40 protein-coding genes, 1 tRNA gene and 1 pseudogene (1 of these 42 running past the window's edge) are annotated in these 57,671 nt (G+C 44.2%); 22 read left to right on the forward strand and 20 right to left on the reverse strand.

The features are described from left to right. Positions 1–137 precede the first annotated feature (137 nt). Positions 138–524: pseudogene (locus QUB44_RS00005) on the reverse strand (transposase family protein); the annotation flags it as partial. 688 nt (positions 525–1,212) lie between these two features. Between QUB44_RS00005 and QUB44_RS00010 the strand changes: the two are divergent. The 3 genes from QUB44_RS00010 to QUB44_RS00020 all read left to right on the forward strand — a co-directional run bounded on the left by QUB44_RS00010 (position 1,213) and on the right by QUB44_RS00020 (position 11,438). Then, positions 1,213–2,460 (forward strand): MFS transporter, encoded by a 1,248-nt coding sequence (locus tag QUB44_RS00010; RefSeq protein ID WP_333361567.1) that lies wholly within the window; start codon positions 1,213–1,215, stop codon positions 2,458–2,460. Between the two features lie 1,424 nt (positions 2,461–3,884). Continuing rightward, positions 3,885–9,929, forward strand: coding sequence for an AAA family ATPase (locus tag QUB44_RS00015; RefSeq protein ID WP_333361569.1), 6,045 nt, complete (start codon positions 3,885–3,887; stop codon positions 9,927–9,929). A 9-nt stretch (positions 9,930–9,938) separates the two neighbouring features. Then, entirely contained in the window at positions 9,939–11,438 is a 1,500-nt protein-coding gene (locus QUB44_RS00020) for a response regulator (protein ID WP_333361571.1), read from the forward strand. A 459-nt stretch (positions 11,439–11,897) separates the two neighbouring features. Here QUB44_RS00020 and QUB44_RS00025 read toward each other — a convergent pair. The 4 genes from QUB44_RS00025 to QUB44_RS00040 form a co-directional block, all read right to left on the reverse strand. Next, positions 11,898–11,971, reverse strand: a tRNA-Pro gene (locus QUB44_RS00025). A 37-nt stretch (positions 11,972–12,008) separates the two neighbouring features. Further along, positions 12,009–12,377, reverse strand: coding sequence for a DUF1818 family protein (locus QUB44_RS00030; RefSeq protein WP_333361573.1), 369 nt, complete (start codon positions 12,375–12,377; stop codon positions 12,009–12,011). Between the two features lie 141 nt (positions 12,378–12,518). Beyond that, positions 12,519–13,163 (reverse strand): hypothetical protein, encoded by a 645-nt coding sequence (locus tag QUB44_RS00035; protein WP_333361575.1) that lies wholly within the window; start codon positions 13,161–13,163, stop codon positions 12,519–12,521. Between the two features lie 248 nt (positions 13,164–13,411). Next, the gene (locus tag QUB44_RS00040) at positions 13,412–13,645 is read right to left on the reverse strand and encodes a DNA-directed RNA polymerase subunit omega (protein ID WP_333361577.1); all 234 of its coding nucleotides are present in this window, start codon (positions 13,643–13,645) and stop codon (positions 13,412–13,414) included. An 80-nt stretch (positions 13,646–13,725) separates the two neighbouring features. Here QUB44_RS00040 and QUB44_RS00045 point away from each other — a divergent pair, with 80 nt between their 5' ends. After that, positions 13,726–14,418, forward strand: a complete 693-nt coding sequence (locus QUB44_RS00045) for a GDSL-type esterase/lipase family protein (RefSeq protein WP_333164096.1) — start codon at positions 13,726–13,728, stop codon at positions 14,416–14,418. 214 nt (positions 14,419–14,632) lie between these two features. On the opposite strand, the gene QUB44_RS00050 is transcribed toward QUB44_RS00045, so the two are convergent. Next, entirely contained in the window at positions 14,633–16,111 is a 1,479-nt protein-coding gene (locus tag QUB44_RS00050) for an amidase (RefSeq protein WP_333361579.1), read from the reverse strand. 447 nt (positions 16,112–16,558) lie between these two features. Between QUB44_RS00050 and QUB44_RS00055 the strand changes: the two genes are divergently transcribed. Beyond that, a complete protein-coding gene (locus tag QUB44_RS00055) occupies positions 16,559–17,812 on the forward strand; it encodes an S-layer homology domain-containing protein (RefSeq protein WP_333361581.1) in 1,254 nt (417 codons plus the stop codon). Positions 17,813–17,940: 128 nt separating this feature from the next. Here QUB44_RS00055 and QUB44_RS00060 read toward each other — a convergent pair whose 3' ends face one another. The 7 genes from QUB44_RS00060 to QUB44_RS00090 form a co-directional block, all read right to left on the reverse strand. Continuing rightward, positions 17,941–18,450: a pentapeptide repeat-containing protein gene (locus QUB44_RS00060; RefSeq protein WP_333361583.1), complete on the reverse strand. Its 510-nt coding sequence runs from the start codon at positions 18,448–18,450 to the stop codon at positions 17,941–17,943. A gap of 106 nt (positions 18,451–18,556) precedes the next feature. Continuing rightward, positions 18,557–19,906 (reverse strand): LCP family protein, encoded by a 1,350-nt coding sequence (locus tag QUB44_RS00065; protein ID WP_333361585.1) that lies wholly within the window; start codon positions 19,904–19,906, stop codon positions 18,557–18,559. A gap of 14 nt (positions 19,907–19,920) precedes the next feature. Continuing rightward, the gene (locus tag QUB44_RS00070) at positions 19,921–20,268 is read right to left on the reverse strand and encodes a DUF6717 family protein (RefSeq protein WP_333168680.1); all 348 of its coding nucleotides are present in this window, start codon (positions 20,266–20,268) and stop codon (positions 19,921–19,923) included. A 424-nt stretch (positions 20,269–20,692) separates the two neighbouring features. After that, a complete protein-coding gene (locus QUB44_RS00075) occupies positions 20,693–21,868 on the reverse strand; it encodes an aminotransferase class V-fold PLP-dependent enzyme (protein ID WP_333361587.1) in 1,176 nt (391 codons plus the stop codon). Between the two features lie 130 nt (positions 21,869–21,998). Then, positions 21,999–22,604 (reverse strand): molybdenum cofactor guanylyltransferase, encoded by a 606-nt coding sequence (locus QUB44_RS00080; protein ID WP_333361589.1) that lies wholly within the window; start codon positions 22,602–22,604, stop codon positions 21,999–22,001. A 215-nt stretch (positions 22,605–22,819) separates the two neighbouring features. Next, positions 22,820–23,884: an anthranilate phosphoribosyltransferase family protein gene (locus tag QUB44_RS00085; protein ID WP_333361591.1), complete on the reverse strand. Its 1,065-nt coding sequence runs from the start codon at positions 23,882–23,884 to the stop codon at positions 22,820–22,822. Between the two features lie 121 nt (positions 23,885–24,005). After that, positions 24,006–24,980, reverse strand: a complete 975-nt coding sequence (locus tag QUB44_RS00090) for a LysR family transcriptional regulator (RefSeq protein ID WP_333361593.1) — start codon at positions 24,978–24,980, stop codon at positions 24,006–24,008. 590 nt (positions 24,981–25,570) lie between these two features. Between QUB44_RS00090 and QUB44_RS00095 the strand changes: the two genes are divergently transcribed. Beyond that, complete coding sequence (locus QUB44_RS00095; protein ID WP_333361595.1) at positions 25,571–28,993, forward strand: PAS domain S-box protein; 3,423 nt, start codon at positions 25,571–25,573, stop codon at positions 28,991–28,993. 20 nt (positions 28,994–29,013) lie between these two features. Here QUB44_RS00095 and QUB44_RS00100 read toward each other — a convergent pair whose 3' ends face one another. Together QUB44_RS00100 and QUB44_RS31050 are read right to left on the reverse strand one after the other, a co-directional pair. Next, positions 29,014–31,230: a polysaccharide biosynthesis tyrosine autokinase gene (locus tag QUB44_RS00100; RefSeq protein ID WP_333361597.1), complete on the reverse strand. Its 2,217-nt coding sequence runs from the start codon at positions 31,228–31,230 to the stop codon at positions 29,014–29,016. Between the two features lie 59 nt (positions 31,231–31,289). Further along, positions 31,290–31,484 (reverse strand): transposase, encoded by a 195-nt coding sequence (locus QUB44_RS31050; RefSeq protein WP_445299856.1) that lies wholly within the window; start codon positions 31,482–31,484, stop codon positions 31,290–31,292. Between the two features lie 1,084 nt (positions 31,485–32,568). Between QUB44_RS31050 and QUB44_RS00105 the strand changes: the two genes are divergently transcribed. The 15 genes from QUB44_RS00105 (at position 32,569) to QUB44_RS00175 (ending at position 51,567) form a co-directional block, all read left to right on the forward strand. Next, positions 32,569–35,346: a polysaccharide biosynthesis protein gene (locus QUB44_RS00105; RefSeq protein WP_333361599.1), complete on the forward strand. Its 2,778-nt coding sequence runs from the start codon at positions 32,569–32,571 to the stop codon at positions 35,344–35,346. Between the two features lie 73 nt (positions 35,347–35,419). Next, the gene (locus QUB44_RS00110; protein ID WP_333361600.1) at positions 35,420–36,901 is read left to right on the forward strand and encodes a DUF4832 domain-containing protein; all 1,482 of its coding nucleotides are present in this window, start codon (positions 35,420–35,422) and stop codon (positions 36,899–36,901) included. A 41-nt stretch (positions 36,902–36,942) separates the two neighbouring features. Further along, a complete protein-coding gene (gene murJ / locus QUB44_RS00115) occupies positions 36,943–38,334 on the forward strand; it encodes a lipid II flippase MurJ (RefSeq protein WP_333361601.1) in 1,392 nt (463 codons plus the stop codon). Between the two features lie 77 nt (positions 38,335–38,411). Further along, a complete protein-coding gene (locus QUB44_RS00120; RefSeq protein ID WP_333361602.1) occupies positions 38,412–39,554 on the forward strand; it encodes a glycosyltransferase in 1,143 nt (380 codons plus the stop codon). Further along, positions 39,547–40,908, forward strand: a complete 1,362-nt coding sequence (locus QUB44_RS00125) for a hypothetical protein (RefSeq protein WP_333361603.1) — start codon at positions 39,547–39,549, stop codon at positions 40,906–40,908. The genes QUB44_RS00120 and QUB44_RS00125 overlap by 8 nt, the downstream gene beginning before the upstream one ends. A 4-nt stretch (positions 40,909–40,912) precedes the next feature. Further along, positions 40,913–42,088: a glycosyltransferase gene (locus QUB44_RS00130; protein ID WP_333361604.1), complete on the forward strand. Its 1,176-nt coding sequence runs from the start codon at positions 40,913–40,915 to the stop codon at positions 42,086–42,088. Between the two features lie 9 nt (positions 42,089–42,097). After that, positions 42,098–43,255, forward strand: coding sequence for a glycosyltransferase (locus QUB44_RS00135; protein ID WP_333361605.1), 1,158 nt, complete (start codon positions 42,098–42,100; stop codon positions 43,253–43,255). Positions 43,256–43,258: 3 nt separating this feature from the next. After that, entirely contained in the window at positions 43,259–44,206 is a 948-nt protein-coding gene (locus QUB44_RS00140) for an NAD-dependent epimerase/dehydratase family protein (RefSeq protein WP_333361606.1), read from the forward strand. A gap of 85 nt (positions 44,207–44,291) precedes the next feature. Further along, positions 44,292–45,365 (forward strand): FemAB family protein, encoded by a 1,074-nt coding sequence (locus tag QUB44_RS00145; RefSeq protein ID WP_333361609.1) that lies wholly within the window; start codon positions 44,292–44,294, stop codon positions 45,363–45,365. Between the two features lie 53 nt (positions 45,366–45,418). Then, positions 45,419–46,180: a class I SAM-dependent methyltransferase gene (locus tag QUB44_RS00150; protein ID WP_333361612.1), complete on the forward strand. Its 762-nt coding sequence runs from the start codon at positions 45,419–45,421 to the stop codon at positions 46,178–46,180. A gap of 441 nt (positions 46,181–46,621) precedes the next feature. Next, a complete protein-coding gene (locus QUB44_RS00155; protein WP_333361615.1) occupies positions 46,622–47,308 on the forward strand; it encodes a sugar transferase in 687 nt (228 codons plus the stop codon). A gap of 13 nt (positions 47,309–47,321) precedes the next feature. Further along, positions 47,322–48,422 carry a DegT/DnrJ/EryC1/StrS aminotransferase family protein gene (locus QUB44_RS00160; protein ID WP_333361618.1) on the forward strand — a complete coding sequence of 367 codons (1,101 nt, stop codon included), beginning with the start codon at positions 47,322–47,324 and terminating at the stop codon, positions 48,420–48,422. A gap of 17 nt (positions 48,423–48,439) precedes the next feature. Continuing rightward, on the forward strand, positions 48,440–49,312 hold the full coding sequence (locus QUB44_RS00165; protein WP_333361621.1) for a phytanoyl-CoA dioxygenase family protein: 873 nt from the start codon (positions 48,440–48,442) through the stop codon (positions 49,310–49,312). 5 nt (positions 49,313–49,317) lie between these two features. Next, the gene (locus QUB44_RS00170; RefSeq protein ID WP_333361625.1) at positions 49,318–50,394 is read left to right on the forward strand and encodes a GNAT family N-acetyltransferase; all 1,077 of its coding nucleotides are present in this window, start codon (positions 49,318–49,320) and stop codon (positions 50,392–50,394) included. A gap of 36 nt (positions 50,395–50,430) precedes the next feature. Continuing rightward, complete coding sequence (locus QUB44_RS00175; protein ID WP_333361628.1) at positions 50,431–51,567, forward strand: DegT/DnrJ/EryC1/StrS family aminotransferase; 1,137 nt, start codon at positions 50,431–50,433, stop codon at positions 51,565–51,567. A 133-nt stretch (positions 51,568–51,700) separates the two neighbouring features. Here QUB44_RS00175 and QUB44_RS00180 read toward each other — a convergent pair whose 3' ends face one another. After that, positions 51,701–52,999 carry a HEAT repeat domain-containing protein gene (locus tag QUB44_RS00180; RefSeq protein ID WP_333361632.1) on the reverse strand — a complete coding sequence of 433 codons (1,299 nt, stop codon included), beginning with the start codon at positions 52,997–52,999 and terminating at the stop codon, positions 51,701–51,703. A gap of 228 nt (positions 53,000–53,227) precedes the next feature. Between QUB44_RS00180 and QUB44_RS00185 the strand changes: the two genes are divergently transcribed. Further along, on the forward strand, positions 53,228–54,097 hold the full coding sequence (locus QUB44_RS00185; protein WP_333361636.1) for a lipid kinase: 870 nt from the start codon (positions 53,228–53,230) through the stop codon (positions 54,095–54,097). An 84-nt stretch (positions 54,098–54,181) separates the two neighbouring features. Here QUB44_RS00185 and QUB44_RS00190 read toward each other — a convergent pair whose 3' ends face one another. The 4 genes from QUB44_RS00190 to hemW form a co-directional block, all read right to left on the reverse strand. After that, complete coding sequence (locus tag QUB44_RS00190; protein ID WP_333361652.1) at positions 54,182–55,747, reverse strand: FAD-binding oxidoreductase; 1,566 nt, start codon at positions 55,745–55,747, stop codon at positions 54,182–54,184. Positions 55,748–55,944: 197 nt separating this feature from the next. Further along, the gene (locus QUB44_RS00195; RefSeq protein WP_333161192.1) at positions 55,945–56,217 is read right to left on the reverse strand and encodes a DUF1830 domain-containing protein; all 273 of its coding nucleotides are present in this window, start codon (positions 56,215–56,217) and stop codon (positions 55,945–55,947) included. Positions 56,218–56,318: 101 nt separating this feature from the next. Continuing rightward, complete coding sequence (locus tag QUB44_RS00200) at positions 56,319–56,579, reverse strand: hypothetical protein (RefSeq protein WP_333361654.1); 261 nt, start codon at positions 56,577–56,579, stop codon at positions 56,319–56,321. 226 nt (positions 56,580–56,805) lie between these two features. Continuing rightward, on the reverse strand, positions 56,806–57,671 hold the 3' portion of the coding sequence (gene hemW / locus QUB44_RS00205; RefSeq protein WP_333361655.1) for a radical SAM family heme chaperone HemW. The gene runs 502 nt beyond the window's last position; the window shows 866 of its 1,368 coding nt (coding positions 503–1,368); its start codon lies beyond the right edge, outside the window; it ends in the stop codon at positions 56,806–56,808.

Here is a 57,671-nt window from a genome sequence, read left to right on the forward strand (position 1 = left end):
TACTCATACCCATAAACTTTTCCTTACCTTGATGACTTAGCTTTTGAGGCATTATAGAACCGTTAATGACGAGCGGGCTCTCCTGTGTATTTTGTTTGTTTTGTCAAGTACAATTTATACCAAATTAGATGAGCTTACCCTGTTTTTTTAAACAAGCTGAAATCGTGGCAACTCCCCTGTCCAAAAGCAGTGCGAATAATCTCTTTTTTTTCGGAATTAATTACTAATTGAGTTTTTAGCGTATGCTGTTTTTTCTTGCCTGAATAACATTTTTTCTGCTTCTTTTTGGGTCGTTCAATAGCTGTTTCCGTGACATCCATCACCACGACTTCTGGAGGATCAGACTTTTTGAGTAATGCTTTTTTCCCAGGAATACGGAACTTTCCTGTTTTCATTAAAGTTGATTCGATGTTAGTTACAATTCGGCAAATAGTTGATTCAGATACTCCCCAACTTGTCCCAATATGAAAATATGTTCGATATTCTCGCCAATATTCCAAGGCGACTAAGACTTGTTCTTCGAGAGTTAGGATAGTGCGACGTCCTCTTCTGTATTTATGATTTTCTAACCTGAAGTTATCTAAGGCATTAACCATTGCTTCTAAGGTGGAATTTTGACACAAAATCTACGTGTAAATTCATGAGGTTTCAAATTTAGATAAGATTGATTTTTCATAATTTAGTTATTGTGTAACTACAAACAGGACTTTTTAGCATTTTATCTTGTTTCTAGCAAAACTTTGTGAAAATCAAGTTAGGAGCTGGGATTTAATCAAGTAAAGCAAAACTTCTCATTATATCATAAAAATATTTTGCAAGAGGTCTAATGTGTAGGTTTTCTCGCCACACATTCGATTCATGGGGAAATTGAATGCGATCGCAGAGCCATCAAACAAACAACTTTGTGGGATTAAAAGATTTCTGTCAATGCGTAAATCCTAGCTTTGTTGATAGCCTGAACTTATAAGTCTTATAAGAAATTCTGTATCTAAATATACTATTTTTGTATAAATCATGACATTTATCAAGTTATTCTGACATTAAGGGCTAGATTCCACACCTTACCTACAAAATTTGTAAGCTCCAGAGTTGAGAAGGTACTCCAAGCTTTTACCAGGCTATGGGCTTTGGTTGTTGGCGTTGGCACTCGAGCTAAGTTCTCAGATTCTAGTTGTCCGTGAAATGTGATATGAGTTGAAATCTCCCAAATCCATGCCGAAACTCAAAGAATCTTTTAATCACCCCCATACCGAACCAGCCGATTCCGCGATTCGCCTAAAGCAGCATAAAGACCTGTTTTCTTGGCTTTCGATCGCTGCGGCGCTAATTTTTCTACAGGGGTACATGATTGCTCCCCTGATTCCACGTTTGGCTGAAGTTTTTAATGTTCCGGTTCAGGAAATCGGCTTTATCGTTCCAGCCTATATGCTGTCCTATGCACTGATGGCATTATTCTTCGGCCTCCTGTCCGATCGCTTTGGTCGGTGGTCTATTATTCGCATCTCGCTTGCTCTTTTTGTCATTTTCACGGCTTTAACTGCCACTGCTCAAAATGCTTCGCAGATGGCAACCTGGCGGCTATTAACCGGGATTGGAGCAAGTGGTGTGATTCCCCTTACCTTCGCCTTAATTGGCGATTTATTCCCGTTTGATCAGCGAGGTGCCAAGCTAGGATTGGTGTTTGCAGCAATGGAAGGGGGAATGGCAGCAGGCTCTGCGGGGGGAGCGATTCTTGAGCCATTTGTAGGTTGGCGATCGCTCTTTCTAGGTACTGCTGTGCTTGCTGCTGTTGTGCTTTGGCGGCTTCATCCTTACGGCTCTTTATTTGATACACCAAAAGTCACCAAATTACCGCCTATTCGCCAAATTTTTAGGGGATACAGCCAGATATTAGCAACCTTTCGGGGAAAGCGTACATATGCTTATGTTCTGTGGAATGGTATCTACCACTCTGGGGTATATACATGGCTAGGGTTGTATTTATCGCAACGGTACGGTATGGATGCCTTGAGCATTGGTTTAAACATTCTTGGGTACGGCATTCCCGGTTTATTGCTGAGTTCTTTCATTGGTCAAGCCGTCGATCGGTGGGGACGGCGTTGGCTCGTTCCAGCAGGGTTGGTCATGGCTGCTGTGGCTGGAATTGGAATGATTTTTGAGATTCCGCCAATCGGAACGACGATCGCAGTTCTTATTTTGTCTTTAGGGTATGACCTGACTCAACCCTTGTTTGTCGGAATTGTGACCGATCTCGGAGATGACAACAATTTGGGGCAAACGATGGGACTGAAGGTATTTACTCTCTTTACTGGATTTGGTGTAGGCAGTCTCATATTTGGAGAGCTACTGCGCTTTGGATTTGGGCCTTCTCTCGCTATCTTTGGTGGCATTCAGTTGATAACTGGTTTGATCGCAGTCCCGCTATTCTGGCAGGAAGTCCCCTCTCGATTACGGGGTTAGCGACTGTTGCCCAAACCAATGTTGCCTACATCAATACTGCTTAAATCATTGCGCTCAGTGGTGGTAATAACGCTCTATAGATGTTCTGTTGTAGAGCATCTATAAAGTGTCATTTTCAATAAGTTATTTCCAAATGAATGTCTCCGAATCTTAAAAAAGTAGCCCGATTGCCGATAGTATAAAATAGGATATTACCGATTTAAACACATATGAGTCAGCTTCATAAATATATTGATAAACATTTATCTCAAACTCAAAAGTTGCTAGGAATAAACTACGAAAACTAATAACTTTAATTGTTAACGCTGAGGGTTTGCTCGCTAAAAAAGAAGCATAAATAGAGCGAAAAAAAGATAGTTATTAAAGCGGGAAGCGGCAGCCATCATGAGGAAGATGCAAGCAACCCCGTCACACAATTGTTTCATTATTTGATGAGGGACGATCGCCCCAGCAAATTAGGCATATTATCAAAGGATATGCTCGCCTCTGTTCTGGGGGAAACTAAACCCAAACCAAAACTCCAACACGCCCGCCATGCCCAAACTTCCCGAATGCGTAGGCTCCATCCGGGGCCGAGCCATCGCTGTCTCCTCTACGCCCGCAACCCACACTTAATCTGTGCAGTTCATCCCACAGGCTCAGACACCGACACTTGCCCCGACCTTTGAGCAGACCCCAACGCCCAACCCAATGAACTGTGGGAACCCGAAGGGGCAAGCTACTATGGCTGCGAATTGATTCTGCAACCGAGGCAGCGGTGGACACCAGAGAAACAGTTAGAACTTTTGGATACCCACTCACTGTTTACTGGCCGGTGTCTCCAAGGTGAAATGACTTACCCCCAGTATGAAACGCCGCCTGTTCATTGGGATTGTTCGGCTTGTGGATGGATCACTGATTCGGTTTGAGGTGATGGTCATTGGTAACAAGTTAAGCTAAGAAAGCATTTGTCAATCAGCAATTATGCTCAACATTTGCTCGGATTTTGGGCAGACAACTGAGATTTGGGCGATCGTGCGATCGTGCCGAGGGTGATATTTATACTTACTCCCTCTCAAATCGTAAATTTTCCACTCCTAAAAAAGCAGTTTTTTTGAGTAATATTACTGATTGACAAATGCAATTAAGTTTTAACTTGTCACCAAGGGGTGATGGTTGACAACGATAATTATCAGCAAGGGGAAAACACTCGATCGACACCCCGCTGGAAAGTGCAGCCGACTCATCCCCCAACAAGCACCCAAAACGCGCATTGAGGCAGCACAGTTAACAACACAATCTCATGAACCCACGATTGCCAGAAGCGAAACATGAGCTCACTTTTGTTGAGTAAATTACTATGTTACAATCAGCTCCAATAATAATTAAGTTTTAAAATCGGCCTTAACCTCACGCTCAATTCCCTTGCGATCGCTAGAACAACAATGACAATCAACTTAGCTGGCTATCAATTCGTTGAAACCCTCCACAGCGGGATAAGAACTTCAGTCGATCGCGCTCGCAAGGATTCGGACTTGTCCAACGTGATCGTCAAAACGCTAAAGGCTGAGTATCCCACTCTTTCTGACATCACCCGCTTGCGACACGAATATCAAATTCTGCACAGCTTGAACGCAGAAGCGATTATCAAAGCCATTAGTTTAGAAAGCTATAAAAACGGTTTAGCACTGATATTAGAAGATTCCGGCTCCGAGTCTCTCAACCATTGGATTAAAGGGAAAAAACTCACAATTATTCAATTTCTTTCTTTTTGTCTCCAGCTTGTCTCTGCCTTAGCAGAAATCCATAAACATAACATTATTCATAAAGATATAAAGCCACAAAACATTATCATCAACCCAGCTAATGAAAAAGTTCAAATTATTGATTTCAGCATCGCTTCGCGCCTGGAGCGAGAAAATTCGACGCTCAGCCATCCAGATTTGCTCGAAGGCACACTAGCCTATATGTCGCCAGAGCAAACTGGCCGGATGAATCGGTCAATTGACTACCGCACTGATTTTTATTCACTAGGCGTTACCTTCTATGAAATGCTCACAGGCGAGTTGCCCTTTAATTCCACAGACCCGCTGGAATTGGTACACAGCCATATTGCCAAAACTCCCATTCCCCCTCACCAGCTAAATCCTGAAATCCCACCACAAATTTCAGCGATTGCCATGAAGTTATTAGCTAAAAATGCTGAAGACCGTTACCAAAGCACTGAGGGGCTAAAATTTGACTTAGAAACTTGCTTGCTCAAACTACAGGCTAGCGGATATATTTCCAACTTTGTTGTTGGAAGTGCGGATAAAGCAGGGCAATTAAATATACCGCAAAAGCTCTACGGTCGCGAGCAAGAAATTGAAAAGATTCTAGAAACTTTCGATCGCGTTGCCAGTGGCACCACCGAATTAATGCTGGTTTCCGGTTATTCCGGGATAGGCAAAACAGTTTTGGTCAATGAAGTTCACAAACCCATTGTGCGGCAACGAGGCTATTTTATTGCGGGGAAATTTGACCAGTTCAAGCGCAATATTCCTTATACTTCTCTGATTCAAGCATTCCAATCCTTAACTCAGCAACTTCTAACCGAAGGCGAAGTAGAAATCCAAACTTGGAAAGAAAAACTGTTATCCGCTTTAGGCGATAACGGACAAGTCATCATTGATGTTATCCCTCAAATCGAATTAATTATTGGCAAACAGCCACCCGTACCTGAGCTAGGGGCAACTGAAGCTCAAAACCGTTTCAGTCGAGTCTTTAAACAATTCATTGGCGTATTTACGACTATTGACCATCCCTTAGTTATCTTCCTAGATGACTTGCAGTGGGCGGATTCGGCATCGTTGAAATTAATTGAATTGCTAATAACTGATTCTGATAGCAAGTATTTATTGCTGATTGGGGCATATCGAGATAACGAAGTTTCTCCAACTCATCCGACGATGCAAACGATTGACAAGATTCGCCAAACTGGGGCGACGGTGAATAATATTGTCCTTCAGCCATTATACCTGGTTCATGTCGAAGAATTAATTGCGGATACTTTAAATGAATCTGGCGGTTCGGAATCCTTGTCTGTAAAGACGCGAAATTTCGCGTCTCTACTTTTTAATAAAACGCAGGGCAATCCTTTCTTCTTAAGTCAACTCCTCAAAACTCTCTATCAAGAAGATTTGTTGACTTATGATTTATATTCTGGCGTCTGGCAATGGAATATTGAGCAAATTCAAGCGATCGGCATCACCGATTACAATGTTGTCGAACTGATTGCTAGAAACATACGCAAATTGCCCGAATATACACAAAAAGTATTAAAATTGGCTGCTTGTATTGGCAACAGTTTTAACTTAGAAGTTTTGGCAATTGTTAATCAAGAATCATCCTTAGTCACGGCGGCGCAATTGTGGGAAGCACTTCAAGCTGGGTTGATTTTACCTTTGAGCAACGAATACAAAATTCCCCTCGTATTTAATCAGGAAGAATCGGGCGGTTTTACCTTAACTGATGTGAAGGTTGACTACAAGTTTTTACATGACCGAGTCCAGCAAGCTGCCTATTCTTTGATTCCAGATGAGCAGAAAAAAGAGACCCACTTAAAAATCGGTCAACTGCTGCTGCAAAGTACAACGCCAGAAGACCGAAAAGAAAATATTTTCGCTTTAGTTAACCAACTCAATTATGGTACTGACTTACTTACCACTGAATCCCAAAAATATGAACTAGCCGAATTGAATCTGATTGCAGGTCAGAAAGCCAAAGCTGCTACAGCCCACGATTCCGCCGTCAAATATTTGCAAGTGGGTTTATCTCTGCTAGCGGTAGATAGCTGGGAGAATCGGTATGAACTGGCATTAAGGCTGCATGAGGAAGCAGCAGAATCAGCATATTTGAGTGGTGATTTTGACGGAATGCAGAGATTCGTTGAGATAGTACAAAACTGCGCCAAAACGCTGCTGGACAAAGTGAAAGTGTACGAAGTCCAGATGCAGGCTTACATAGGGCAGAACAGGCTGCTAGAAGCGGTTAATACAGCGCTACAAGTTTTAAAGCTATTAGGGGTCGAGTTTCCCTCAGAGCCGAAACCGTCCGATATTGGGCAGGCACTAGGCGAAACTGCGGCAATGTTGAGTGGAACGCGAATTGAGGATTTAATTGACCTGCCTCAAATGAGCGATCGCTATAAACTAGCAGCCATCAAACTTTTATCAAGTATCTTTGCTCCTGCATATATTGCTGCTCCTAAACTGTTGCCGTTGACGGTGTGCAAACAAGTAGATTTATCCGTCCAATATGGTAATGCTTCTGTTTCTCCCATTGCTTATGCCAATTATGGTCTTCTGCTTTGCGGAGTTGTGGGAGATATTGATTCGGGTTATCAGTTTGGTCAATTAGCTTTAAGTCTGCTGTCAAAGTTAAATGCTCAAGAAATCAAAGCCAAAACAGTCGTCATAGTAAATATATTTATCCGACCTTGGAAAGAGCATCTGAGACAAACATTAGAGCCTTTGCTATCAGCTTACTCTAGCGGATTGGAAATGGGAGATTTAGAATTTGGTGCTTTTGGTATATTGGTGTACTCTTATTTCTCTTACTATACCGGCAAAGAACTGACTGCCCTTGAAAGAGAAATGGCAATCAACAGAAATGCTATTCATAAAATTAAGCAAAAAACAGCGCTTAATTATCACGAAATTTATTGGCAGGCTACCTTAAACCTGCTCGGAAAAAGTGAAAACACCTGCCGTCTCCAGGGTGAAGCGTGCGATGAGCAGATAAGATTGCCCCTGCACCAGCAAGCAAACGACAAAGCGGCAATTGCCTACATATATTTAAATAAAATCATACTTTGTTATTTATTTGAAAATTACTCAGAAGCGATTGAAAATACTGAGATAGAAGAGAAGTATTTGGACGCAGTAGTCGCAACACCTCATCTTCCTCTATTCCATTTTTACGATTCTTTAGTACGGTTAGCGGTGTATGCCCCTAGCCCCGCGTCTGGGCAACATAAAATTTGCGATCGCGTACAAAGTAATCAAGAAAAATTGCAAAAATGGGCACATCATGCCCCAATGAATCATCTGCATAAATTCTATTTAATAGAGGCAGAAAAGCATCGTGTTTTAGGCGAAAAAGTAGAAGCGATCGAGATGTACGACAAAGCGATCGCTCTTGCGAAAGAAAACGAGTACATCAACGAAGAAGCACTAGCTCACGAACTCGCTGCTAAATTTTATTTTTCATGGGGTAAAGAAAAAATTGCCCGAACCTACATGACCGATGCTTATTATGCCTATATGCGCTGGGGAGCTTTAGCTAAAGTTAAACATCTAGAAGAAAAATACCCGCAATTAATAACGCGAGCCTCTGTCGTCACCGAAACCCCTTTCGATCCTAAGATGACAATTCCTCCTTTGACCATTACAGGCGGTCAAACAGAGTTACTAGACTTGGCAACTGTAATGAAAGCATCTAGTGCCATTTCTAGCGAAATTGTTCTACCTAACTTGCTCACCAAGTTAATGAAAATTTTGATAGAAAACGCAGGCGCTGAAACTGGAGTGCTTATTCTCTCAAAAGAGGGTCAACTTGTTATAGAAGCAGCGGGGACTAAAGATCGAGTCCGAGTGCTAGAATCTTTACCAGTATCCACTTCTGGGCTAGTGCCTATCTCGGTACTTAATTACGTCACCAGAACTCAGAAAGATGTCGTTTTAAATGATTCGGGCCGCGAGGAAATCTTTAACGCCGACCCCTACATTACCCAACACAAACCAAAATCAATTTTGTGTGCGCCTATCCTATATCAAGGTAAGTTAAGTGCCATCCTGTACCTAGAAAACAACGTGATTGCTGGCGCTTTCACGCCGAAGCGGGTAGAAGTGTTGCGGATGCTATCGGGACAAGTTGCGATCGCCTTAGAAAATGCCAACCTCTATCACACTTTAGAAGTCAAAGTAGAAGAGCGAACCGAGGAATTAAAAGCCAAAAATACGCGCCTAGAAGTAGAAATTCAAGAGAGACAGCGAGCCGAGCAAGCGGCCGAAGCCGCAAACCGCGCCAAGAGCCAATTTCTCGCCAACATGAGCCACGAACTTCGCACACCACTCAACGGCATTTTAGGTTATACCCAAATCCTCAAGCGAGACACAGGTTTAACCAGTCAGCAAAATTCTGGTATTAACATCATTCATCAGTGTGGCGAACACCTCCTAACTCTGATCAATGACGTTCTAGACCTCTCCAAAATCGAAGCCGGAAAAATGGAACTCTACCTCACCGAGTTTCACCTGTCAGACTTTCTCCAAGGCATTACTGAAATCTGCCAGATTCGCGCCCAACAGAAGGGAATCTCTTTGATTTACGAACCGCTAACTCCACTTCCAACTTGCGTCCAAGCCGATGAAAAAAGATTGAGGCAAATTCTCATCAACTTACTCGGTAATGCCATAAAATTCACCGAGAAAGGAGGCGTTAGTTTTAAAGTAGATAGACTAGAGACTCAGCAATCTTTGTCATCACCAATCGCCAATCCCCAATCCCTAACAGCGAAATTTATTTTCCAAGTAGAAGATACAGGCATTGGCATCGCGCCGGACGAACTCTCAAAAATATTTTTGCCCTTCGAGCAAGCCAGCGGTTCAGTTAGCCAGATAGAGGGGACAGGATTAGGGCTGCCAATTAGTCGCCAATTAGTGGAGATGATGGGCGGCGAACTGAAAGTACAAAGCTCTTTAGGTAAAGGCAGTATTTTCTGGTTTGAGTTAGAGTTGCCTATTACCGAAAGCTGGGAAGGGTATCAAAAAGAACCTGAAAAAATTATCAGGGGTTTCTCAGGCGCTCAGCGGAAAATTTTAGTCGTTGACGATCGCTGGGAAAATCGCTCTGTCCTAGTTAATCTTTTAGGTCCTATTGGGTTTGAATTAATGGAGGCAACGGACGGTCAAGACTGCGTGAATAAAGCGCTGTTATTTCAACCGGACTGTATTATAATTGACTTAGTAATGCCCGTCATGGACGGCTTTGAAGCGGTGAGGCGGATCAGAAAAATTCCTGCATTGAAAGATGTAATCGCGATCGGAACTTCTGCTAGCATTTTATCCGGCGAACCCCACAGTATTTTCCATGCGGGTTGCAACGCTTTTCTCCTCAAACCAATTCGGGCAGAAAAGTTATTAGAATGCTTGGGCAACCATTTAGGTTTAGAATGGATTTATGAGGAGCGAACAACTTTCAGTTCAGAAGGTATCTTCACCGATTCCCCTTCTCAAATCCAAGACCAACAACTGATTGCTCCCCCTTCGGAAGAAGTTGCAGTCCTGTTCGATTTAGCCATGAAAGGTGAACTCCTCAGTATTGAGAAGCGAGCCAGCAAGCTGAAGGCAATAGATATGCGTTATGCACCTTTTGCCAATCAGTTGCTTGAATTAACCAAAAACTTTGAAGAAGACAAATTAGTTGAATTTGTTCAACAGTTTAGATGAGGACTAAAAATGACTAGCGAATCTTTAGACAGAGGAACCATTTTAATTGTGGATGATACGCCCACTAATCTGGGTGCAGTATTGGATTTTTTGAGCGCATCTGGCTTCACTGTTTGGGTAGCTCGCAGTGGGTCTAGCGCTATCAAAAAAGTGCAATATTCTCAGCCGGATTTAATTTTGTTGGATGTTCTGATGCCAGAGATGGACGGATTTAAAACCTGTCAACATCTAAAAGCAAATGACTTAACTAAAGATATCCCAGTCATTTTTATGACCGCGCTGGACGATACAGAAAGCAAAGTCAAAGGCTTTAATGTGGGGGGAGTTGATTATATCACTAAGCCCCTTCAACAGGAAGAAGTTTTAGCTCGGGCTATCACTCACCTGAATCTGCGAAATCTAACTAAAAAGCTTCAGGCGCAAATTGTCGAGCGCGAGCGAGCGCAAGCCGACCTACAAGTTTTGACACAAGAGCTAGAGACGCGAGTAGAACAGCGCACCGCTGAACTTTCCCAAACGAATGAACGCCTCAAGCAGGAGGCTGCTGAACGCAAGCTTGCAGAAGCAGCTTTGCAAGCATCGGAAGCGCGAGAGCGGCACAAAGCCCTACAGCTCGAAAATTCCCTCCACGAACTCAAGCAGGTGCAAAGCCAGCTCATTCAGAGCGAAAAAATGTCCGGGTTAGGCCAACTCGTAGCTGGCGTAGCCCATGAAATCAATAATCCAATTAATTTTATTTATGGAAATCTTTCCTATGCTCTGGAATATTCAAAAGCTTTGGTCACTATCCTTGACCTCTACGAAAAGCACTATCCTAATCCAGCTCCAGATATACAAGCAGAAATCGCAGCCAGCGAGCTAGATTATCTCAAAGACGACTTGCCTAAATTGTTCAAATCGATGTACTTAGGAGCCGATCGCATCCGCGAAATTGTTTTGTCTTTGCGCCTCTTCGCACGGCAAGAAGGATATGAAATGAGAGCGGTCAACCTTCACGAAGGCATGGATAGCACGCTGATGATTTTACAGAGCCGGCTAAAATTTAAGTCAGACCGCCCCTCGATTGAAGTGGTGCGGGACTATTGCCCAAACCTGCCAGAAGTGGACTGTTATGGGGGAGAAATGAATCAGGTATTTATGAATGTACTTGCAAATGCGATCGATGCTATTGACGAGTGGAACAAGCAGAGATCGCTAGAAGAAATTAAAGCGAATCCTAGCGTGATTCGGATTAGCACAGAAATAACAAGCAGCAATTGCGTAGCTGTCCGAATTGTGGACAATGGGCCAGGGATCTCGGAAGAGGTTCGTCGCCACGTATTTAACCCGTTTTTTACGACAAAACCCCCCGGTAAGGGCACAGGGATTGGGCTGTCCATTAGCTGGCAAATTGTAGTGGAAAAACACCGGGGAAGCTTGGGGTGTATTTCTGCGCCAGGCAGGGGAACAGAGTTTACTATTGAGATTCCGATTCGGCAGGAGTCTCCTGTCTTGTCGCTGTCAGCTTGATGTTCTGCAAAAATTTAGTGAATCCATTGGGTTGATTTTTTAGGACAATTTCAGGATAGCAAGTTAAAAAACCTAGGGGGCGATCGCGCTTCGATGTTACTCTCTAACCCACCACTGATTTCTCACCTACAGAATGAAGTATTCGGGTGCGATCGCCCTCAAAAAAATCCACCTGTAAATAATCTGGATTTTTAACAAATATGTCCGACCATTCGATCGGATTCAACAGCAACGACGTAAAACATAGAGGCAACGCCTCGCAAGGGATCGATTAAATTAGCCTCGTTCTCTCGCCCAAATGCTGCAACATTGACCTTACACAGCCTGAAGCGATAGAGCAGTTTTATCCCACTTTTTGTCTGAGTATGTCAGATATCGTCACCCCTTATTGAGAATGACAATGTGCTGCGAAATCTCCCTAAAATGATGGAATCCCTGATTTCTCAAGGATTCCATCTATCGGAGCGGCGGGATTTGAACCCACGACCCCTACTACCCCAAAGTAGTGCGCTACCAAGCTGCGCTACGCCCCGACAGCTTTAATAGCTTAGCATAGAATTCCCGAAAAAGTCAAAAAACTTTTAAAACTTTTGCAGCCTGCACCAAAGTCGGAACCACAGCCGTCGGCCAAAAACCCTCGCACCTCCTGCCAGCATTCAAGATCAATTGCACGCTGTAAGCTTCGGGATAGCCTTCCACCTGCACCCACAGCAAGTCGCTTTCAGCTTCAATAGCTATTTTTTCCTCGTCCATTAACTCAGAAGCCATTTGACTCATTGTGCCTGCTAATTGCCCCAACAATCGGCAAAAATCGTTTAACTCAGCCTCCGTGAGTTCGATCGCCCAACCGTCGCCAGCCACCAAACCCTTAAACTCCTCGGCCTCCGGGTTCCATCCCAAACGCCACCCAACACCCGTTTTAATTACACGTTTTACCATTAAGGGATTTTAGATTTTAGATTTTGGATTTTAGATTAGTAGGGTTTACCCATAAATACGAAAGAAAACGGGTTTTTTACCTGTGTTAAAAGCTCAAATGCAGTATTTCCATAAAAAACCCGGTTTCTGCATTCGTGAGTATTAAGGTGCCAGCAACTTCGCATCTCCCGGCTGCGGCTGCGGTATCTCCGGCGAACTCGATCGCCCTTGTGGTTTTTCCGCCCCCGGTGTGCGCCCACGCCCGGAATTCTCCGTAAAAACATCAACCAAAGCTTGAACCAAAGCATCCCGCTGTGTTCTATTTAACCTTTGAATAGCAGCACGATCTTGTTCCATTGGATTTGACCGCAAAACGTCGTTTCCCGGATACACGCTTTCTACCAAATAATCGGGAGTCGCGCCCAAATAGTCAGCTAAACTCAACTTCCAATCAAAGCGGTAATTGGGCGGGCGTCCTTTGACAAATACGTGATATCGAATCAACCGCCCGACTAAAGTATTGGTAGAATCGACTTTTCCAGTTTCCTTGGAAATGTAGTTATTTTCGATCGGGAAATCCGGCAATTTTTCGTACACAAATTTCCACGCATCTTGCACCCTCACTTGCAACGGCGCAGATTGTTGAGCAACCCGCTGCACAGACGCCGACTCAGAACTCCGCAGCAGCGAAGGTTCCAAAGCCGACAGACTCAGTTCACCCGATTCCAATACCCAACTCAAAAGCGTGAAAATCGCCACACTCAAAGTAACGAACAGAAAACTCAAGCCCAGCTTTAATTTCTTCACGGTTTTGACAATTATTTCAAAAATAGAATAATTTCATAAACTTACCGCCAAGCAGATGTCCTAGTTTCTAATTTTAGGACTTAGGGAAAGAAACCCGGTTTAGGAAAATCAGAAGTTTGTCAACGAGACAGCTAAGAAGAAACCGGGTTTCTCGCCCAGGCCCGCCAGTCTAGTTTGAGAAAGTTTTGAGTGTGGAGTTTAAAAAAATTGCTCGCAATTCACCACTCAAAACCCAAAACTCCCGAAGTCTAGATGTCTCCGATAATTTCCGGCTGAGTCAGTTCGTCCGACATCTCAAATATCGCCCGCATTACAGGTTTCATTTGATGGTCGTCCATACTGTCAAAATCTTCATAGCGACGGCGTTTTGCGCGGTTCGCCACCTGCACCGTAATCCGATAGCGGTTGGATGCAGCACTGATCAATTCTTCCGCCCGACGGGTTAGCTGAGTTGAATCGAAGGGTGGACGCTTATTAGCCATGAGACTACCTACTTTATGTAATGTTACATTCTAGTCTAGTATGTCAAGATTCATAATTTATTAACTGAGTATCATTGCTTATGCAGGTAGCAACAGCCTATTCCTTTGGTCACTTGCATCGGGGAAACTCTCATCCCCTCAAATTGGTTGCTTTCGGTGACAGCTTAATCTACGGTTTCGGCGACGGTGTAGGCGGTGGCTGGGTGGAAAGATTGCGGCGCCAGTGGATGTTACCGGAGAGTGCAGGACACGTTTTATACAATTTGGGTGTTCGGGGCGATCGCACTTATCAAGTCTCCCAGCGGCTCGAAAACGAGTTTCGCCACCGTGGCGAACTGAGAAACCGCGTCCCGGATGCGATTATTCTTTCGGTAGGTCTCAACGATTCGGCGAGAGTGCAGTCGCCTACCGGGCGCAGCTACACTGAGTTTGAACATTTTAAAACTGTTTTGGATCATTTATTAAACCTGTCCCAACAACTTTGTCCGGTGATATTTGTCGGGATGGTGCCGGTGGATGAAAGTAAAATGCCTTTTCAAGATTGTTTGTATTACAGTCATGCTGACCAATATCGGTATAAAGAAGCAACGAAATTAGCTTGTGAGTTGCGGGGAATTCCCTATTTAGATATTTTTGATAAATGGGTAAATCGGGGCAGTGATTGGTGGCGATCGCGCTTGATTGCAGATGGGCTTCATCCCAATGCAGCGGGCTATCAATCTTTATTTGAAGATGTGACAAGTTGGGAACCGATCGCCAGCATTAGTCATTAGTCATTAGTCAGTAGTCATTAGTCATCAGTAAAAATGAAGTAGGGTGCGTCAGCTAGCATTATTTCCGCTACAAACTAAGAATCTCACAACTGACCCACTCCCCCAAAAAACGGTGAGTCAGATTCATACTTTCCGTGCAAATTGAAAATCTCAAACCTGACGAACCCTACCACTGATTGTATTCTTGACCATCAAAGAAAACTTTATAAAAGGCTCAATAACCAGGTGGATGTTGCAAACTACCAACCACTTTATCGATCGCTTCTGCGATCGCCAACAACTCCATTTCACGCCACCGCTTACCAACAATTTGCATTCCAATCGGTAAACCATTTTGAGTTTGTCCAATTGGAATTACCACCGCAGGATGTCCACTAAGATTAAAGGGCATGGTATAAGATCCGTTTGCCACTGAATAAGGATAGGATCTGCCATCAATGTCAACGGCATTCCAAGCGGGACGGTGAGTAAACGCAGCGGTTGCGGCAACCGGACAAAGCCATACATCCCACGGTTCTAATGCCTCATCTATATGGGCAGTAAAGCGATCGCGCTGTGTGAGTACCTCGAAATATCTTTTCAAACTTGGATTCAATATCTCAGGTAGCAATCTGCTGAAATCTCCCAATTTTCGGAGTTCCTTGTCGCCTTGGGTTGCGGTGCGGAAGATTAACTCTAAACTACGACGCAGGTTATATCTATCCTGCGGTTGAGCGTAGATAGTGAGGTACATTGAGATTCGTCCGTAGAGATTCAATATTTTGGATAGGTCAAAGTCTTTGGGAAGCCAGCGTTCGGTTTGGACACCTGCGTGAGAGAGTGTCTGCACGATCGACTCCATAGCTGCTCGAATTTCAGAAGCAACGGGAACTTCGGCCCATTCAGCAGTCCAAGCGATTTTGAGATGCTGCAAAGGCTTGCCAGAGGGTCGATCGAGCGGAACCGGTGGGACATCAGGGCGCCGCAGATCCGCGCCTGCAATTAACGAAAAACATAGCCGGATATCTTCGATTGATCGAGTAAAACACCCAACGGTCATCATTTGCCGAATAGACAGTGGCATTCCCGGCACTTCAGGAATCTGCCCTGCTGTAGAAATACGGCGATCTGTCGGCTTTAAACCATATATGCCGCAGAAATGAGCGGGTTGACGCACCGAACCCCCGAAATCGTTGCCCAAATCCAAGGGTGAAAGTCCTGCTGCGACAGCCGCGGCACTCCCCCCAGAACTGCCTCCAGGTGTGTAGTCAAGATGCCAAGGATTATTCACCCGTGGAAACAGAGAATTTATGCTTTGATAATCGGCAGCCAGTTCCGCCATGTTGGTTTTTCCCATAATGACAGCACCTGCTGCCCGCAATCTCGCAACAGCAGTTGCATCCTGTTGAGGCACATAATCTTTGAGGGGAATATAGCCTGCTGTGGTGCGGAGTCCGGCTGTTTCAAAAATGTCTTTAATCGTGATGGGAACCCCATGTAAAGCACCCCAGTTTTCTCCTCTGGCTAGGGCTTCATCGGCAAGTCTTGCTCTTGTACGAGCATTGTCTTCATCCAGGGTACAAATGGCGTTTAATTGCGAGTTGTGCTTTGCGATTTGAGTAAGGTAAGCGTCCAGAACTTCGACGGCAGAGACTTCGCGATCGCGAATCATTCGCGCTAGCTGATGGGCAGAGGCAAACGTCAGGCTACTCATAAGCAACAAACAGGTATTTCTCGATCGAGTCAATTATATTCGCTTTTAGTTAATATATAGCAATCCTTGCAGGAGTCGTATTTTTTTTACCCCACCCCAACCCTCCCCTTATTAAGGGGAGGGAGTAAGAAATTCACAAATGATTTAGGATTTATATAGTTAACTAATATCAAACGGCTTTGTTCCTAAATCCTGTTAATTGCAGACACCAGGTAGATAAGGGAGATAAGCAACATAAGGATTTTAAGGAATTTAAGCATTTTAAAATCCCCCACTCAGAATAAAAATATTTATTTTAAACGACCGTATCTTCCCCACACTAAAAATAAAAGCATTCAATAATGATTACATAAGTGAGGAAAAAAGCCATTTCGGGCAGAATCAATCAGCCTATCAAAAGCTTAGTTCTCCTCAATAAAAAAATTGTGTAAATTGGAGAATCAAAAAATGTCTGTATTACATCGCATCAAATCCGGTACATCTGTTTTATTAACCTTGGGAACCGTTGCCGGAACCGCAGCGCCGATGCTAGCTCCCGCGCCTTCTTTTGCTCAGACAGCTTTTTCGGATGTTAATAGTAACTACTGGGCAAAAGACTTTATTCAAGATTTGTCAGAAAGAGGAATTATCAAAGGATTTCCCGATGGCAGTTTTCGGCCGGATGCACTGGTAACGCGGGCTGAATTCGCGGCAATGGTGCGTTCTGTGAAAAAGGCAAAAACACGCGCTGCTGTAAGGTTTGCCGATGTTCCGTCTAATTTTTGGGCAAGCGGGGCGATCGCAGAAGCTTACGAAATGGGATGGATGTCTGGCTATCCCGGCAATGTTTTCAGGCCGGCACAGCAGATTCCTCGCGTTCAAGTTGTAGTCGCTTTAAATAACGGAATGGGCTATGAGCCTAGGTGCGATTTTCAAGATGTTCTCAGCTACTATAATGATGCGGGTGAGATTCAAAGTTATGCTGTCAAAAGCGTTGCTGCTGCTACTGAAAAACAATTGGTTGTCAGCTATCCCAGTCCTAAATCTCTCAAACCGAACAAGTCAGCAACGCGAGCTGAAGTAGCTGCTTTTATCTATCAAACATTAGTTAGTACCAATCAAGCAAGACCAATTAATTCTCCTTACATTGCTAAGATTGATGTTAGCGAATCTGTTGCTGTGCAAATTCCCAGGGGGGTGACTATCCCCATCGAGTACGCAAAGGGCAAGATTTTGCTCGGCCCTAATGACAAGTCTCCGATTACGCTGACTGTTGCTGCGGATATCACGGGCAATAATGGCCAAGTGCTGATACCCGAAGGCTCGAAAATTAGCGGCGAATTGCGATCGACTACTTCGGGCGTTCAGTTTGTGGCTCAAGAATTAAGTATAATCAACGGCAGCAGAGTGCCTCTCAATGCCACTTCGCAATTGATTACTAGGAAAGAAACTGTTACCAAGGGCGTTAATGTTGGTAATTTGGTTAAGAATACGGCGTTGGGTGCAGCAGCAGCGGCGGCGATCGCAGGTGTTACGGGCGATCGGGCGATCGCGACTGAAGAGGTGCTCGGCGGTGCGGGAATCGGGACTTTGATCGGGGTGTTTTTGGGTCGAGATAAAGTCGATTTGTATGCTGTTAATCCTGACACCGATTTAGATTTGCTGTTGAAGTCCGATTTGGTAGTTGGTACTGCCAGCACAGGCATTTGTAGCGCTCGATAGAGCCGATACTAGGAAATTTTTTCAAACCCCTCGCCTTGCAGGAGAGGGGCTTTAATTTGTATATTTTACCTCGCTACAGGTGCATCTAATCAAATAATTATCCAGCGATTTTCTTTAAGTGTAAATTTCTACGGACATCCCAAACTTTCGCGGGTAGAAACTCCCGTCACGGGATTGACACCATCTGCTTTCTCGCACAGGAGAGTCACTTGATAAGCGTCGATAATCGCGTCACTAAAATCAGCGCCGGAAATTGCAGCATCAAAAAACCGAGTTCGAGTCATAATTGCCTCGGAAAAATTAGCATTCGTCAAATTAGCGCCATCAAATGTAACTCTATCTGCCAAAGCACCGGAGAGGTTGGCACCTGACAAGTTGGCATTCAGCAAAACTCCCTTAGTCAAAATCGCATTAGTTAAATCAGCACCTTGAAAATTGGTTCCCCGCATTTCAGCAGCGACAAATGTTCCCCCCGCTAAATCCGAGTTGGAAAAATCGCGATCGGACAAATTAATATTTGTGTAATTAATATTTGTTTTCGGCAGGGCAAATGCCGGAGTAGCACTCAGCAGCACCCACCCAACAGCCAACACTAAACTTAAAAACAGGCTCAGGAATATTCGGAAAACGCTTTTCATAATGATCGGAATGGGGAATTGGGCATAGTTGACTGTTGACTGCTGACTGTTGACTGTTAACTGCTGACTAATGACTAATGACTAATGACTAATGACTAATGACTAATTAAAATCGCTTTACCCAATCTTCGCCAACGCTAAGTGTCAAGTCAGAATTGATTTCACCCGTAGAAGATGCTTCAATTTTACCGCCGCCTAACTCTTTTTGCAGTAGATTCGCTGCCTCTAAATCGCCTTGCTGAACAATAATTTGACTTTGACGCTGCTTCAGGGGCGCATCCTGCACAACAGATACATTAAAAAAGCCCTTTTTTGTGAGAAAGTCAGCAACGTTTTTTGCAGTTGTCGGTTTGCTAGAAGCGTTTTGGACAGATATTTTGAGGTTTTTGGGCAACAGGGACTCGCTGGGAGTGCGAAATCGTCCTTGTTCAAAATCCGGCACGCTCTGGTTCAAGTATTGTGTCATAATGCGATCGCGCCCGAGCACATCTACAATCCAATAACTCCTCAAATCCCCTGTTTCTGAACTAGAACGTCCAGGCAACATTACCATTTTAAAATTATCTCGTTCCAATTGCAAACCAAAATTGGCTAGCGTCAATATTTCCTCATAACTTAGGTTTGTATCCACATATTTTTGCATCAATCGAACAATTTGTGGCAAGCGCACCAATGCTGATGGACTTGCGAGGCGGTCCCGAATAGCTTGAATTAAAGATTGCTGCCGTTGAATGCGGCCAATATCTCCTAAACCGTCGTTGCGAAATCGAGCAAATTGTTCTGCCTGTTCTCCGTTGAGAGTTTGCCATCCCTGCCCTAAGTTTATTTTTAACTTTTGAGCGGTATCTGTATAGGACATCGCGCGAGGTACAAATACCTCAATTCCGCCCAACAAATCGACTAATTCCTGAAACGCATTACTGCTGACTCGCACGTATCGTTCAATTTTCGTATTGTTCAGCATACTGCTAACCAATCGCGTGGCCAAAGCTGCTCCTCCTCTAGCATTGGCTTCGTTAATTTTGCTGAAGCTAATTCCAGCATCTTCGACTTTAGTATCTCGTGGAACTGAAAGCAAACTAATAGATTTATCTCTAGGTTCGAGGTGCAATAAGAGTATTGTATCGCTGCGACCGTTAAATATCTTAGGGGAATTGGCGGCAGATTCTGGCACACTGTCAATTCCCAATATCAAGATATTAACTGACCGCGACAGGCGGTATCCAGAGCGGTTGGAGGATAGATAGTCAAAGCCCGTCGCCTCTAATACTCTATTGATAATTGGCGGTTCCACGGGAGCTAAAAGGGCGGTAATTGCACCCAATGTGGCCGAGATGGCGGCTGTGAAAACTAGGAAAAATAGCCCCACTATATACAGGAAGAATTTAGGCTTTTTTCTAGAAATTTGATCGACTGGTGTAACAAAGTCTCTTTTAAAAATTGACAAGTTTTTCATAGACTTGCTGTTGGTTATTGCAGTTTTTCAGCTTTGCAGTAAAACTTGGGCGGTGCTTCTAGAAAGTATTTGAACATAGCCGGACACAGCCAGCCTTCGAGATTTTTCGATTCCCACCGATACCAGTTACCGCCGTATTCTGCTTTCAACCACAGCATTTCTGCTTGATATCCGGGAAATGGATTGGCTGAAAATAAAAGTCGGAAACCTTGGGCGGCATTGGGAATGTCTGCCACAAGCGCGTTAATCATTTCGGGGACGCCCTGAACAAATGGTTCTCGGACAAGTCCGACTCGCTCGTCGTCAAAAACCCAGGTGTACTGTTCGCGATAGGGGTAAATTACCATCATGGCATTGGACATGGTATTCGCCTCTTTTCATTTCCTTTGTTTTGTCTGCAAAAATGCAAGTGTGGATACATTATATTCTGTTGCGCGGAAGTTGTGCGCTATCCGCTTTGACAACCCTGTTTTAACTTAGGATTTTTCGCGGGTTATTTACAAATTTTATTCGGTTTCGGCGGATTGGCTAAGTTTAGGGCTATGGGGCTTTAGATCTATTTTTTGGTTTTTTAAATTTTATGTAAAAACTATCTCAATTCAATAGGAACAAAGGTGATTCCTTGCAGAATTTTTACTCTTAGGGTGAATATTTGTATAACCATTACTACGTTTATAGTAAGGATAAATAGTCTGTATTCTCCCAAACTATGAGAACCGACACCCTAACTAAAAACCTATAACTGTTTGTAGCTGGGTGTGATGTTTCTTTTCGGGAAGCTCCAGCTCAAATTCTCGTCAGCTCAACCAGGGCATTAGCTAAATATTGATACTGCGGCAAAGTATTGTATAACTGAGCCGAAATCCTCACCAACTGCTTACTAGCATTTGGCCAAGGAATCACCGGTACTTCAATTTTAAAAATCTCCCATAGCGCCTCTTGCAAAGGTGGAATTCCTCCCTTTGCAACCTCATCAGATTGAGAGTCTGCCAGTGGCACAACTGCCATCGAACCCACCATTTCATCAGGACAAGGTAGTGGCAAATCTAATTTGTCAGCCAATATTTTTCTCCCCGCCAACGCTAAAGCATGATTCTTTGCCCTCAATTCAGGCCAGCCGCCGCTCAACAAAGAACCCATAAAATCAATAGCTACAGGTACGCACAAATAGGGACTCGGATCGACTGTTCCCATCCAGTCAAATTCTAGTTGAAAGCGCGATTTATCAGCGCGGGGCGAGTTAGCACCGTGACTGATCGTAGTTGGGCGAATGGCATTTTGCTTGTCGCGCCGCACGTATAAAAAGCCCGCACCTTTCGGCGCACACAGCCACTTGTGGCAATTTCCCGTATAGTAAGCCGCGCCAATTTCCTCTAAATTAAGTGCTACCATTCCCGGCGCGTGAGCTCCGTCTACCAATACATCTACGCCACGGTTAGCTAACTCACCGACTAATTGTTTGATGGGAAATATTAAACCTGTTTGGCTGACAACGTGGTCTAATAAAGCTAACTTTGTTTGCGGTGAAACGCACTTAATTATTGCTTCAATAATTTGGTCGGGTGACTCAATGGGAAAGGGGACTTCTGCTACTACTACTTTAGCGCCTGTACGCTCGGCTACAAAATTAAGTGTGTTGCGGCAAGCGTTGTATTCCTGATTTGTAGTTAGCAATTCGTCGCCCGGAGAAAAACAGAGCGATCGCAAAACAGCATTTACTCCCGTCGTCGCATTCGGGACAAACGCCAAGTCATCCTCACTCGCACCGAGAAATGCTGCTAACTGATTTCTCGCATTATCCAACAAGGGTTCAAATTCCCGCAGTAAAAAGCGCAATGGTTCTCTTTCCAGTTGTTCTCGAAAAATGGTTTGCGCTTCGAGTACGGGAATCGGACAAGCCCCAAAAGAGCCGTGATTGAGGAAAGTTATATCGCGATCTAGCAACCAATATTGGTTAATCATTAGTAATTAGTAATTAGTAATTAGTCAGTAGTCAGTAGTCAGTAGTCAGTAGTCATTAGTCATTAGTCATTAGTCAGTTAACTGTCATGAGCCAGTTGTCCTTAGTCAGTTAACAGTCAACAGTCAACAGTCAACCGTTAACCATTTTACCTTTTAATTGCTCAAACTCTTCTAATGTATTGCAATTGGATAACATTACTGCTTCTCGTTCCCCTACAGGTAGAGGGATTGCGGAGATTTGATTTAACCACACTTGAAAGGAACGTCCCCCTTTGTCAATAAAACTTTGCAAACTGGGCAGAGATTGTTGGCGGTAGAAGCCGCACAAAGGCTCCCAGCGCGAATTTTGATAAGGCACAACTGCTAAAGTTGATGGAGGAAATTCGGTTAACTGACTTGCCCAATTCTGAATAATCTGGGCATCCAACAAAGGCAAATCGCAAGCTAACAGTAAAATCCAGTCGGCGGCTATTTCTGTCAATCCCTGAGTCAATGCAACCAAAGGCCCGGAACCGGGATTGTACTCTACCAGAAATTGGGATGTTTCGGTTAAGGTTGATCGATAGCGATCGGGCCAAGCAGTCAGAACATAAACTTCGGGGGTTACAACTGCGGCAACTTCCAACGCCCGCTGCAATAGGGATTTGCCCTCAATTTCCAGCAAAGCTTTATCCCTACCCATCCGCGAACTTTGACCGCCTGCAAGCACAATTACAGCAATTTTATGATTAGTCATTAGTCATTAGTCATTAGTCATTAGTCATTAGTCATTAGTTATTAGTCATTAGTCATTAGTCATTAGTCATTAGTCATTAGTTATTAGTCATTAGTTATCGCAAGAATTGCCTGTTTTGAATAGGCCAAATGCCTGTTCCACAATAATTATTGGAGATGTCTAGTAGTCAGTCGTCAGTAGTCATTAGTTAACTGTCAACTGTCAACTGTCAACTGTCAACTCAAAACACTAACGGCTTGGCTAACTTCCTCAAGTTTTTGCACGACTTGACCGCGACTTAATAAGGTTTCTGCCTCAATTAAACCCGAGTTTATATCCACACAAACTCCGCTGCGCCACAGATAAAATCCGCCGTTCCAGATAGCGGACTGCATGAATTCCGAGGATTTTCCCAGCAACACTTCCTGCATTTGTTTGAATAACTCTGGGGCTGATTCCAAGGCAGGATTTGTGTTGCTAAAACCGTAATCTCCGTGAGCTAAAAGCACTCGTTCAAACTCAGCATCCGGCTTGGAAATGCCGATAATCGCAGTACGATCGCGCGGCAAATCGCAGCTTCCCTCCAATCCTTTGACTGTGGTATAATTTTTTATTCCCCGCAGCTCAAAGGCTTTTTGAAACATACTTTCTGTGGGCGGGTGGACGTAGCCTGATATGACGTTAACGTCGCCGGCACAGGGACACCACATCAACTCCATTGTCGAAAAAGGTGGCCGTTTACCAATTTCGCGGCGGTAGGGAACTAAAGCGGCGGCTTGAGGAAAATGCTTGGGAAGGTAAACAAAACCCAAACCCGTATTGTCAAAAACTTGCTGGACTTTTTCTAAACTCAGTTTTCTCCAGTCAACTCCCAAACCGCGCCAAATTTCAATCAGGGGAATGCCTTCCTTGGTTGGCATGGTATCGCCCCCGTGCATGACGGCTGGAACGCCCCTAGCGGCTAAAATTAGGGCGGTTATTGGGCTAATTGGAGCTGTGCGCGATCGCCCGTCGTAAGCAACGCCAAACACGGCCACGGTAGAGACGGAAAACCCTTTTTCTCGGTTTGGCGGGGCAAGCATAGGCCCCAATTCTTCATAAGCATCGAGCATTCCGGCTAATTCTTCCCCAGTCGGCCGTTTAATGCGGTGGGCAATCATAAAAGCTCCGATTTGAGCCGGTGTTGCTTCCCCCAGCAGCATCATCCGCGTGGCTGCTGCTGCTTCGGAGCGAGTTAAGTTTTCTCCTGTGTGTACTCCGCTGCCAATTTTTCGCAGCAATTCTCTAAATGCGTCACTCATAACATTTGAAATTGGTAATTGGTAAGGGGTAGTTGGTAGTTAGTAATTGGTAGTTAGTAATTGGTAATATTTGAATCCGTTTAAATTTAAAATTCCCAAAATTCACTTCAAAATTATCGAATTAACTGCCTGATTTTTCTAGCTTGATTACATCAAAAGGCGGCACAAATTCGCGTACTAGATTCCAGAAATGGGCGATCGGCGGAATTTGCATTCGATCGTGAGTTGTCACCAACACCACTTCGCGAGTCCAAGTGGGATCGGCGGCCAATTGACCGATCGCCGAAACCTTGGAATTTGATCGATCTTGGGCGATCGACCGAACGGCTAAAGTGCGATCGCCCTTCGCCTCCACCAAAGCTGAATGCGGCAGCAAAGCAATCAATTCTCCCTGTCGCACCACACCCCGAAAAGCATCAAGAGTGTTGAGTTCCAAAACAGCATGAAGTTTAGCACCGATGCGTCCAAATTGTTCTTGCACCATCCGCTGCATTCCGTACCCATCCTTAAACACCACTTGCGGGTAACAAATCAATTCCGGCCAAGGTACTCGTTCGTACTGGGCCAGAGGATGACCCGCCGCCATCAATACCTCGATCGGCTCATTGTAGAGCACCTCAACCAACATTTCCGGGGCTTGAGTAAAATAGCGGTTGTTCATCACCACCGCTATGTCCACCAACCCATCTTTGAGAACTTTCAGGGCTCGATCGCTCCCGAGGGCAGTCACCCGCAATTGCACGTCTGGATAGTCGCGGCAAAACTTTTGCAGCACAGGCGGCAAATAAGCAGCGCAAACCGAATGAATCGCAGCCACGCAGAGTTCCGGCTGCTTTCCCGCCCGTAAGTCTCCCAATTCTTCAGCAGCATTTTGCCAAGTCTGACAGATTTTGCGAGCGTGAGGCAGTAGGCATTCCCCTCCCACGGTCAGTTTCGCGTGGGCCGTGCGGTGAAACAGCGACAAACCCACTTCCGCTTCTAATCCCTGCACTTGGCGGCTAATAGTCGATTGGGTAACGCCACACTTCCGGGCCGCTTGCTGAAAGCTACCAGTTTCAGCAACTGAAAGAAATGCTTGAAGCTGCTCTAAGCGCATGGATGTTTAATTCGAGATGGTTTCAGAAATTTTACTGGAAGATAATCTGTGACATTAACCGATGTAGTAGCAGAATTTAGTAGACTTTGATACAGGTACAGATTAGTTTTGATTCCGGGGCCAGAGGCGGGGATGCTTCGCTCCAAGCATCAATCTGCTGCGGCAGGTTTCTGAGCCTCCAAGTAGAGGTCGATTCTCCTATGTTGAAGGGATTTCTGAATCAGCAAACTTATCAAAAAATAGATTCAATAAAGATAAATTTCTCCAATATTGCCAGCTTCTAGCTAAACCGTTTCAATGAACGGCACTCTAGTAATCCCTTCATCAAGTGCGCTCAATTGCTCTGTTTTTCCGTAAGTTGTGAATTCAAAAGATAGCATTGAATTTCGTACCTCCTTGGGAATTATAGTACCTCACTCTCCCTAAACCTCTCAATAAATGTACGAATATTTCAGGCAGGTTAAAGCCTGCTGTGAACTTTCCTCCCCGGACTAAAGTCACTTTTGTTTTATGTTTTTTTGTGTATAAACTAGAAATTAGCGGGTCAGCAACACAAGTGCAACTAGGATCGATCGCACAGGAAAGCCGAAATGCTGCAATTTCTTAAGATTATGTCATTTAACCACAATTTTATTCTGCAAAGTGGATGTTGCCAGTGGCAACCCCAGTTGATGGGACTGCACGCGGTCAGCGATTTGTTAATTGCCTTGGCTTATTATTCAATTCCAGCAATTCTGACATACTTTGCCCGGAAGCAGCGGGACGTGCCTGTGAGCAAGGGGTTTCTCCTATTGGGAGCCTGGTTTTTCTGCGGCGGGACAACTCACTTGATGCAAGTTTGGATGCTGGTGCATCCCAGCTACTGGCTGTCAAGTTTGATCGCCGCCGTTACCGCTATCATCTCTTTGTGGGCTGTAGCGTCCCTGATACCCTGGGTTTCTCAAATGTTGGCTTTGGCTGGGGCGGCCTCTTTTCCAGCAAATACGGCGCTCTTAACCCAAAAGGTCGATCAACCGCAAGCCGACTCTGCCATTAAAAATTCCGTCCCCTCCCTCACAACCGAACTCCAGCAAATTAACCAGCAATTGATTGCAGAAATAACGCAGCGCGAGCGAGTCGAGGAACTCCTGCTTGACACTGTAGACAAGTTGCAAGAAAGCGAAGAACGCTTCCGCGTTTTTCAGGAATTATCTCTAGACGGATTTAACGTGTTCCGCAGCATTCGCGACGAATCCACAATTGTGGATTTTGAATGGGAATACGTCAATCCCGCAGCGGCAAAAATTCAGCAGAGAACCCCGGGCGAATTAATCGGCAAGCGATTGCTGCAAGTGCTGCCGGGTCATAAAGATAACAGTTTGTTCGATTGTTACGTGCAAGTTGTAGAAACAGGAATTCCCCTCGCAACCGAGATTTCTTACAACAGCGAAGGCATTGTCGGCTGGTTTCGGATTATGACCGTTAAATTGGGCGACGGCATTGCTATTTCTTTTGGCGATATTACTAAGCGCAAGCAAGTAGAAGCATCCCTGCGCGAGGCGCTGCAAAAACTCACTTCTCATTTTGAAAATACTCCCCTAGCGGTGATTGAGTGGGATGAAAATTTTAGGGTTAGTGGCTGGTCGCCGGCAGCCGAGAAGATTTTTGGGTGGAAGGAAACAGAAGTTTTAGGCAAGCATTTTAGCGAATGGAAATTTATTGATCAGGGAGATTTTGAAGAGGTAAAATCGGCAGTTTATAGTTTAAACAAACCAGGTAGTCGCTGCAATGTAGTTCGCAACAGCAATTATCATAAGGGTGGTTCGTTGGTGCATTGCGAGTGGTACAATTCGGCTTTTTACAGCGATTCTGGACAGTTGATATCGGTACTGTCTCTGGTTTTGGATGTGACGGAACGCTTTAAATTTCTGGAAGTGCTGCGACAGTCTGAAGAGCGGTTTCGGATTGCGGCAGAAAGTGCCAGTGATTTAATTTATGAATGGAATATCGAAACGGGTATCGTGCTGTGGTTCGGTCACGTAGACGAACATTTGGAGTACGAAAAAGGCGGATTTCCGAGGACAAGAGCAGCTTGGAACAACATATTGCACCCGATCGACCGCGATCGAGTTTTGGCCGCGGTAGATCGGTATTTGAGTGCGCCAGACAGTTCTGCCACCCCATTTTTTCAGGAATACCGCGTTCAGTGCCAGCGGGGCCGCTTGCTCCATTGGATCGATCGGGGCAAAGCAGTGCTTGACAAACAAGGTAATCCCTGCAAATGGATCGGCGTGATTAGCGACATCACCGCTCGCAAAGAGGCCGAAGAACAGCGGAATTGGGCATTGGCGCGGGAACAGGCCGCCCGTCGCCAAGCCGAAGCCAGCGAACAGTTGTACCGCGTCCTCGCTGAAGCCATCCCGCAAATAGTTTGGACTGCCACAGCCGACGGCTGGTTCGACTACTACAACCAGCGCTGGTTTGAATATACTGGCTTGACCCTGGAGGAAACTCAAGGCTGGGGGTGGCAGCTCGCCCTGCATCCAGATGACGTGGAAGATTCCGTAGAGAGCTGGAAGACCTCGGTGGAGACAGGGAAGACTTACGAGGTGGAATACCGCTTTAAACGGGCATCTGACGGAGCTTACCGCTGGCATCTGGGCAGGGCATTGCCCGTGCGGGACGCTGAGGGGAAAATTCTCAAATGGTTCGGGACTTGTACTGATATTGACGATCGCCAGCGATCGGCCCAAACAGCCTATTTTCGTGCTCAAGCTTTGGCTGTGCTGTCGTCGGCTTCCCTGGATTACGAGGAGGCGCTGCAAGGTTTGGCAGATTTAACAGTACCGCCCCTGGGGGATTGGTGCTGTGTGCATTTGCTCGATGCCGACGGCTCGATCCGCTTGCAAGCAGTTGCTCACTCAGATCCGAGCAAAGTCGCTCTGCTGTGGCAAATTGATCGGCGTATGCCGCTAGACCCCCAGGGACGGCACGGAGTAGCAAAGGTGCTGCGGACTGGTGAGTCGAAGCTCTACCCAGAAATACCGGAATGGGTGCTCGAGGCGGTTGTGCCGGACAGGGAACTGCAGTTGGTGCTGCGATCCCAGGCGCTGTCGGCAATCTGCGTGCCGCTGATCGCTCGCGGGCGGACGCTGGGAGCGATTTCGTTGCTGTGCGGGGAGTCGGGCCGCCGCTGCGGGGAGTCGGATTTGGTTTTGCTGGAGGATTTGGCGCGGGATGCGGCGGTGGCGATCGACAATGCGCGACTTTACCGGGAAGCAGCAGAGGCCAACCGGATTAAAGACCAGTTTTTGGGAACGCTTTCTCACGAATTGCGGACGCCTCTGAACGCCATTTTGGGCTGGGCGCAGATGCTGCGGCAGCGCCAGATGAGTGCCGAAAAAACGGCTGTCGGTTTGGAGACTATTGAGCGAAACGCGCGGTTGCAGACTCAAATGATTGAGGATTTGCTGGACGTTTCCCGGATTGTCAGTGGCAAAGTGTGTTTGAAGCTGTTCCCGGTAGATTTGGTGCGGATTGTAGAAACGGCAGTGAAGGCGCTGATTCCTGATGCTGAAGCTAGGGGAATTGAATTGGTCAGTTTTTGTGGCGAAGGGGTGAGCTCGGTGAGGGGCGATGCTACTCGTTTGCAGCAGGTGGTGTCTAATTTGCTCTCGAATGCTATTAAGTTTACGCCGCCGTCGGGTCGCGTGGAAATCACGCTCTCGGAGGATGGGGAACCGGGAGCAGCGGGTGGCGCCATCTTGTCTGGGCCGTCTCCGGTTCACTCTGTTTCGATCGTTGTCAGAGATACGGGAATTGGCATCAGCAAGGAGTTTTTGCCGTTTGTGTTCGATCGCTTCCGCCAAGCTGACAGCTCTTCTACTCGCAATTACGGCGGCCTGGGACTAGGATTGGCGATCGTCCGCCATCTCGTGGAACTCCACGGCGGCAGTGTCTGGGCCGAAAGTTCAGGGGAAGGACTCGGATCGACTTTCGGAGTGCGGCTGCCAATAATCAATAACAACAGTTAACAGTTAACTGTTGTTATTGGTTACTGGTTATTCGTTATTTTGTTGATACCAGGACTCTGCTCTTGAGCGTAAGATTCATTGGTAAAATAGTAATGGCTGTGCGGTTCGTTTTTAGGACTTACTCCATTCACCACTAAGCCCAGAACGTGCTGGCTTGATTTCTTCAATAGCTCCTTCGCAAAAGCCACAGTACCAGAATTAAGAACACCAGGCCGCACTACCAATAAAATCCCATCTGCTTTATTTCCGAGAATCAGAGCATCAGCAGCAACATTCAAAGAAGGAGCATCAATAATCACTGCATCATAAGTAGCCGAAAATTGCTTAATCAATAAAGTGATCCGCTGCGAATCCAAGAGAGCCATTGGATTAGGTGGAATTACCCCGCAAGTGAGCACATCTAAATTATCCATGACTTGTGCGATCGCATCCCCAAACCCTGCTTGTCCAACTATCACATTGCTCAAACCTACTTGATTGGGAAGCTCCCAAATCCGATGTTGAACAGGACAGTGCATATCCGCATCTACCAGCAAAACCTTCCGTCCTAATTGAGCTATAGCTACAGCCAAATTAGCCGATACAGTAGACTTGCCTTCTTGCGGTAGCGAACTACTGACAACAATCACTTTCAGCTCTTTATCCGAACTCAGGAACCTCAGATTTGCCTGAAGCATTCGGTAAGCAGCACTGCTCGAAGTATGAGGAGTATCTCTAACCACAATCTTTCGGGGAGATAGCTCTAAATCCTGCGCAGCAGACTTAAGTAGCCAGGAATTGCGCCGAGGATTTTTTTCAGGTTTTCTATGAAAAGGAATCACTCCCAACAAAGTAAACCCAAATAATTCCCTCGCCTCTTCAATAGTTTTAACCGACTTATCTTGAGACTCTAAAAGCAGCGCCGCAGCTATAGCCAGCAGAGTTCCCAACAAAGTACCCGACACCAGCAATAAAGACTTGCGAGAACGCACTGGTTCTTCGGGAACACTCGGCTTTTGGATAATCCGAGCATTCCCCACTTGCTGATTTTCAGTAATCCGAATTTGCTGAAGTTTTTTCTGCAATTCCTGATAATCATCTTCGGCTTCTTGGAGTTTCCTTTCAAGTTCCCGCTTTTCCTTCTCTAGCTTCGGCAAAAGTTTTACCCGCTGCTTGTAGCCAGCTAGAGCATTTGATAGAATAGTAACTCGCTGAGCCAAACCCTGGCCTTCTACATCTACCTTGATAAATTCTTCGATCAGTTTTGGTTTCACCTCTCCTATCTGTAAACTTTGATTTTGCAACGGCTGTTGCCCGCCTAAAACTTGTTGTATTTGTTGGTCTAGTAAAGCTTTCATAGTAGCTTTCTTAGTTTCTAACCTAGTTATTATAGGCGAATTATCCAGGTAGCGATTTTGCTCAATTGCTAACTGCCGCTCTATTTGTTTATATTCTTTGAGAGCTTCCTGCACAGTGCTAGATTGGCTGAGAGTGCTGGCGGTCAATGCTTGCTGGGGATTCATTTGTAATTCGTCTTCAAATGCTTTGGACTTAGCACTTGCCTTGAGTAAATCAGACTGAGCTTGGTTAATTTGACTTTCTAGTCCCGCCATAACTGCCACTGCTGATTTAGCTTCTTCTTCCAGATTTACAACTTTATTATCTTCTTTAAATTTGCTCAATTCTGCCGCTGCTTTCCGCATAGCTTTGTCGGAGTTAGGCAGTTTCTTTTCAATAAACTGTCGAACAGATACCGCTTCTAGGCGATTTACTTTTTGATTGTTATCTATATAAAAATTCATCATACTTTTTACGACATCGGCTGCTATTTTTGGGTTTTGGTCTTTGTATGAAACCGTTAGGATATCAGCTCCCCGAATAGTAGCTACTGTCAGTTTTTTTAAAAAATCTTTGGTTTTCAGAGGATTATTTTTTTCGTCTTTTAACTGAAGCCTATTTATAGTTTGTTCGACATTTTCTAGAGAACGAATCAGTTCGATCTCGGTAGTCAGAGGGTTACTTTGCTCTGCCGCAGGAGTCAACTGTCCGATTTCTTTTCCCAATTCTGTTAAAGCAGAGCCAGGAGTTGTTTTCTTAAATAACAGCTTTCCTTCTGCTTCATAAACTGCTTTTTGCTTCATCGTGGCGTAGGTGGTGAGTGCAACAACCGAGACGAATACAGCTAATGCTGGCAGCCACCTCCGCTTCAGAATCTGCCAGTATTCCTGAAATCCGATACCACTTTCAGTTGATTCCATCAGTTACTCCCGAAAAATGATTTTTTGTAAACAGTAACACCCTAGGGCGTGTTTTCAAACTATAACCATAACAGAATGCAGATCGTCATCATGGCTGTATAATTTCCAGCCAATTTCTCATATTGGATAGCAATACGTCTCCATTGCTTGAGTCGGTTGATAGCACATTCAACTATATTGCGTTGACGGTAGATTTCACGGGTAAAAGAACCGCGACGTAGTTCATTTGAAAGTCGTGGGATGGTAAAACGAATACCTCACCGACGTAGATAACTACGGATGCGACGACGTGCGATCGCCTTTGTCTCCTACGACTTTTTCAGGGGGTTGACGGGGACGATCTGCACCAGAATGCGCTTACTGCTCATTGTTCCATCAATTATTCTAAAAAAATTGACTCGTTACGTTGACAAGCAACTCAGAAGAAAAGTTATAGGTTTACCTTTACCCTCACTTTAACGTATGTGTATTTTGGTACTAAAACCACCACGAGAACGGCCTAGTTTTTCCTGTGATTCGCCTTCTTTTTTCCAGCATAGCCGAGGGTTGGTGGGCACGAATCACGGTTTGATCGACGTAATGAACCGGATAGTCTAGCTTTCGGAGTTGGTCTGTATCGGCTTGTAGGCCTTATTTGACTTGTTTCCTTTGATCGGCTTTTTGCCACCGATAAAACCGTGTTGCCACCATGAACCCACTTACTATAACGTTTTGGCTGGTCTCGCCACGGAGTCCCGGTTCTGAGTATTCACAGAATGCCATTGACAATTTATCGATGGTCGTGACGCCGGCTTATCGGTTTTGGGTTGGAGCGGTGGTAGTAGCGGTTTTAACTAATCCCACTGTTCCGTACTTAAGTCTCGAAGGGTTCCTCAAGACTCCCTGCCGGAGATCGCCTATTTTCGAGGATACAACGATGCAAGAAAACACGCCCTAGGCTTTTAAACATTATTCAGGATATCCATTATCTCACTTAAGTCAAGCACTGTCATGGTTTTAACATATATGTTGTTTGCCATCCCCCTAATGAAATATATTTTGGTAAAAATATGTAAATAATTGTAAATTTATGAGCTATGGAATCAGTATTAGGAGAAGATAAACGCAGCAATAAGCTGGCATCTCAAAGTTTAGCTTAAAAATAATACTGTCAAAAAGGAAATATAAGAGAGGGGACACATTCTTGAGAATCTCTCTTTAATAAGATTATCACTTGAGTGAGGCCCGACGATTAAAAGGTTGATTAATTTCAGGGGACAGGGTGGTATAAAAAATAACTCAGCAGTAGGTACTATATCTAGTTGCGGTAAAGTTTTTGTCTAATAGGGTGTGATGAATATGATCATAAAAAAAATCAGCAAAGTGTTGGTGGGATTAAGAACCCGTCATTTTTTGATAATCGATGCAATTTGTTTTGCGATCGCACCGTTACTGGCCTTGGCAATTCGTTTAGATGATACATTGACTCTGGCTCCCTATCTAAACAGTCTAGCGGTAGTTACAGTATTATTTGTAGCAGTCAAACTAGCAGTATTTTATGCCGGCGGCTTCTACAAGCGTTACTGGCAGTATGCGGGTCTGGAAGAAATGGCACAAATAGCGATGCTGATAGGTATATCCCTAGCAGTGGAAATTATCTTGTTCCAACAACTATACCAGCTAAATAATTCGCCGATCGCAAATCTGCCACGCTCGTTGCCGCTACTAGACGCTATAATAAGCTTTTTGTTAGTGGCGGCGATTCGTTTCAGCATTCCAGCCCTGGAAAGATGGCACCAAAAACCGTGGAAAGTTCAGCAACGCGATCGCATCCTGATAGTCGGTGCGGGCAGTGCAGGCACATCTCTGATGCAAACGATGCAGAGGAGCCCAGAGGTAGGACTCGATCCAATCGCTTTCATAGACGACGACCCCAAAAAAATCAGCAAGCAGATTCGCAAACTGACTGTAGTCGGCAATCGCTGTAACATTCCGGAAGTAGTTCGAGCGCTAAATATCGGCAAAGTCATGATTGCCATCCCCTCAGCTCCGGGAAAAGAGATTAGGGAGATCGTAGAAATTTGTCAGTCAATTGGAATTCCAACCAGCACCCTCCCCGGCCTCAATGAAATCATCAACGGTCGTGTCAGTTTAGGTAGCCTCAGAGAAGTACAGATTGAGGACTTGCTCCGCCGCGCCCCCATCCAAACCGATACCCAAAAAGTCTTGGGATTGATTGGAGGCAAAAAAGTTCTAATTACCGGTGCCGGCGGCTCCATCGGCAGCGAACTTTGTCGGCAAATATTAAAGTGCGCTCCTGCGGAAATTATCATCGTCGGACACGGAGAAAATTCTGTATTCAACATTCAACAAGAATTAGGAAAAGTCCTGTCCGAACTCAAAAAACAGAGCCCAACCCAAACATATATTACTCGCGTGACAGCCTTTATGGCCGATATTCGTTTGCTGGAGCGATTAGAGTACGTTTTTTTAACAATGAGACCAGACATTATTTTTCATGCGGCGGCTCACAAACACGTACCCATGATGGAATTAAACCCGCCGGAAGCGATTACTAACAATGTGCGGGGGACAAAAAATCTGCTGGATCTGGCATTGAAATACAATGTGGAACAATTTGTGATGATTTCCACCGACAAAGCGGTGAATCCAACTAGCATTATGGGAGCTAGCAAAAGAGTTGCCGAAATGCTGGTGCTGCAAGCAGCCAAAAAAAGCAAAAACCCCTTTGTAGTGGTTCGTTTCGGTAATGTTCTTGGCAGCCGCGGTAGCGTCGTACCTACTTTCAAACGACAAATTGCTGAGGGCGGGCCGATCACAATTACTCATCCAGATATCACGCGCTATTTCATGACAATTCCCGAAGCTGTTCAACTGGTTTTGCAGGCAGCAGTGATCGGTAATGGCGGGGAAGTTTTCATGCTTGAGATGGGAGAACCAGTCCGAATTGTTGATTTAGCAAAGGATTTGATTCGGCTCTCAGGCTATGAAGTGGGAAAAGACATAGAAATCGCGTTTACAGGGCTGCGACCGGGAGAAAAATTGTTTGAAGAACTGTTTATTCCGGGCGAGAAATACAACCGCACTAAACACGAAAAAATTCTCAGTCTTGGCAATGCCAGCCGCCTAGTGAAAGAAAATATTGACCAGGAAGTAGAAGCCCTTTGTCAAGCGGGCGATCGCAATGATGCGACTTTAATTGTCTCAATGCTAGAGCAGTTAGTGCCTGAGTATGTACCAGGGTATTCAACCGCTAATTTGCACGTTAATACAGCCCAAGAAAGAACCGCTGTCGCAAAGATTAGCAGTGCAGCATCTATTCAGTTAGAGAATGATTTGCGGGTGGCTCTGGCAAATGAGGAGTTTCGGATTCACTATCAGCCGATTATCTGCCTGGAAACTAATAAGATTAGTAGTTTGGAAGCGCTGTTGCGTTGGCAGCACCCCAATCGAGGTTTGCTTTGGCCAGACGAATTCCTAACACTGGCAGAAGAAACCGGCTTGATTGTTCCTATTGGCGAGTGGGTACTGCGGCAAGCTTGCAGTCAGATGCGGATTTGGCAGTCGCAATTTGGTCTGAAGTCTCCTTTAACAGTCAGCGTGAATCTGACTAGCAAACAGTTTTTCCACGCTGACTTAATCGAGACAATCTGCCAAATATTGAAGGAAACAAATCTTGATGCTTCTAGTTTGAGGTTAGAAATTCCAGAATATGTTGTGACGGAAAATCCCGAGTTGGCTGGGTCTGTGTTTGTCCAAGTTAAAACTTTAGGAGTGCAAGTACAAATCGACCACTGTGGTCTTAGTGATGTATCATTAACTCAGCTCTACCAATTGACGCGACTTAAGTATGGGAAATTCGACAGTTTGAAGCTAGATTGTTCTTTAGTCAGCGGGCTGGATGCTAGCAACCCGAACTTAGAAGTTCTTCAGAAAATTATTGCGATAACTCAGGAGTTAGGTATGGGTATGATTGCTACAGGAGTAGAAACGAACTGGCAAATAGCTCAACTCAAAGCTCTGAAGTGTGTCTACGGACAGGGATACTTTTTCTCTAAGCCTGTGGAATGTGCCGCGGTAGGGAGATTAATTGGGGGTATGGCTGCTAAAAGTTAATGGGGCATTTGTCAAACTTATCGGTTGAACACTAAAGAATCGGTTCAGTGATGGCGGCGCAACCGCACTAACGATGAAAGCTAGTTGGAGAAATGCATTTGAGATGGGAAAGATCGCACAAAAATTAGCAGTAATTGGGCTTGTGCTGATGTCAGCGACATCATGCCAACCCAGTGCTGCTAATTCTACTTCTTATAAAACTACACTGTATGAAAACAGTTATGAGAATTTTCCAAATCCCGAAAGAGGTTTTTTTGTTCCGTTTAACCCTCTCGGTAAATATGAAAGTTCTCCCTTAAAGGTAGCCGACCTAGAGAAAGTTAGAAGCGAAAATATGAGTTTAGTTCGCCGAATTTATACTATTGCAGATTTTCGAGATAGACCCCTTTCCCAATCATTTCTGCAAAAGGTATCAAATGACTGCGAAATAGTCCGAAAAGCAGGTCTAAAAATTATTATCCGGTTTGCGTATAACTGGCTGGGAGGTGGGCCGGACGCTGCGCAAGAGCGAATACTTTCCCATATAGAACAGTTAAAGCCAATATTTGCAGCGAACTCCGATACTATCGCTTACTTAGAAGCTGGTTTTATTGGTTATTGGGGAGAGTGGAACCGCTCTACAAACGGTCTAGATAAAAATAGTGAAGCCCGGAGAACTATTCTATTTAAAATTCTCTCTGCAGTTCCTACTGAGCGGATGGTTGCTATACGATACCCCTACTACAAAAGAGATGCTTTCAATAATAAAAATCCTCTCACTCCTCAAGAAGCATTCAATGGCAGCTATAGATCCAGAACCGGAGCTCACAACAATTGTTTTTTAGCTGCTATTGATGACTGGGGTACATATAACCATACCGATCCAAAAATTGTAGATGCTCAGAAAACGTATTTAAACTTAGATAACCGATATGTAGTACAGGGTGGTGAAACTTGCAATCCTAGCGAATATGACGATTGTCCAAATGCTTTAGCCGATCTGGAAAGAATGCGCTGGAGTGCCTTAAACACTAACCTATATGATGGACTGCCAGTATTGAGAGGCTGGGAAGAACAAGGCTGCATGAAAGAAATCCAACGCCGTTTAGGCTATCGCTTCCGCCTTTTGAATTCGGTCATTCCAGTGAAGGTAAAAGCTGGTCGCACATTTTCAATGGACTTGAAAATTACTAATGATGGGTGGGCTAGTCCTTACAATAAGCGTTTAGTAGAAGTCATGTTGCGTGATCGCCAAACGCAAGCGCAATATTATTTGGCAGTCACAGAAGATCCTCGAATGTGGATGCCCGGTACTGACAAAAGCATAAACATTAAGGGCGCCATTCCAGTCACAATGCCTTCAGGAGAATATGAAGTGTTATTAAATTTACCCGATCCAGCTCCTAGATTATATAACCGACCGGAATATTCTATCAGGTTTGCTAATCAAAAAGTCTGGGAAGAATCCACAGGCTATAATTCTTTATTGCAAAGCGTGATTATCGAGCCAAGAGTAGCAGGAGATGAGTCTTCCGGAGAACAACTCTTTAAACAGCGTCAAAAGGTGTCCCATTAGTAGCCTATGTTGCTACAGTTGACAAATCAAAAGTGTTCCCTATGAAAATTTTGTCTACTCAAAAATTACTTGATTTTTGGCATCAACAGACAAGTGGCTCTGTAAATCGCCAAATTTTTGGTGCGGCTGTTACAGTTGCTTTAGGAACGATAATTGTTAAAGCAGTAGCTTTAGTTAAAGAATTAGTAGTGGCATGGAAATTTGGTACTGGCGATACTTTAGATGCGTTTTTAATTGCCTTGTTGGTGCCTGCTTTTATTACAAATGTTGTATCTAGCTCCTTTAATGCAGCCCTTATACCTACTTATATTCGTGTGCGAGATAGGGAAGGTACAAACGCAGCTCAAAGACTTTTTTCGGGAGCTACAGTCTGGATTTTTGTAGTGTTAGCAATTGCAACTATATTAATGGTGGTGACTGCACCGATATATTTACCCTTAATTGCCGGAGGGTTCAGTCGGGAAAAGTTAGATTTGACTTTTAAGTTGTTGTGCGCGATCGCACCTGTTGTCCTGCTGGAAACTTTTATGACTAGCTGGCGTGCTACTTTGAATGCAGGAGAGCGTTTCGCCTTAGTCGCTCTTGCTCCAATTTTTACTCCGATTATGACTATCCTATTACTCTTAGTGCTTCATTCTTGGGGAATCTTTAACTTAGCAGCAGGACTTGTCTTTGGTGTAGTATTGGAAATGGTTGCGATCGGAATATCGCTGCACCAACAAGGTATTTCATTGATGCCAAAATGGTATGGATTTGATCCTCACCTGAGACAAGTAGCAAGTCAATATATCCCGGCAGTTACGGGAGCACTCTTAATGAATACCGCAGCTATAGTAGATCAATCAATGGCAGCAATGCTGTCGCCAGGCAGCGTAGCATCTCTCAACTACGGTAACAGAGTAATTGCCTTGCCGATTACCTTGATTGCCACAGCATTAAGCACGGCTGTAATTCCGTATTTTTCTAAAATGGTTGCCCGCGAAGATTGGGCAAATGTACGTCACACCCTTAATCGTTATCTGGGACTAATTTTTGCATTGACCGTGCCGCTAACAGGATTCTTGATTTTATTTTCTGAGTTAATAGTCCAACTCCTTTTCCAAAGAGGCTCTTTTACAGCTAATGATACTCACTTAGTAGCTCAAATTCAATTCTGTTTCGCGTTTCAAATACCATTCTATATTGGAAATATTTTGTTAGCCCGGTTAATGATATCCATGAGACTTAATTATATTTTGATGCGAGTGTCGGCATTTAACTTAATGCTTAATATAACTTTGAATTATATTTTTATGCAATGGATAGGAATCAAAGGTATTGCCTTGTCCACCAGCTTTGTCTATCTATTTTCTTTTTTATATATGTTTGTTTCGGCTCAGCAAAATTTAAGAAAAATAACAGGGGCGAGTCAGACAAAAAGTGAATTAATGTAAAATAAAGATGAAAATTGTTGTGTAAACAATGAATATATGAGAAGATAGTATTATCTCCTTGTGCACTATCAGCAGCCATGAAAAAAAAAGTTGTATTCCTCATCCGCGATTTAAACTACGGTGGTGCTCAAAGGCAATTAGTGACCTTAGTAAAAGGTCTTAAAGACTACTTTGATATAACGTTATTATACTTTTACCCAGGGGGGGGTTTAGAAAAAGACTTAAATGAAAGTGGAGTGCGATCTATCTGTCTGGAAAAACGACAGCGTTGGGATGTATTTGGCTTTTTTTGGCGTCTTGTTAAATATCTCAGGCAAATCCAGCCGGATGTGCTGCACGGATACTTGGGCGAATCAAATTTAGTCGCTATTTTTGTCAAGCCATTTTTTACTTCAACCCGGATAGTCTGGGGAATACGGGAATCTAACACCGATCCCAATCTTTATGGTTGGCTAGGGCGTTTTCTCTCTCAGATAACGCCGATTTTATCGTGCTTTGCTGACTTAATGGTCGTCAATTCCTATGCTGGAAAAACCTATTATATAACCCAGGGATATCCCGCCAAAAAGATGGTAGTCATTCTCAACGGTATAGATGTTGAACGTTTTCAGCCAGATCCAAAAGCAGGGGCAAAAGTCAGAAAGGAATGGGGGATTTCACCGGACATGATTTTAATTGGTTTGGTGGGCAGATTGGCACCCATGAAAGACCATCCCACTTTTCTTAGGGCAGCCGCACTAATGTGTCAAGAAAGACAGGATGTGCGTTTTGTCTGTGTTGGTATCGGGCCGGAAAACTACGCACAAGAATTGTATCGCTTGACCGATGAATTGGACATTGGCGATCGCGTTATCTGGGCAGGAGCTCGCCCAGATATGCCGGCGGTAAATAATGCCCTAGATATTGCTTGTTCTTCTTCTTCCCACGGCGAAGGGTTTGCTAATGTAATTGGAGAGGCAATGGCTTGTGGCGTACCTTGTGCGGTGACAGATAATGGGGATTCGAGGTTAATTGTTGGCGATACGGGAATGGTCGTACCCCTAAGTAATCATCAGGCTTTGTTTCTTTCGTGGATGCAAATTTTAAGCAGCGATCGCCCACAATTATCGATAATGGCGCGGCAGCGTATTATCGATAATTTTACTACCAAAAAACTTCATGATACAACCGAAACAGTTTTAAGAAAAATAATTGAAAACTCGGAGTTATTAGATGCTTGAAAGTGTTTATTTAGTATTGATAGTTCTGATAATAATTATAGAGTTTATCAGAAAAAAAGACAATGAAATAGATTTTTTAAGTATGTTTAATCTGGCTTTCATACTCTGGTATCCATTGCCTGGATTTCTAATAGCTTTTGATGTTCAAAAAGCTGTGGGGGCTGACTGGGAAAGTGTACTCGCTAATACGAATAGCTGGCAAACGGCTACAGCAATTTTTATAGGCTACTTTATTGTAGTTAAAGGATTTTATTCAACGTCTGCTCGAACGCTAGGAAATAAAATTGTTATTAAATCTCGTCACAGTGGAATTGTTTTTTGTTATACAATTTTTTTACTTTTATTCTCATTGGCATCAATACAGATATATAGCTCAGCTTTTGGTGGAATTTCCAATGCCATAACGCAAGGATTAGCCGCACGATCGGGTTGGGTGTCAACTGGGGCGCTAGGTTTCTTTATGAGATTTTTATCTGGTACTGGTTTTTCATCCTATTTATTAGCAGCTTTTGTGTTTGAAAAGAATAGTGGAAAACACAAATTGTTGAAGGTTGTGTTATTTCTGGGAGCTGTAGTTAGTGCATTAATTTCTTTTATGTTGAGAGCAGGACGATTAAACATTATTTACTACCTTCTGGGATTTTACCAGATTTATATACTAAAAACCAAAAAAATTCCCCGGATATCAAGTGCTATTTTTATTATATTTACGGCTTTATTTCTGTTTTATGGTAAAAATTTATTTTCTAGTCTGAGTGCAATTCCAGATGGATTTGATGCTGTTATAGATAGGTTTAACCAATCTATACAAGATAATGCCAGGGATGAAGGGTTTAGCTTTTATGGTTTTATGAGCAACTTTTACTATACAGTTTTTTCACTGGATACGGCTTTTAGCAAAAGTTACGACGTTCGCTGGTTTATAGATATATTATACGGAATTTTGAGTTTGGTTCCCGACCGTTTATTAGGTAGCGAATCACCAGAAACCGTTCTGTATTATAATACTGTCTTTATTGTGGGCTCGTTTGATTATGCGATACCGACTGGCTTTCTGGCTTTCGGTATATATAGTTTGTGGTGGCCCGGATTGGTGATAGTTTGCTTAACTTATGGATGGATTGGCGGCTGCCTACAATCTATGCTGGAAAAACATCTAAGAGATGTGTTTTGGATGCCGTATTTTTATGCTTTAGTAGCTCAAATATGGGTTTTCTTTCAAGGGAGTGATCCGGAGTCATTTTTCCAATCTAATTTTATGTTATTGGCAGCAAGTTTCTTGTTGATGGCTTTAGGCAGCAAAATTTTGATAGTTCGGCGCGATCAAAAAATAAGCTCTGTTCAGGGAAATTAAAACAATGGGTAATGACAGTAGTTCTGAGAAAAAGGTGTCAATTATATATATCACTACCGGACTGTCAACAGGTGGTGCAGAGAGAATGCTCTACAATTTGTTGTCCAGAATAAACCGGCAGCGGTTTTCTCCTGCTGTGGTTTCTTTAATGGATCGGGGGACGTGGGGCGATCGCATTGAATCTTTAGGCATCCCCGTCTATACTACGGATATGAAACCCGGAATGGCTACACCAGCAGCAATATGGAAATTAGTTTGCCTAGTGCGACAACTCCAGCCAGACTTAATTCAAGGTTGGATGTATCACGGCAATTTAGCAGCACAATTAGCGAGTGCGCTGTCCCTGTTGAAAACACCTGTTTTGTGGAGCGTTCATCATTCAATTAGTTCATTGGAATCAGAAAAAAGTTTAACGGTTAAGATTATTAAATTGTGTGCTTATCTATCCCGGTTAACTGATCAGGTGATTTTTGTGTCTCAAGCTAGCAAGCTACAACATGAAGCTTTAGGTTATAACCGTCAAAATAATTGCGTCATTCCCAACGGTTTTGATACTTTCTTATTTGTGCCATCACTAGAAGAGAAATTAGCGGTGAAAGCTGAGCTAGGATTAGCAGAAAAAACGATAATAATTGGCGCGATCGGTCGCTATCATCCGATGAAAGACCATGCTAACTTTCTGCAAGCTGCTGCTTTGCTCTTAAAAACCTATCCAGACGTACATTTTTTGTTAATTGGCACTGAAGTAGATCGACAAAATATGTGTCTAATAAAATTAATTGAAGAGTTGAAACTAGGCGATCGCGTTCACCTGTTGGGAGAGCGCACCGACATCCCTCGCTTAACTGCTGCATTAGATATTTCTACTGTCGCTTCTGCTTACGGTGAAGCATTTCCTTTGGTTGTAGGAGAGGCGATGTCCTGCGGGGTGCCTTGCGTCGTTACACATGTAGGTGATTCAGCTTGGATTGTTTCTAATACCGGAAAAGTAGTACCTCCAAAAAATGCTGAAGCGCTGGCAACTGCTTGGAAAGAGTTAATCGTTCTAGATTGGGAGGAAAGGGAAACTTTAGGAAAATCAGCTAGAGATAGAATTGTTGAATTCTTTTCTTTAGACTCTGTGGTAGCTCAGTACGATAAATTGTATGAAAGTACCTTAAATGCTAAAAAAATCAAATAAATTCCTAATATGAACAGCCTTCTAATTATCACTACTATTCCAGCAACTATCCACGCTTTTTTGCTGCCTTTTGCCGAGCGCTTCCGTGAGCTGGGTTGGCGAGTGGATGCAATGGCTTGCGGAATTTCAGAAAATGCTGAATGTTTGCAGGCATTCGAGCGCGTCTGGGATGTAGAATGGTCGCGCAATCCTCTAGATATGAGAAATTTTTTAGTGGCTCCGCGAGTGATTCGAGAGGTTGTACAAACAGAACAATATAATATAATTCACGTACACACGCCTGTTGCTGCCTTTGTTGCTAGATACGCTCTCAAAGATTTGAAAAAGCAGCGTAAATTTCAGGTGATATACACGGCTCACGGCTTTCATTTCCATCCTCTAGGCAAACCGTTAAAAAATGCTGTATTTCTGAATTTGGAACAACTAGCTGGGCCTTGGACTGATTATTTAGTCACGATTAATCGCGAGGATGAATCAGCAGCAAAACGCTACAAAATTCTTCCTCCTGAAAGAGTCCGCTATATGCCGGGAATTGGAGTGGATCTCGATCGCTACAGCCCCAGTGCTGTTTCTGAAGCTGATGTCAAGCAAGTGCGTCAGGAAATGAGCCTTAACGGGGAAACTCAACTGTTTCTCTCCGCGATCGAATTCATTCCCCGCAAGCACCCCCAGGATGTCTTAAAGGCTTTTGCTAAACTGGCTCGACCTGATGTTGATTTGGCTTTTGCTGGAGACGGCCCCATGCTGGCGGAAATACAGCAATTGGCATCGGATTTGGGTGTGAAAAATCAGGTACATTTTCTCGGAAACCGCCGAGATGTTCCGACTTTAATGCGAGCTTCTGTGGCGACTCTGCTGGCTTCGGAACAGGAGGGATTGCCTAGAAGTATTATGGAGTCTTTGTCGCTAGAAATTCCGGCGATCGGCACAGATATTCGTGGCACTCGCGACTTGCTGGAGGGAGGTTGCGGTCTTCTTGTCAAGTTGGGAGATATCGAGGGGTTGGCTCAGGCTATGGCTTGGGTGCTTGATCGCCCGGTTGCAGCTCGCGAAATGGCACAGCGCGGTAGAAAAAGCATACTTGCTTACGAACTCCAGAATATCCTGAAGCAACACGAGGCTTTGTACGCTGAAATCAACAACCAACAATCAACAATCAATAATTAACACATGACTAATATAGTTACAGGCGCGGCAGGTTTTATCGGCTCTCACTTAGTAGAAACTCTGTTAAAGCAAGGTGAGAAAGTTATCGGCATTGATGAAGTCAACGATTATTACGATCCCGAATTGAAGAGAAAAAATCTCGCTCATTTTGCAAAAAATCCAAATTTTCAACTGCTTGAGGGCAATATTTTATCTTTGGATTGGCGATCGCTCTTAGCTAATACAGAAGTTATTTATCACCAAGCAGCGCAAGCAGGCGTGCGCGCTAGTTGGGGAGAAGGTTTCCGCAGCTATACCGATCGCAACATCAATGCAACTCAGGTAATCTTAGAAGCAGCAAAAGATGCACCGCAACTGAAAAGATTTGTACTAGCTTCTTCTTCTTCGGTGTACGGCAATGCGGAAACTTTCCCTACCAGCGAAACTGCCTGTCCTCAACCAGTTTCTCCCTACGGAATTACTAAGTTAGCCGCTGAACGTTTGTGTTCGCTTTATTATCACAATTTCGGCGTTCCGGCAACCATGTTGCGCTATTTCACCGTTTACGGGCCTCGCCAGCGTCCCGATATGGCATTCCACATATTTTTTAAATCAATTTTGCGCGGCGAAGCGATTTCAATTTACGGAGACGGACAGCAAACCCGAGACTTTACGTTTATCAGCGATTGCATTGCTGCTAATGTAGCTGCTGCTAAAGTTCCAGAAGCTGTGGGCGAAATTTTCAATATAGGAGGGGGAAGTCGAGTTGCTTTAGCAGAAGTTATTCACACAATGGAACACATTGTCGATCGCCCGATTCGCATCAATTACCTAGAATCGAGCAAAGGAGATGCGCGGGATACTAGCGCTGATGTATCCAAAGCTCAGAAAATATTGGGATATCAGGCACAGGTTTCTTTGAGGGAAGGATTGAGACAAGAATGGGAATGGGTGCAGTCTTTGTATGGTTAGGGCCTACTTAACATACTTGACAGATGCAGCTACCGGAAGCGATTCAACCGAACATGAGATCAATTTTTATTTGGCAGATCAGAAAATGAATATTCAAGTAATTGGTTTATCAGACTCTTTGTGGTTAGAGACTCTGGAAAAAGTTCGCCACGATATCTATCATTTGCCTGAATATCTATATTTGGAGTCTATTAGGCACAACGCCATAGCAGAAGCTATTTTGATAGCTGAAGATGACAAAATATTTTTTCTGCCTTATTTGTTGCGTCAGTGTGATGACATCTTTGACCAACGCTTAACAACCCAAGAAGTTTTTGATGTTGTCTCCCCTTATGGTTATCCGGGAATTCTGTTGAGTGATAAGGCAGCTAGTACGAAAGAGTTTTTAGATGGGGCAATCAATCAGCTAATCTCTGCATTGCGTGCCAAGGGAGTGTGTTCAGCATTTTTTCGGCTGCATCCGATACTTAACAGCGGCTTCAATGATTTTTTATCTCCTGATATTTGCAACGTTAACGGAGAAACTGTATCTGTTAATTTGAAACTCTCCGAAGCGGAAATATGGAGTCAAACTAGACCGGAACATCGCACCAGTATTAATAAGTTGAAACGTTCTGGGATGACAGCAAGAATGGTTCCTTTTCAGGAGTCGATCGGCGATTTTATTTCAATTTACTATGAAACAATGGATCGGTTAGGAGCTGGGCGATCGTACTATTTTGATGATGAATACTTTTCGCATTTCTCTAAACTAGGTGAAAAAGTCCACTTGTGTATAGTTGAATTAGAGAATAAAGTTACTTGTTCTGGAATATTTACCGAGTGTGGTGGAATAATTCAATATCATTTGGGAGGAACCAGAAACGAGTTTTTTAAACAAGCACCCAGCAAGCTGATGTTCGATTATGTTCGATTTTGGGCTAAAGAACGTGGCAATGCAGTTTTTCATTTGGGGGGAGGTGTTGGAGGTGGCAAGGATAGTCTCTATCATTTTAAAGCAGGTTTTTCTAAGCAGACGCACACCTTTTTGACGCTGCGCTTAATTATAGATAAAGAAAAATATCGCCATCTGGTTGAATTGCAGGCAAAGTCTTTAAATGCGAAGGTTGAAGAACTACTGAGTACAAAATTTTTCCCTGCTTATCGCTGTCCAAAATAAAGTTAAAGAAAATTGAAATTTTGCACCATTTTTGAAGAACAATTGAAAAGCATATGCCAATTATCAACAACAAAGAAGTTTACAGTACAGTAGAGTTTGAGGTTTGGGCAGATAAAAAAGGTCTCAATGAAGCCGAAAATTACCTAATTCTCAAATATTTGAAGAAAAATAAAAAAACAGTTGAAGCTGGCACGGCAGCGGGAAGAATTCTGCTCGAAATGAAAGATTTAGGTTTTCAATATCTTTACGGTTATGATTATGTGCCTGAGTTTATCGAACAAGCAAAGCAGAGAGAAGCAAGTCAGAGTATCTCTTTTGAAGTGCAGGATGCAACAGATTTAAGTTATGAAAGTTCGGGTTTCGAGCAGATAATTTACTTGCAGCAAATTGTGTGTTTTATAGAGGAAGAGGAAAAAAGATTAAAAGCTTTGAGAGAGGCTTATCGGATTCTCAAAAAGGATGGGACAGCACTCTTCTCATTTTTAAATTTTGAATCGAGAATCAAAAGTCCGTTTGTAGTATATTTAGCATATTTAAGTATGTTGAGGAGGTTCTCTGGAGCGAATCGCTCAATTCAATATATTCCTTGGCTTAAGCTGGGCGGAAAATATAACTTTTTGGCGCTACTCGATCGCGGCCCTTACCCATATTGGTATAAAGTACAAGAGGCTCACCAAATTTTGACACAAGTCGGGTTTAAAATAGTTGCCGTTGGTTCGAGTTATCAGATTGCTCAAGGTAAGATGTGTGATGACATAGAATCCTTGAAACAGGAATTAATTGCAGGGATGCTTTACTTTGTTTGCAAGAAGTAAATTCTAGTAAAGTGAGTAACTTTATGAACAACTACGATCGCGAGCGTGTCAAGGTGGATTAGCCGGACATAATATTACAGGTTGGACACTGGTAAACGATCGCACAACGCTCAATCATACCTCGTTAAGCGTGCAGTCCGCCCGATCGCGGCCAGAGATTCTTTTGACTGTAAAGCTAGGTATGCAACCATAATTAACGTTTTTTTGAAAAGTCAGCGATCATCCCCATCCTCAAAATGTTACAAAAAATTCATAAAACAGCGACGTTTTCTAAATTTTATGTAAAATTCAGTGATCGCCCCAACCAGAGGTTCATAAAAGCTTCATAAAACACCGAAGTTATTTAAATTTTCTGTAAAGTTGACAGAACTCGTTACCGTATAAACCCCGATCGTGCAAGACTCAGGGAATTACAGTAAATTGCTGTTGGGGTGCAGAATCATGAGTATTTACGAATTACTACCGCTCAAATCAAACTCACAAATCTCGCAACTTAATAAACTAGTAAATCCCAAAAAAGTTAGCCAATTGGTTAAGTGGGTATTAGATAGATTATGTGCAGCGATCGCCCTTTTGGTTTTCTCTCCCGTAATATTAATGGTGGCGATCGCCATTTACATCCGGATGGGCGGCCCAATCTTTTTCTGCCAACCCCGTCCCGGTAAAAACGGTCGCATTTTCAATTTCTACAAGTTTCGCACGATGACCAGCGATTGCGATGCTGATGGCAATTTGCTGCCCGACGAACAGCGTCTCATACCCCTCGGTCAATTTCTTCGCAAAACAAGTCTGGACGAACTTCCACAACTATTGAACGTTCTCAAAGGCGACATGAGCTTTGTTGGGCCTCGCCCCTTATTAGTAAGATATCTAGAACGCTACAGTCCCGAACAAGCACGCCGCCACGATGTTATGCCCGGAATCACCGGTTGGGCCCAGGTAAATGGTCGCCGACTTCTAGATGGAAATTGGCCGGAGAAATTCAGGCTCGATGTTTGGTATGTCGATAATTGGAGCCTGTCATTAGATTTAAAAATACTTTTCCTAACAGTCTGGAAAGTCTTGGGGCAAAAAGAAATTAGTCAAGAAGGCCAGGCTACCGGTGAAGAGTTTAAAGGTAATGAATAAGGTATTACAATCAATGATAGCAAGATGGGAAGTAGGCTCAGAATTTCATTGGTCGGATGATGCCCTGACACCACCATCATCATCGGAAAATTTATTCCCCGAAAATTACGAACTATTTTCCACAGCTACGGGCATTCTATTGGCTATTGAGCGTTTTTTGAAAGGCGATAGCGAAGGTCGATTAAGGCTGCATTTACCGACATACTACTGCATGGAAGTTGCAGCCAAAATAAGTAAAGTTTTCGAGCTTTGTTGGTATCGCGATTTGCCCACAGAACCAGTCCCAGATTTTAACTCCCTTCGCCCCTTACCGGGTGATTTAGTATTAGCGGTTAATTTGTTTGGGGTAAAAGAAGGAAAACCTTGGCAAGATTGGCTGACTCAAAATCAAGATATTATCTTAATTGAAGACCACAGCCACGATCCTTTCTCGCTTTGGGCGCAGCAAACTACCGCTCATTACGCAATGGCATCGCTGCGTAAAACACTGCCGATTCCAGACGGAGCGATGATTTGGTCGGGGCAAAAAATGGAACTGCCTCGACCTTCTAAACCGGAATCATCGGCAGCCGCCCAAAAACTCACCGCTATGCTGCTAAAGCGAGCGTACTTGATGGGTGCGGATATTTCCAAAGATAGCTATCGAATCCTGCAAATGGAAGGAGAGGAGCATCTAATCAATGATGGCGATCGGTCTATTTCCACCCTCACAAACAATGTACTCTTAAGTTTAAAGATTTCCGAAATGAGGCAACAGCGGGCAACCAATGTCAAAGATTTTTTAGAGATGCTATTAAAAAATCAACAGGAAAGTTACCACCCTCTATTTACAAATTGGTCTGCAGGTTCGGTTCCCTTTAATAGCATCTTACTCTGTAAAACTCATCAAATTAGAGAAGAACTGCGCCGATTTTTGATAAGTAAAAACATTTTTGCTCCCGTTCATTGGCCTCAACCGCCAGACCAATTGTCGGGTAACGATCCGCAGGCATTCGATTTATCAAATCGCCTGCTGACTGTTCCCACAGATCATCGTTATTCCTACAACGATATTACCCAAGTAGCAGCAAAATTTGTTGAATTTTCCCAACTGCAACCAAGCGCTAGTTATTAGTCAGGAGTAAATCAAAAATGGAGACTTTTACCCAACATCTGACCGCAGATCAGATAGCTCTTTTACCCACAGAAGAAGATGTTGCTTTTTACGAAGAACACGGCTGGTATATCTCAAAAAAAGTCATCCCCGATGAAATGATTGAAGAGGGAATCCTTGGCTGCGAAAAGTTCTACCGGGGAGAACGAGATGCGGTACTTCCCCTCAGTGGCGGATACTGCAACTGGAAGCCGGAAGATGGGGACGTTACGCGCAACAACGAATTCATTTCCTTGCAAAGCAAGCTGCTGCGAAAATTTGCCCTTCAGCCAATTATTGGCGCGATCGCCGCACGACTTGCCAGAACCAAACAAATTCGCATTCTAGACGACCAAATCATCTGTAAACCACCCAAAAGCACCAAAACCACCATCGGCTGGCACGTCGATCGCGCTTACTGGTCTACCTGTACCTCCGACAACTTACTTACCGCTTGGATACCTTTCCAAGACTGCGATGAGTCTCTGGGGCCGATCGCCGTTTTCGACGGTAGCAACAAGTGGCCGGGACTCGGAAATATGCGCTCCTTCAACAACCCAAACCTCGAAGAAATTGAAGATAAATTTCACCGAGAAGGACGAAAAATAGTTAAATTGCCAATGATATTAAAGAAAGGTCAAATCAGCTTTCATCACTGTTGGACAATTCACGGCAGCTACCCCAACACCAGCAATGTCTTCCGCTTGGCAATGGCAATCCACCTACAGGACGAAGCCAACCAATATCGGTCTTTTAGGAACCAAAAAGGAGAAGAAGTTCACATTCCTAACGAACTTTTGTGCCGTAAATTGCCCAACGGCGATCCTGATTTCAGCGATCCGGCAATATTTCCCATTGTGTGGTCGGAGTAAGACCAATGAACGTTCAAATTATTGATTTATTAAACCCATTGTGGCGGGAAACCTTGCAAAAAGTGCGCCACGATACCTACCATTTGCCTGAGTATGTGTTGGCAGAAGCAAAAAGAACTAAGACAACTCCTGAAGCTTTTTTGATGGTTGATGGCGAAAAGATTTTTTTCCTGCCTTATTTGCTGCGTCAATGCGATGATATACTGCCCACAAAATCAACCGCACAGGGAATTTTTGATGCGGTTTCGCCCTACGGGTATCCCGGAATTTTATTAAGTGAGGCAGCAGCTAGTACGCCTGGGTTTCCAGATTCGGCGATCGAAGAGTTGAAGCGGGTGTTCAGGAGCAAGAATATATGTTCCGCTTTTTTTCGGCTTCATCCCATCCTCAACGACAACATAAATCAAATATTTAAACCCGGTACTGTCACTGACAATGGCATCACGGTATCCGTTGATTTAAAACTTTCTGCAGCTCAAATTAAATCGCGTACTAGAAAAGGTCATAAAAGTACAATTAATAAGTGCAAGCGATTGGGTTTGACGACAAGAATAGTCCCTTATTTAGAATATATCAATGAATTTATGGCAATTTATGAAGAGACTATGGGGCGCGTTGAAGCTAGTCAATCTTATTATTTTGGACGCAGTTATTTTGAAGATTTATCAAAATTAGGCGAAGGCATTCATTTATGCCTTGTAGAAAAGGAAGATCAAATTGCCAGTGCTTGCTTGTTTCTGGAATGCGGTAAGATAGTTCAGGCTCACCTCGGTGGAAGCAAAACCGAGTTTTTGAGCGAGTCTCCTTTTAGTTTAGTATTTGATTACGGCAGATACTGGTCTCAAGAACGGGGCAATGAATTTTTTCACATGGGAGGTGGTGTGGGAGGCTCAAATCAAGATAGTCTCTATATATTCAAGTCTGGGTTTTCTCAACAAAGGCATCTTTTTTTTACAATGCGTCTGATTACAGATGAAGAAAAATATCATCATCTGGTAGAATTGCGGGCAAGCGCTTTGGAGACGGATTCTGCAACACTGCTCAATTCAGGGTTTTTCCCTGCCTATCGTGCTTTACCATAACAGCAAGCTAGTAGTAAATAAGCCTGGTTAGAAGTCATGCTCAAACAAATTCTCCTCTCAACACCTCACATGGGTTGCCTCGAACAGGAGTTCGTCAAAGAAGCCTTTGATACCAACTGGATCGCCCCCGTTGGCCCCCATGTAGACGCTTTCGAGCAAGAATTCTGCGAAGTAGTTGGCGCTAAACACGCAGCGGCTGTTAGTTCGGGTACCGCAGCTTTGCATTTGGCTTTACAATTAATTGGTGTCGGTTCGGGAGATGAAGTTTTTTGCTCGACTCTGACTTTTATTGCGACTGCTAGCCCGATTACTTATCTTGGTGCCAAACCAGTTTTTATTGATAGCGATCGCACTTCTTGGAACATGAATCCCGAATTATTGCGATCAGCTCTTGACAAACGAGCAAAAATTGGTAAGTTACCCAAAGCTGTTGTGATCGTACACCTCTATGGTCAAAGTTGCGATATCGATCCCATTCTAGAAGCTTGCAATGCGTATGAAATTCCCCTAATAGAAGATGCGGCAGAATCTCTAGGGGCTAGCTATAAAAACCGATCGCCTGGAAGCTTTGGTAAAGTTGGCATTTTCTCATTCAACGGTAATAAAATTATCACCACTTCCGGCGGCGGAATGTTAGTTTCAGATGACCAAAAACTGGTAGAAAAAGCTCGTTTTTTGGCAACACAAGCCCGTGACCCCGCTCCTCATTACCAACATTCAGAAATTGGCTACAATTACCGTCTTAGCAATGTTTTGGCGGGAATAGGTCGCGGTCAATTACGGGTTTTGGATGAACGAGTTGAAGCGAGACGACGCAATTTTGACTTTTACAAACAAGCTTTAGGAAATTTGCCGGGACTTGAATTTATGCCGGAAGCTGCTTTTGGAAAAGCTACTCGCTGGCTGACTTGTTTGACGATCGATCCGGCAGCTTTCGGTGCAGATAGAGAACAAGTTCGCCTAGCGCTTGCTCAAGAGAAAATAGAAGCGCGTCCGGTTTGGAAACCTTTACACTTACAACCAGTATTTGCAGATTGCGAATGTATTGAAGGTGCAGTGGCCCAAGAGTTATTTGAGTACGGACTTTGCTTGCCTTCTGGCTCTAATTTAACTGATGAAGATTTAGAGCGGGTGACAAGTGCGATCGCCCAAATTCACAAAGAAAATCGATGATATAGCCGAAGGAAGTTCGGCTACGGATTTTGTAAGGGATGTAACAGAGGTCAGGAAGAAGAAAGATGCGATCGCTATTATTATATCCCTGAATTTTTCAAGAAGTTGGGGAGTTAGGTCTTCTGTCTTTTGATTAACTCTCCGGCCATTCTTGCAGGGCGATCGCAATTCCCTGTTTCAATCTCGGTTCGAGATTGTCTTGTTTCACTAAGTTTTCTAATTTCTGCCTGACCTCGGCAGCACCTAGCTGTTTGAGCGCTGCCATGCAGTGCAGCCTGACGCTGCTGTCTGCGTCGCCCAACATTAAAATCAGAGCATCTAGCCCTCTCATATCTCCTAATTTTCCTAAACCTAAAGCTAAAGATTTTTTGCTAACAGCCTCCTGCACGGCCGGATGATCGGTTTTCAGCAAATCAATCAGAATTTCAGCAGCTACAGCTTTTAACTCCGGCTTTTCTACTCGCCCTAAAACAGTGACTATCTCTTGATAAATAGTAGAATTTATGTTAGTAAATTGCGCCATTAATGTCTGATGCAAATATGCTAAAGCGGTTGCAGTTTCCATCCAGCTTAGGGCGCGCACAGTTTCGATTTGCAATTCAACCGGAGTTGTGGGCGATCGCAGCAATTCAAATAAAGCAGCCGCAGCAGCATCGGTTTTCAGCCGCCCGATCGCGATCGCCGCTTGCTGACAAACTTCTAATCGGATGTCCGAAAGCAAAGGTTTGAGCAAGTTAACTAAATCTAATTCTGCATCTAAATAGGCGCGCGCGCCGAGAGCTCGCACGGCTTCTTTTCTGACTGCTGTCGCCGGATCTTTGAGTGCTGCTACCAGTATCGGCGGGATGCGGGAGTCGTGAAAGCTGCTCAGGGCCTCGATTGCGTGCGCCCGCACCGCAACTTGAGAGTCTCCGACTACGCTCAACAGCGGTGGGATGGTTTCGGTGCGCCGAATTTGGGCGAGTGCTGCTGTTGCAAACTGTCGCGAGTCTTCTTGGAGTAGGAGAGTTGCGAGGGATTCTATGGCTGTCGGGCCGAAATTCCCTAGGGTTTCGGCGGCGATTTGGCTCAATTCTTCCTCGGAATTTTTGACCAATTCTACTAAAGCTTGAATCACTTCCGGGCGATCGAACTTTCCGAGGATGCGGGCGGCGAACCACCGGGGTTCCGTGTCTGCGTCTTCGTCTTCGAGTACGGCAATTAAAGGTGCGATCGCGCCATTTCCCAGATTGGGGAATACTTTAGCAATTTCCCAGCGGTCTTGAAAATCGCCCCATTCTAAGGCTTCTATTGCTAAACTGACAGCTTGCTCTAAAATGTCTTGTTCCTGCGGCTTGCCGCCCTTGGCTGTCACTTGCTGCAAGCATTCGACTAACCCTGGCCAGTTTTGGCGATCGGCTGCGACTTGCGCTTTTTGTAAAAAATTATACATGATTTTAAATTAAGTTCGATCGAGAAGCGAGGTTTTTTGCTGCTAGGTCAGAGCGGGAGGGAGCTACTTTTTACGAATCTTTTGCTACAATTATCCATTTTTTAACATTTTTGTCAATCCATCATAACTTGTAAAATGAAAGTAAAGCGTTAATTTCATGCAGTTAAGGCATCAAGCTATACTTTTTGTCATTTAAAATACGCAATATTCCCAATAAAAAATTAACAAATGAAGAAAGCTCTACTTTTAGTAAACCAGCACTCCCGAAAAGGGCAAAAGCTATTATCTCAAGCCACTGTAGAATTAGAAGCACTGGGTTTTGAGTTAATTATAGAATCTACCGACCACGCCAGCGAACTTCCCGAAACAATTCGGCGCTACCAAAATCAAGTCGAATTAGTAATAATCGGCGGCGGCGACGGCACTCTCAACGCCGCCATAGAAGGTTTGATAGACACCAAGTTACCCTTGGGTATTTTGCCTATGGGAACTGCTAACGACCTAGCTCGCACTCTGGGAATTCCTACAGATTTATCCGCAGCTTGTCAAGTAATTGCCAGCCATAAAGTTCGGTTAATAGACTTAGGTTGGGTGAACGGCCAGCATTTTTTTAATGTGGCGAGTTTGGGATTGAGCGTGCAAATTACCCAGCGTCTCACTAAAAATGTGAAGCAGCGCTGGGGAATTTTAGCTTATGCTTTTACTGCTTTGCAGACAATTTTGTCAGCGCGACCGTTCCGAGCAGAAATTAAGGTAAACAACCAATTTTTTAATGTTAAAACTATTCAAATAGCCATTGGCAACGGCCGCTATTACGGCGGCGGCATGACAGTTGCCGAGGATGCCACAATCGACGACAAGCGACTGGATTTGTACAGTTTGGAAACAAAACACTGGTGGGAAATCATTGCTTTGCTGCCGGCTATGAAGCAAGGAAATCATACCAGTCGGCATAACGTTCGCACATTGCAAGCTCAAGAATTTGAGGTTAATACTAGCAAACGCCGTCCGATTAATACTGACGGTGAAATCACAACTTACACCCCTGCAAAATTCCGAGTGATTCCTCAAGCTTTAGCAGTTATAGCTCCTTCATAAACTAATATATCAATTAACTGGTTACCAGGCTGGAGCCTGGTAACGAGTAATTTTATTGTGCAACAAGCCGGAGAGCCTGTTCGCTTAATAATCGCCTCCAGCGCCATATTGCCACGCTTCAACTAATCGGTGAAAATAGTATTGCTGCTGCGGCGATAAAATTTTTACCTGCTGTTCTACGGCTTTACCCAAAGGCTGCAATCCCGTATAAATTCCTAAATTCACATAATGAACCATCCAATCGAGCAAATTAGCTATTCCAACCTGCGGGATAATTTTCATCACTAATCCGGGATGGCTAATTGCTGTTTTAAACAGGGTTTGGGACAAAGCCGGAAACAGCACGATATCTTGAAGAAACGGTTTGAGTACCGGTTCTCCCAACTCTTCCATTACCTGAAAGACGGCAGCCAAAAGTTGATTGATTTGATTTGGGTCTATTTTTTGATTTATCGCAGCACTCATCGAACGCTGAAACAACCAGGTAACTGATAGATTCGGCTGATAGGGTTGCAAAAGTGCGAGGGAATTTTTGCTGAGACTGTCACTTGTCAAAGCTTCGTCAATTCCTAGAGTCAAGCGTTTGAGGTGGCGCACCATTGCGCCGAAACCGCCGAAGCTGAGGGGAGATTGGCTACCGCTGCTGTCTCCAACTGGGAGTATGCGATTCCAAGGCGTTTTTAGAGGACTCTGGCGATAGCAGGGGAAGAATCCGTAGAGTGCTCTTTGGAATTTTAACTGTTCGAGTTCGACGTTTTGATATGGGGGAAGCAAGCGCAAATAGTCTTCAAATAATGTTTCTAAACTGAATCTTTCTGTGTCGGCGTCTATGTAGGTAAATAAGTAGGTGGTGCGACCGTCTCTGGCTGGAAATGCTTCCCAAAAATATTGGCACTGATTTTGCATTGGGGTGAAGGATGCAAATATGTCGCCGGTGTCGTTTTGGGGAAATCCTTGAGCGCAACTGCCGACTACTAAACATACGGCATCGGGTTTTTTCCCTTGTCTAGCTTGGCGGACAATGGGCGAAAAATGTCCCATTGCGTCTAATAATAATCGGGTTTTAAATAAATTTGTAGCAGGTTGTGTATCGGTATTTGCAGATTCTACCAAGACTCCATCCGGGTGAATGGTGGCTATTTTAAAGGGGGTGTTTTCAAATAGTTTTCCTCCAGCTTGGAGGAATCGCTGCTTGAGGGTTTCGAGGAGGTAAACAGGATCTACTCCGATGTTTAGTACGCCCGAAATCCAGATGTCGGGGGTGTTGGCAAAGCTGATGCGGGCTGGGTTGTATTCGGTGGCTATGGCCTTTTCTATCTCTTCAACAGATAGCAAATTTAGTTCTAAGAATGCGTCTAATTCTTTGCGAGAAATGTTCCATTCTTGCTCGCGGCCTCGCAGGGTGCCGCGTTCGAGCAAGGCTACTCGCCAACCCCGCACGGCTAAGGCTGTACCGATTAATATTCCTAGGGTTCCGCCGCCGATAACTATGTCGAAGTCGAGGGTTTCCAGGGGTTGTTGGCTGTGTTTGACTGCTTGGGGTGCTGGTGCGGTGTTTTGTTTGAGGTTTTCCCAGAGTCGATCGACTTTTCTCAGGCCTCCGAGGGCGTCTCCTGGCAGTTGGGAGAGGATTTGTTCGGTGAGGGACATCGGGTTTTAGTATTAAACAGTGGTGGATTTTTTATAATTTAGCTTAGATTAACATTTGCGACAGTTTTAGGGCTGACGCATGGGGTGGCGAGAATCACGGAGTTTTTATCATCATACAAATAATCATACAGAGAAACCCGGTTTCTGAAAAAAAAACCGGGTTTCTACCTCTCGTTGGTAAGTCTAAGGAATTATCTTCAATCAGCCGTGCTTAATTCTTCAACTCGCAGCCGATCGCACAAAATTCGCTCGCACACAATCGCACCCGTCTCCGCACTCCTACAAACTTCTAACTGAGCTTCCGGCAGCGCTTCAAACAAAAAACGTTCCCCCGGAAACACTGTCCGCTCAAAATACCAATTAGGAATATTTGTAATGCGAGCGATTTGCACTTTGCTAGTATTATTAAGATACCAACACAAAATGCGCGTATGACCTTCGGAAAGTACCTGATTTAGTGTCAAATTCATTTTTTTAACTTGTTTGTGCAATTGTGCGAGCGATCGGCGACAAGCCTAAACTTAATATAGCATATTACCCGTTAAAACACATTTTTTTTACATTATTTGGGTTAATTAATAAATTTCGCCTGGGAAACATCAGCGCCTTCCACGTATTCCCAAGAAGGTGCAAAAGCCGGCATTGCTAAAGTGCAAGATTTCCATCCTCCCTTAACAGGTGCGTTCAACAATTGACAGTGACCGACAGAACCTCTTGCCTGTTGGTAGTGACCGCAAAAATTACACTTGGAAGCCGGATTGCATCCGCGCTCGCTAATTACAACGCAGGGCTGGTTTTGGGTTTGGTTGCGATCGATAGTTAAAGTGTTCATTAAATTACTTTTTAAATGTTCAGTCTTAAGTATGACGGCTGGAGTGCAGTCGTGGCCTCTATCTCAAGGCTTAGTTCGCCTTTAAGTTTTGTTTAGGGATCGATATAAAATATATTATTTTTGAGATGATCAAGCTAGGGAGCAATTGAATTTCCTTCCGATCGCATTGGCGGCCCCGGCTTTAGTGCCGATCGCGCTTGCTGGGGATATACTTCCTCAGACAGAGCTAATTATCCTCGCCTAACTGGCTGAACAAATCGGCTAAAATTGTATTAGAAAATAAAAAGCCTTCGGGATCGCTCAACCTCAAATTGCCAGAAAGTGGCAGTTTCGCGCCCTCGCCTAAAGTTGCGTGAAGCGGAGCTATCCCGTAGGGAATCGCCCCATCCTCCGTCATAATTTCCACCCATCCTTGTCGCCAGTAGGGCTGCAAACAACGCCAAATTTTATCAACCGTTTGCTGACTAAACTTTTCAGTCAGCGCCGACAGGCTAACTCCTTCTGCTAAACGCAAACCTAGCATCAGCGTTTCTAACAAAATGTCATTTTCTGAGACTTGAAAATTTTGCTCAATTGCTGGGTACATATCATGCTGGGTTTCCCCCCCAATTTGTGGAGTAGCAGGGGAATTGAGGCCAGAGATCGATCGCACCCACTGATAATATTCTTGAGTTTTGCGCGGCCTTGTCAACCTCCGGCCTTCCACGTAACTCGCCGCCCCCATTCCCAAGCCGTAATAAGGGCGATTTTCCCAATAAACGCGGTTGTGGCGACACTGATAGCCATCGCGAGCGTAATTAGAAATTTCGTAATGTTCGTAGCCAGCACCTGTCAGAATTTCCCGCGCTAAACGGTACATTTGAGCAGCGGTTTCATCTGCTGGTAGCGGCTGCGCGCCTGCTTCAAAGTAGCGCCCGAAAGCAGTTCCCTGCTCAACAATTAAGTCGTAACTCGACAGGTGAGTCGGGCTAATTTCCACTGCAGATTTCAGGGAAGCTTCCCAGTTTTCTAAAGTTTGGTGTGGCAGTCCCGAAATTAGGTCTAAACTGAAATTGACAATCCCAGCCGATCGCACTATTTCCACTGCTTCAA

The sequence above is a fragment of the Microcoleus sp. AT3-D2 genome (assembly GCF_036705715.1).
Lineage (GTDB): Bacteria > Cyanobacteriota > Cyanobacteriia > Cyanobacteriales > Microcoleaceae > Microcoleus.

Bases quoted from the DNA above. Each gene is read 5' to 3' on its own strand.
- QUB44_RS00010 (WP_333361567.1), top strand. From the start codon at position 1,213: ATGCCGAAACTCAAAGAATCTTTTAATCACCCCCATACCGAACCAGCC.
- QUB44_RS00015 (WP_333361569.1), top strand. From the start codon at position 3,885: ATGACAATCAACTTAGCTGGCTATCAATTCGTTGAAACCCTCCACAGC.
- QUB44_RS00020 (WP_333361571.1), top strand. From the start codon at position 9,939: ATGACTAGCGAATCTTTAGACAGAGGAACCATTTTAATTGTGGATGAT.
- QUB44_RS00030 (WP_333361573.1), bottom strand. From the start codon at position 12,377: ATGGTAAAACGTGTAATTAAAACGGGTGTTGGGTGGCGTTTGGGATGG.
- QUB44_RS00040 (WP_333361577.1), bottom strand. From the start codon at position 13,645: ATGGCTAATAAGCGTCCACCCTTCGATTCAACTCAGCTAACCCGTCGG.
- QUB44_RS00045 (WP_333164096.1), top strand. From the start codon at position 13,726: ATGCAGGTAGCAACAGCCTATTCCTTTGGTCACTTGCATCGGGGAAAC.
- QUB44_RS00050 (WP_333361579.1), bottom strand. From the start codon at position 16,111: ATGAGTAGCCTGACGTTTGCCTCTGCCCATCAGCTAGCGCGAATGATT.
- QUB44_RS00055 (WP_333361581.1), top strand. From the start codon at position 16,559: ATGTCTGTATTACATCGCATCAAATCCGGTACATCTGTTTTATTAACC.
- QUB44_RS00060 (WP_333361583.1), bottom strand. From the start codon at position 18,450: ATGAAAAGCGTTTTCCGAATATTCCTGAGCCTGTTTTTAAGTTTAGTG.
- QUB44_RS00065 (WP_333361585.1), bottom strand. From the start codon at position 19,906: ATGAAAAACTTGTCAATTTTTAAAAGAGACTTTGTTACACCAGTCGAT.
- QUB44_RS00070 (WP_333168680.1), bottom strand. From the start codon at position 20,268: ATGTCCAATGCCATGATGGTAATTTACCCCTATCGCGAACAGTACACC.
- QUB44_RS00075 (WP_333361587.1), bottom strand. From the start codon at position 21,868: ATGATTAACCAATATTGGTTGCTAGATCGCGATATAACTTTCCTCAAT.
- QUB44_RS00080 (WP_333361589.1), bottom strand. From the start codon at position 22,604: ATGACTAATCATAAAATTGCTGTAATTGTGCTTGCAGGCGGTCAAAGT.
- QUB44_RS00085 (WP_333361591.1), bottom strand. From the start codon at position 23,884: ATGAGTGACGCATTTAGAGAATTGCTGCGAAAAATTGGCAGCGGAGTA.
- QUB44_RS00090 (WP_333361593.1), bottom strand. From the start codon at position 24,980: ATGCGCTTAGAGCAGCTTCAAGCATTTCTTTCAGTTGCTGAAACTGGT.
- QUB44_RS00095 (WP_333361595.1), top strand. From the start codon at position 25,571: ATGCTGCAATTTCTTAAGATTATGTCATTTAACCACAATTTTATTCTG.
- QUB44_RS00100 (WP_333361597.1), bottom strand. From the start codon at position 31,230: ATGGAATCAACTGAAAGTGGTATCGGATTTCAGGAATACTGGCAGATT.
- QUB44_RS00105 (WP_333361599.1), top strand. From the start codon at position 32,569: ATGATCATAAAAAAAATCAGCAAAGTGTTGGTGGGATTAAGAACCCGT.
- QUB44_RS00110 (WP_333361600.1), top strand. From the start codon at position 35,420: ATGAAAGCTAGTTGGAGAAATGCATTTGAGATGGGAAAGATCGCACAA.
- murJ (WP_333361601.1), top strand. From the start codon at position 36,943: ATGAAAATTTTGTCTACTCAAAAATTACTTGATTTTTGGCATCAACAG.
- QUB44_RS00120 (WP_333361602.1), top strand. From the start codon at position 38,412: ATGAAAAAAAAAGTTGTATTCCTCATCCGCGATTTAAACTACGGTGGT.
- QUB44_RS00125 (WP_333361603.1), top strand. From the start codon at position 39,547: ATGCTTGAAAGTGTTTATTTAGTATTGATAGTTCTGATAATAATTATA.
- QUB44_RS00130 (WP_333361604.1), top strand. From the start codon at position 40,913: ATGGGTAATGACAGTAGTTCTGAGAAAAAGGTGTCAATTATATATATC.
- QUB44_RS00135 (WP_333361605.1), top strand. From the start codon at position 42,098: ATGAACAGCCTTCTAATTATCACTACTATTCCAGCAACTATCCACGCT.
- QUB44_RS00140 (WP_333361606.1), top strand. From the start codon at position 43,259: ATGACTAATATAGTTACAGGCGCGGCAGGTTTTATCGGCTCTCACTTA.
- QUB44_RS00145 (WP_333361609.1), top strand. From the start codon at position 44,292: ATGAATATTCAAGTAATTGGTTTATCAGACTCTTTGTGGTTAGAGACT.
- QUB44_RS00150 (WP_333361612.1), top strand. From the start codon at position 45,419: ATGCCAATTATCAACAACAAAGAAGTTTACAGTACAGTAGAGTTTGAG.
- QUB44_RS00155 (WP_333361615.1), top strand. From the start codon at position 46,622: ATGAGTATTTACGAATTACTACCGCTCAAATCAAACTCACAAATCTCG.
- QUB44_RS00160 (WP_333361618.1), top strand. From the start codon at position 47,322: ATGATAGCAAGATGGGAAGTAGGCTCAGAATTTCATTGGTCGGATGAT.
- QUB44_RS00165 (WP_333361621.1), top strand. From the start codon at position 48,440: ATGGAGACTTTTACCCAACATCTGACCGCAGATCAGATAGCTCTTTTA.
- QUB44_RS00170 (WP_333361625.1), top strand. From the start codon at position 49,318: ATGAACGTTCAAATTATTGATTTATTAAACCCATTGTGGCGGGAAACC.
- QUB44_RS00175 (WP_333361628.1), top strand. From the start codon at position 50,431: ATGCTCAAACAAATTCTCCTCTCAACACCTCACATGGGTTGCCTCGAA.
- QUB44_RS00180 (WP_333361632.1), bottom strand. From the start codon at position 52,999: ATGTATAATTTTTTACAAAAAGCGCAAGTCGCAGCCGATCGCCAAAAC.
- QUB44_RS00185 (WP_333361636.1), top strand. From the start codon at position 53,228: ATGAAGAAAGCTCTACTTTTAGTAAACCAGCACTCCCGAAAAGGGCAA.
- QUB44_RS00190 (WP_333361652.1), bottom strand. From the start codon at position 55,747: ATGTCCCTCACCGAACAAATCCTCTCCCAACTGCCAGGAGACGCCCTC.
- QUB44_RS00195 (WP_333161192.1), bottom strand. From the start codon at position 56,217: ATGAATTTGACACTAAATCAGGTACTTTCCGAAGGTCATACGCGCATT.
- QUB44_RS00200 (WP_333361654.1), bottom strand. From the start codon at position 56,579: ATGAACACTTTAACTATCGATCGCAACCAAACCCAAAACCAGCCCTGC.